This window comes from Bartonella sp. CE47NXGY (genome assembly GCF_042195415.1).
Classification (GTDB): Bacteria; Pseudomonadota; Alphaproteobacteria; order Rhizobiales; family Rhizobiaceae; genus Bartonella.
In genome coordinates, this window is sequence record NZ_JBHIOI010000005.1 from 1 (window position 1) to 57,671 (window position 57,671).

The following is a 57,671-nucleotide window of genomic DNA, read 5'->3' on the forward strand; positions in this document are numbered from 1 at the left end:
TTTATTTCCTACCTCGGTAAAAAAATACCGTGGTTATAAAATCGATCTTGTCTTTAAATCCTTTTATGCAATCTTTATAAACTAAACCTATAAGCTTATGACCGTTTCAAACGATTATTCCTTTGAAGGTTTAGCTCAAAAAAGAGCAAAACTCATACCATTTTTTAAACCTATACAATTTATGTTATCGATATTTTCAAACGACTAAATTTTTAAATAATGTGATTTGTGCTGTGATAAAAACGTACCATAAAATTTATGAACTGTTATGAATGATATCTGCTTTTCATTTCATTTGAACGTTTACATGCGTTATAATATTTGCATCATGATTTGCTTTTTACAGTCTATTCATCCATGGCAATCTTATATAAAAAATGGTCAAATGAATCACGTATAAAAGTATGGATTCTTAAGTAGATTCTTATAAAATAATTGCAAACAACATATTGACTTTATTGTGTTTTTTATATACTATACGATGTTTATGGGGTACCAGTTGTGCATACGCTTTATAGACAAGCTCTGCAATATCAAGTTGCTTCGGCTAAAGATGATTTTGTGTCTGAGAACGCAGGCCGTACATGGAGACTGAACAGCGAAGATGTACGGGCTTGCTGCGCACATCTTGTTGATGAAATGTATAAATTTTAAAATAATAAGGGTGGAGGATATGATCAAAAATGATAAGAAATACCGTTAGTTAGTCGTTGGTGGTACAGGAATATTGGCGCCCTTTTGCCGGTCATGAGGGCTGAACAACGTGATTATCGCAGCGCGTTTTCGTTCTCATCAATCCAAAATTGAGTTATTTCAGACAAGGGCTAAATGTATATTTTGGAGATTATTATAAGCCATAGGCACAATTTTTAAAAGGGGTACCACTATGGACGGGCTTGAAATATTGCATATTATGGGGGGCATTCGCCTGCACATGCATTTTCGTGTAGATTGAGATTGAGCAGTTGGCCTTCTTACCGAAGCCTCTGCGTATTGTTCATGTTTTTGGTTCTAATGCAGAGGATAAAATAATCTCTGGATGTGCGCATCATAATAAGATTGATCCCACATCTGTAAAATTAGGTCGGAAAAGGCTATCATATGGCCGGCGGTGGTCAATGAGAAAAGTGTTTATGATCATGTGATTTGTGAGAGCCGTATTGAGAAAGAGTTTGCGCAAAATCTCGATAATGACTCTGATGTAAGATTGTTTTTTAAACTGCCAAGAAGTTTTAAAATAATCATTCCCATTGGTTCTTATACGTCTGATTGGGCGGTTTTTTTAGAGAGGGATGGCGAACAAAAGCTTTATTTTGTACTGGAAACAAAAGGAACGAATAGCGATTTTGATTTGCGCCTTAAAGAAATGCTGAAGATTAAATGCGGCAAGGCGCATTTTACCGCCCTTGAGACTGGTGTGGTGTTTAACGAGGCACTGGTGATGAGTTGGCGCGATTCTAAGCGGGGGGGATGGTGGTAGAGAGAGTGGGGGCTGTGGTAGGAGTGGGCGGCACGAATGACGCTGTCTTTAGTTGTGTACCACCAAGCTAATTTTGTGCTTTGCGAAATTCGCCAAGGCTTTTGGACGTACCGCGTTTACCGCGTAATAAAATCTTATGAATATCATGCAGAAGGCGCGCGCAGAAGGGGGTGATTACGTGACTAGCTTCCCAATGCCGTAATTAAGTACAGCTACATAATGAGATAGCTCTTCAATATCATCAGTTGCACTGATACTTTTTCTTTATTTTCAAACAATAATAGGTCAGATGGTAACGATTATGTCCTTTCTATCTAAGAAAAGAGTAGCACTGCTTGCGTATATGCACGAGTAAAAGTCAATCAACATTGGTCTGAGGTAAAAACCGTCAATTATTTCTAATACACCTAAGGATTTCATAGCTTGCTCTAACGGTTTATATAAAGCCGCCCTTTTAAAAGGTGGATTGGGTGGAAAATTTATTGGGATATAGGCTTTATGAATCTCTCGAACTAAGCTTTCTACTATGCAGGTTCTAAGGCGTGATTGCATATATGGTCGCATCTGTTGCTGCATTGTGTAGGCAGAGATCCTAAATGAGGAAAGGAGGGATGCTCTTTTAATTACAAAGGAAGAATACGGCGCGTAAGTGAAGCAAAATGTATTTTGAGGAGCAGTAAAGGGGTGAGGTATTTGATTGTCCAGCGAGTGATGGATGGAGTATAAGGGGGTATTGCTAGGGCGGAGTTTTTAGTTAAGAATCGCGCTCCGTACGCTATAAGCTCTCTGCATCCTTCATATAGGCGTTGGATCATCGCCCAATGCAACGTAAAGGGGCTGTTTTGTCTTTAGCGTTTGTTTGGCTGCTTCTATAGCGCCGCTGGCTCTATCAGCCATTATGGTGATAATTTTCTCGTCCAAAGAATAGATCAATTGATTGCGTAATAGGGTATGTGTGCCTTTTTCGACCGTGTCTTTTTTTAAAAGCAGCTGTTACCTCGTGGCAGGGTTGGGGGTGTCTATATGATCAGCCTGCCAAAGAAATGGAAGCGTTATCGCGATAGCTACCAATAGTAGTCCAGCGATAAAGGTGGCAGCAAACTGCAATGATATAAAAGAACCAAGGACGCCGACCAAAAAGCTTCCGACCGGCGTTCCAGCATAGCCTATCACCCGAAAAGCAGAATTAGCTCGCCCGAGAAGTTGCTTTGGTGTGAGGCGCTGCCTGAAGGCGGTAACACCAATAAACCATAAGCTTGCTCCAACGCCAGCAATAAAGGTGACGCCCCATACGACGACAGCACTTTTTGAAAAGGCTGGAATCAGCAGCAAGACAACCGTTCCTAAACCGTCAGTGAGAACAGCTAGGCGCACCGGTGCATAGCGTATACGCGGCGCAAATAGGGCTCCTGCCATTGTTCCAAGCGCGTAGGCTGCAAACATCACGCCATATTGGCTGCTATGTAGGCCCAGATACCGACTGTCGGTAACGAAGAAGATGAATGAGGTTAGGAATGCTCCAAATACCACCGATAGAAAGAATGTGAGTAATGTAAGGGAGGTAAGATGCCGATTTGAAAAAATGAAACGAAAGCCGGCAATGATATAACGGAAAGTGATGTTTTCTTTATCAGGTGTTGGCGATGTCGGAACAGCATGGCGAGCGGTAAAAATCAATGCGATAAAAAGCACGATTAACAGGCCGAGAAATAGCAGTGTGCTATGCGCTAAAATGCTGCTTGTTATGACAGGGGCAAGAAAATAGGAGACCCCGAAATCTAAAAACAAGACAATAGAGTAGAAGGTCATCAATCGCTCTCCCTCCATGATAAGTGGTGGAATCGTCATTATATAAGCTTCGGCAGAAACGACGATGAATCCAGCAATGGTTGCATAGAAGAAAATTTGTTCGGCTGGAGCAATCTGTATCATAAGTAGTATGAACAGGACAATATGCAGTAGCATGAAGATGAGGAGAGCTGTGGTAGCAAGTTTTATTTTGTCGCAGCGATCAAGTAAAGCGCCTGCAAGGATGCCGAAAATTGGCCACGCTAATGAAAAGAGACCTTGCGCCCAACTTACTCCGACTACGCCATATCCAGATTGTCTTGCTAATAGCGGGATGGCAGTGCGCAAAGCACCGCTGAGTAAGGCGAGAAGACTAACGGTTAGGCAAAAATAGCGTATGTTCTTGTTGGAAAAAAGCGTGAACATTCTGTTCTCCTTAAGATGCCACACAGGTTTCCACTGTTCCATCAAGTACGGCGGTTGTATTCAGCATGTTTGCGACATAGCCGTCCAAGATATTCCTATCTGCCTGAGGTAGAAGAAAATACATAAGGTTGGAATACCATTGCCAACCACGCTGAGTCAGCTGGAGATCGTTATCACTTTCTGCGATGAGACCTGCACCTATGAGCTGTTGTAGGTTATTGTAAACGAAAGAGGGGAGTGCGGTCCAGTCAATTCTTTCTTTTTTGGCATAACCGTTATAAGGTAGCCTCATACACAAAGCCTTGGAGGCTTGTTGCTCTGCTGATACCCAATTGTAGTATACTTTGGATTTGCCTTTAAGTTGTATGTCGGTAATGTATCCGCTTCGACTGGGATTGGCTCGTGTGACGAGTGAGCCGAGAATCGACATTGCTGACGCCCCGAAGCCAACCACATAATCGTCATGATAACCATGCAAATATTTGTGATAGCGGAAATAATTAGCTGAACTCGTTTTAGCGAGCGTTAGAGGAGTGTTATTGGCAATTTTGATATAGGAATGCCCATTACACGGCGCATAGCCGCAGCTGCGCATAACGATGTCGCTAAATAAGCGAAGCATCTGTCGATGCTGTAGGCTGGATGGCTTTAGCCCTTTTTGTGCGTAAGACTTATGCAGTTGCGACGTGATAGCCAGATTGTTAATTGCATAGAGGTTGATGGTTTCAGGGTGAAGCTCGCTGGCTTGCTTCAAATCGTATAATAGTTCTTCGGCTTGCTGGCTGTGCATGCCATATAGTAGGTCTAAACCGACATGTCCAATTATCTCTTGTGACCAAGCTACGGTATTGTTGATTTGTTCACGTGTTGAGGTGAGGTTAAACAATGATCGGAAACGCTCAATGAAACTCTGTATACCGAAGCTGATCCGGTTAACGCCGATCTCACGGGCAGCATAAAGTTTATCACGTGTGACGCTCTTCGGTTCGCTTTCCAGTGTAAGCTCAGTTAAGGAAGAGAGCTCAAATTCGGCATGCAATACTTTTCCGATGTGGCGGATATTATCTGCAGACAAAAGCGACGGTGTGCCGCCCCCTATATAGATGCTGCGGATGGGCCCTCTAAGCGAGCGAATGAAATTTCCTTTGTTTCTGATCTCTGTGGTAAGCGCTGACATATAAGATTCGATTTGCTTAACGTGCTTGTAGGCCCCTTTCTGAAAGGGACAGAAGGAACAGATGGTTTCACAAAAGGGAATATGCAAATAAAGAGAAATAGTATGCGCTTGTGGAATCTGCTTACTGTGCGCTAGTTTATTAAAGTCTAGGTAATCGTAAAATTCATTTGAAATAGTGCGAAATAACGGATATGTGAAGTTGTAAATCAGCTTGAGTTGATCGAATTTCACAAAAGGATGATCCACGAGTTGCATAGCTTATCTCCCCCAATTTCTTAACGCGCACTATATTATTGACGGGCGACTGGTGATCCAATTATCCGAGTGTATTACCAAAGATTTTCACGGAACATAATGAATCCTCCTTTTGTAGAAGTTATATGTATTATACATATAACTCATTATATGAACAGATGAGCTTGTTTAAGAGGCAATGGAAAGATAAAAAATGTCTATTTATAAAAGAACTTTCTCTTGCAGTCTTATGGTCTGATATTGTAATTGGTACCCTGTTTTACGTGGTCGGGCTATGAATGCCTAGAGCGAGAAAAAGCAGGGTATTTTAATGGACGTGCGGGACATCATTGTTATATTGCTGGGTCTTGGAATTTGCGTCTGGTTATGAAATATCATTAGCGCAAAAGATGGTTTTAAAGGTAGAGATTTTAATATCTCTGTAAAACTTCGAGAAGAGATAGAATTATCTATTAGAAAACATATAAATGTCCAGTGTGATAATATTATCGAATGACATGGCATCATCGCTCTTGCTCGCCATTTTGACATATTACCTAAAATCTCATTGAGATTGTGTCATGTACTGGCAAACGGGGATAGATCGCGTTTTGGTATGACTGCGACGAAGTTACGTGCTGCATTGTCTTTGCTAGAATCCAATAGGATTAGGCTTAATGGGGTGCCTTTGCATGTGGGCTCTAATTTGAATTCGACTGAGTTAATAGTATCCACCTTAACTAAGGCTGGAAAGGATATTTACGCATTGAAGGATCAAAAAAGTTTTATCAGTTTAGGCGGGGATATCCGACTTCCACAGCGTTCTGCGATGCCATGACGATCAATGACGAATACCCTCGTAAAATTTATGAGGCATTATCACAATTGGGTTGTGGTTTACATAAGCTTACGGTAATTATTGAACCTAGGCGTGTTATATCTAAAGATTATGGTTATTTATTTTCAAATATTAGCTCTATAAAAGAGCAGAATGGTACGAACTTAATTACAATCTGGGCTCTGGGGATGTGTACTCAATCTGCACAGTATCACTAGGTCAGAAGTCAAAGTATGTGAAAGCAACTGATACAAAAAAAAATTTACGATGGTGGAAGATCGACGATGAAGGACTTTAGTTCAAAGGAAATTGATATTATTGTGTTCTCATATCCTGATTTTTTGGCTTTTTAGATATAAATAACACATCTCCTAGTGGGCTGGAGACTATCAGATGTTGGATCCCGCATGGCGCAATTAGCAAAAATTCCTATCTATTGGATTTGGTATGCTCTACTGGATTCTCAGCTCTAAATATTGTGTGCGAAGAGCAATGTCAAGCGGTGGAAATTGATATAAGTGCAGAGTTTGTACCATCCGCTCAGAACAAGGTTGATAGCTCTATTATGCAGGCGATGGTTAAGTTTCATATTGGAAATGCTGAGCGTATGTCTTATCCTGAAAATACATTTACGCATATTACGGCGGGGTGAGTATTTGTAAGCACAGCTGTAAAGGCTATTCACCATCCTAGGGTGTTTACTTCTACGTGGATAACAATAGAGTTACAAAACTTGCTTCATATTAAAAGAAAAGTTTCTTTTCTTTTAATTAAGCATTGCTACAACCAAAAGGAAATTAAATATCTCGCCTTTATTATTCTCGCCAATGTTTGCTTATATATGATTATTTGAATCGGAATTAGGTTACGTACAATATGGTATTTCTCGCTGTTTTATATAAGGAGAAGGTTCGCACCGATGTATCGCGTGCAATATCAATTTTTTCACTATGATGATAGGATAGCTTTTTGAGCGCAAAGTTCTTTTACCTTGATGGATCTTATAGTATTCTTCAAAAATATCAGTTGATAATTTTTTTTCGTGTCGTTTATGCATGGGCTGATACAATAAGAATAGGACTTGATTGTTTTTAAAGTTGGTATGTTATGGATGTAAAAAATGGTAAACAAACGAAAAGTAAGAATTTTAAACCTGTTTCTCGTTTTCTCAAAAGTTTACGTGGTGTGCACAATTGGGAACAAGTTTCACAATGGCTTGCTTTCCGTAAGGTAGAGGATATTGAATGTATTACGCCTGATCAAGCAGGGGTACCACGGGGCAAGATGATGCTTTCTAAAAAATTTACATCGGAAACATCATTGGCATTGCCTTCAGCAGTTTTTATGGCAACAATTTCAGGGGATTATCCGGAAGATGGTCATGGTTTTGAATATCCTAAAGCAGATGGTGATTTACGCCTTGAGCCTGATCTTTCTACGTTAAGCATTGTTCCATGGGAAGATGCTCCTACGGCACAGGTGATTTGTGATCTTGTGTATCAAAATGGTCAGGTTGTAGATTACACACCACGCAATGTTTTACGAACGGTGGTTCACTTTTACACAAAAATGGGTTTAAGCCCTGTTGTTTCACCAGAAATTGAGTTTTATTTGGTACAAAAAAATCCCGATCCTGATTATCCGTTAGTTCCACCGGTTGGTCGTTCTGGGCGTTCAATTGGTGGTGGACAGGGGTACTCCATTGCTGGTGTTAATGAATTTGATGATTTGATTGATGATATTTATCAATTTTCAGAGGCACAAGGATTGGAAATTGATACCCTCATTCATGAAGAAGGAGCAGGTCAGTTTGAAATTAATTTACGTCATGGTGATCCTATTGAGTTAGCGGATCAAGTTTTTATGTTTAAACGAACAATTCGTGAAGCAGCACTAAAACATAATATGTATGCAACTTTTATGGCAAAACCCATTCAAGGGCAGCCGGGTTCTGCTATGCATATTCACCAATCGGTTGTTGATAAGAAAACCGGTATGAATATTTTTACACAGGAAAATGGTGAAGAAAGTATCTGTTTTCGCCATTTTATTGGTGGATTGCAAAAACATATGCCAGGGGTACTTGTGATGCTTGCACCTTATGTGAATTCTTATCGACGTCTTGTCCCTGATAATTCGGCTCCTGTTAATTTGCGATGGGGATATGATAATCGTACTACAGCTTTTCGAGTTCCCCGTTCTGCTCCTCAAGCGCGACGTGTTGAGAATAGACTTCCTTCATCAGATGCGAATCCTTATTTAGCTCTTGCAGCTTCTTTAGCGTGTGGTCTTATTGGTTTGCAACAAAAAATTGAGCCGGATGAGCCAGCGACAAATAATGTAAACGCTGATAATATTGAGTTGCCGCGTGGACTCATTGAGGCAGTCAATTTGTTTGAACAAGATACAGTGATACGTGCTATTTTAGGGGATGTGTTTGTCAGTACTTATGCTGCAATCAAACGCCAAGAGTTTGAAACTTTTATGGAAGTAATCAGTCCGTGGGAGCGTGAATATCTCCTGCTGAATGTTTAAATTTTATGACGATGATTGATTATAATTCAATTTCTCCAGGAATTTCTTGGTATGAAGATGCTTTAAGAGAACGTCCATCGTATCCTTCTTTTTGTGAAAACAGACAGTGTGATGTGGTCATTATTGGAGGCGGATTTACGGGTCTTTCGGCTGCTTATCATTTAGCCAAGGCTGGAGTAGATGTTGTTTTATTTGAAGCATCACGTTTTGGTGATGGTGCTTCAGGGCGCAATGGTGGACAGCTGGGAACAGGGCAACGGCAATGGGTAGAAACATTAGAAAAAAAGTATGGTTTTGAGCGGAGTAAGGCTCTGTTTGATTTGGCAGAAGAAGCTAAAAGAGATATTTTAGCTTTATGCGCAATGCCTAATTGTCCGTGTGATTTGATAGGAGGACAGCTTTCTGTAACTCATAAAAGGCGTGAGCTTCTCTCTTATCAACGGCATATTGAGGCGATGCAGCGTTATGGCTATCACGCGCTTACTTTTATGGATAAGGCTGAAACATTTGAGCGACTTGGATCAACTTTTTATTGTGGTGGTATTTATGATGCGGATACCGGTCATATAAATCCCTTAAAATTGATTATTGGGTTGGCAAAAAGAGCACAAGATGCTGGTGCTAAGCTTTATGAGAAGTCACAAGTAACGACCATAAGGCGCAAGGGAGCACATTGGAAAGTAATAACAGAAAAAGGCAGTGTAACAGCAGAGCATGTTTTACTTGCAACAAATGGGTATAAACTTGGTCTGGAGCGTTTTATTGAGAAAAATATTGTTTCTATTCGCTCTTATATTGGAGCAACGGACCCATTACCAAAGCATAGTTCAATTCTTATAGGGGGGGAATCGGTTGATGATTCCCGTTTTATGGTTCGCTATTTTCGCAAAAGCATTGATAATCGTCTCTTATTTGGTGGTGTAGAAAGTTATGATAATAAGCATCCTCTAAATTTAGATGAACGTATAAAACGGCAAATTGTTGAAATTTATCCTCAATTACATTCTATCAATTTAAGCCATCGGTGGGGAGCAACGGTTGCCATCACAGTTGAACGCATGCCCTATGTTCGCCAACTTTTCTCAAGGATGACTTATTGTGGTGGTTATTCAGGGCATGGCGTTATGCTGGCTCCTTTCGTGGGAAAATTATACGCAGAATGGTTAACTGGAAAATATGAACGTTTTTCCTATTTCCAAGACTTAAAGATTTCATCTTTTCCGGGGGGACGCGTTTTGCGTTATCCGCTTATATTTTTAGCAATGCGTTGGTTTTCTTTATTGGATCGCCTTTAATGTAAACATTGCTTGAAATGAAGAAAATTAATGGCTTATTTAGTATCTGTCTGCTTTAATGATGAAAGCTTTTATAAGTGATATGGGATTTCATAATCGAATAGAAAAATAAACAAGTTCATGGTGCGTAAAATTATTCCAGTTTCTTCCTTTGATTGTATTGTTTTTGGTGGCAATGGTGATCTGGCGTTGCGCAAGCTTTTGCCGGCTTTATATCATTGTCAGTGTGCTGGGCAATTCAGTGAGCCAACACGTATTATTGGGGTTTCGCGCACTTCCTTAAGTTGTGAAGAATATCAAAATTTTGTTCGCATTTCTTTAGAAAAACATATCCATCCAAAAGATCTCAATTCAACAGAACTCAATCGTTTTCTTGCACGTTTAACTTACGTTTCTGTTGATGTTACCTCAAATCGAGGGTGGGAGGATTTAGCTCTCCTTCTGTCACAAGATTCAGCAGATATTCGAGCTTTTTATTTGGCTGTTGGTTCGTCACTTTTTGCTGATATTGCGATGAAGTTGGGAAAAAATAATTTGGTGACAGCACAAACACGGATTATCATTGAAAAACCAATTGGTTGCGATGTAAAAACAGCTATTTCACTTAATGATGTATTTGCAAGCGCCTTTAATGAAGAGCAGATCTTTCGCATTGATCATTATCTTGGGAAGGAAACTGTTCAAAATTTAATGGCATTGCGGTTTGTTAATACACTTTATGAACCGCTATGGAACTCCAATTATATTGATCATGTTCAAATAACCGTTGCTGAATCTTTAGGGTTAGAGGGGCGTACAGAATACTATGAAAGCACTGGTGCTCTACGCGATATGGTTCAAAACCATATGCTACAGTTACTTTGTTTGGTTGCGATGGAAATACCATTTACCAACAGTGCTAATGCTGTGCGCGATGAAAAACTTAAAGTTTTACATTCTTTAACACCGCTTGATGTCCATAATGTAGGGCAGCATACTGTACGTGGGCAGTATCTTTCTGGTCTATCAAATGGTATATCGGTAGAGTCTTATTTTGATGATCTAGGAAGAGTGAGTAAGAGTGAAACATTTGTAGCACTTAAGGTTAAGATTGATAACTGGCGTTGGGCTAATACGCCTTTTTATTTACGAACAGGTAAGCGCATGTTCACGCGAATGTCTGAAATTGTTGTGGTTTTTAAACCTATTCCTCATAATATTTTTAATGTGGATTTAGATGAAATTTTTTCTAATCGGCTTGTAATTCGTCTCCAACCTGATGAAGGTGTAAAACAATGGTTGATGATTAAGGATCCAAGTTATGGCGGTATGCGGTTTCGTCACATTCCATTAGACATGAGTTTTGCTTCCGCATTTTCTGAACGTAATCCTGATGCTTATGAACGTTTATTAATGGATGTTATTCGTGGAGATCAAACACTGTTTATGCGTCGTGATGAAGTTGAGGCTGCTTGGCGTTGGATTGATCCAATCATTGAGGGATGGGAAGCAATAAAACAGCCTGTTCACAGTTATAACGCTGGTTCGTGGGGTCCGTCTGCTTCGATGAGCCTCATGGAACGTGATGGACGTATATGGAACAATTTAGTTTAGAGCAATAAGTATGTATAGAATGAATATTGATCGTTTAGACTTTGAAACCCCTCAGACTTTAGCTTTGGCATTAGCAGATCGAGTAGCCGCAGAGCTTAGTGTATCTGTTCTTGAGCGCAAGAGAGCAGTTTTAGCGGTGTCTGGTGGTAAAACACCAGAATTGTTTTTTCATTATTTGTCAAAAGCAGATATTGATTGGCAAAAGATCATTATCACTTTGGTCGATGAACGTTTTGTCCCTACACACGATGAACGTTCAAATGAACATATGGTACGGTGTCATTTGTTACAAAATTTTGCCGAAAAAGCACGTTTTGTAGGGCTTTATCATAAAGCAATTACTGCTGAACTTGCTGCTTTTTCAGCGGCGAGTCGTGTTAATACTTTGCCTAAACCCTTTGATGTTGTTGTTTTAGGAATGGGGGAGGATGGACATACGGCTTCTTTTTTTCCTGATGCTGATCGTTTAAAGCAAGCGCTTGATTTACGAACACAAGCACTTGTTTTACCCCTTCATGCTAAGAGTGCTGTTGAGCCAAGACTCTCACTAACTTTGCCAGTTATTATGCAATCTCGTTGCATTATTCTCCATTTCGAGGGTTTTCAGAAACGCGATTGTTTTGAGGAAGCTTGTCAAGATGGGGCTGAAACAGAAATGCCTATTCGGGCAATTTTGCGTAATTCCCCTCATCTCGTTCAGGTTTATTGGTCGCCTGCAGAAAATGAAATAAGTGAATCAAAATATGCGACACAAGGTGAATAAAACGTAATCTCTCTCAATGAATGAGGGGAAGAAACAATGAAAGGGGGAGAGAAATATGGCACTTTCCAAGACAATTGCTACAGTTACACGAAGGATTTATGAACGTTCTCGATCAACACGAGAAATTTACTTAGATCGTATTGCGAAAGCACAAGTTCATCGCCCCAAACGGAGTTTTTTAGGATGCGCCAATCAGGCTCATGGCTTTGCTGCTTGTGGTGCAATAGATAAAGAGCGTTTGAAGGGAAATATCGTTGGGAATATTGGCATTATCACGGCATATAATGATATACTTTCAGCACATCAACCTTTTGAAAAATTTCCTCACTTAATTAAAGAGTCGGCCCGTATGGTTGGTGGTGTTGCACAGGTTGCAGGTGGTGTTCCCGCGATGTGCGATGGTGTTACGCAGGGAAATGCGGGGATGGAGCTTTCCCTTTTTTCGCGTGAAGTAATTGCAATGGCAACAGCTATAAGCTTATCACACGATGTCTTTGATGCAGCATTGTATCTTGGGGTGTGTGATAAAATTGTGCCAGGTTTATTGATTGGTGCCCTAACATTTGGTCATTTACCAGGAATTTTTATAGCTGCTGGTCCTATGACAAGTGGTCAAGGTAATGATGAAAAAGCAAAGATACGTCAACTTTACGCGGAAAATAAAATAGATCGCCAAACACTTCTAGCATCGGAAGCACGTTCTTATCATGGGCCAGGAACATGTACATTTTATGGAACAGCTAACTCTAATCAGGTGATACTGGAGATGATGGGGCTTCATATGCCGGGAGCTTCTTTTATTAATGCGAATACACCGTTGCGTGATGCTTTAACAAAAGAAGCCACGAAACGTGTACTTGAAATGACAGATCTTGGTGATCATTATAGTCCACTTGGAATGATCATTGATGAGCGTTCTTTTGTGAATGCTATTGTAGGATTAAATGCAACAGGAGGTTCTACCAATCATACGATTCATTTGATTGCTATAGCTGCTGTTTGCGGTATTAAATTGACATGGCATGATATTGCAGAAATTTCATCCGTTGTGCCTCTTTTAGCGCGCATTTATCCTAACGGTTTAGCAGATATTAATCATTTTTATGCAGCAGGGGGGATAGGATTTATTATCCGCGAGCTTATTGAGGCAGGTTTGGTACATGAAGATGTTTCTACGGTTTTTGGTAAAGATCTCAATGCTTATGCAATTGAAGCAAAGCTTTCTGCTGATGGTCATGTGGTGCGTGAAGCGGCTCTTAAGGAAAGTGGTGATCATAAGGTGTTAGCGGGGTGGAGAAAGCCATTTCAGCTTGATGGTGGTCTTCGTGTTTTATCAGGAGATTTGGGAACAGCTATTATAAAAGTTTCCTCTGTTAAACCAGAGTATTGGCAGATTAAAGCACCAGTCTTTGTTTTTAATGATCAAGAGGAACTACAAAAATCTTTTAAATCTGGAGTGTTGCATAATAAAGACTTTATCGCTGTCATTCGCTATCAAGGACCAAAAGCCAATGGTATGCCAGAGCTTCATAAATTAACAACCATTTTAGGCGTTTTACAAGATCGCGGTCAAAAGGTAGCATTGATAACCGATGGGCGTATGTCAGGAGCGTCAGGAAAAATTCCTGCTGCTCTCCATGTGACACCAGAAGCAGTGGATAATGGCCCCATTGCACGTTTGCAGGATGGTGATATTGTTTTTCTTGATGCTCATGAGGGTAAATTAACTCTTTTGGAGGATTTAGCAAAATTTAACGCGCGAAAAATCATACCTCCGGATCTTTCAAAAAACGAACATGGTGTTGGACGCGAACTTTTTCATGTTTTTCGTCAATCCGTTAATCGTGCAGATCAAGGGGCATCTGTTTTTATGACATGAAAAATGCAAAAATAAATAAGCTGAATCATATACAATGAAACCATATACAAGGAATTGTTACAATTTTTAGAATTTTGGTATCGGCAGATTGTGTGATCGCGCGGCGGCTTTGAGTGTATTAACCATAAGCATGGCAATTGTCATTGGTCCAACGCCTCCTGGAACAGGGGTGATCGCAGCAGCTTTTTCTTTTACGTTTTCAAAATCGACATCACCAACAAGACGTGTTTTCCCTATACCTTTTTCTGGTGCAGCAACGCGGTTAATACCGACATCAATAACAATTGCACCATCTTTTATCCAGTCTTTTTTAATCATTTGTGGGCGGCCTACAGCTGCTACTAGAATATCAGCGCTTCGACACACATCATCAAGGTCACGGGTACGACTATGGGCAATTGTCACAGTGGCATTGGCTGCTGTTAAAAGGGCAGCCATAGGTTTTCCAACAATATTAGAGCGTCCAACAACGACAGCATCAAGTCCAGATAAATCTCGTCCACAGTGTTGTTCAATCATCATCATGGCACCAGCTGGAGTGCAGGGAATAATTGCATCTTCAAGTGCATTTGCCGCGAGTTTTCCTACATTAATATAATGAAAACCATCAACATCTTTTTGGAAAGCAACGGCTTGTGTTATGCGATTTGTATTCATATGAGCAGGGAGAGGCAGCTGTACCAAAATACCATGAATTTTGGGATCAGAATTTAATGTTGCAATAAGTTGAAGGAGTTCTTTTTCTTGCGTTTCTTTGGAAACGACATGTTTGATTGAAAGAAACCCACATTCTTCGGCTTTTTTATTTTTTGAGGTGACATATACTTGACTTGCAGGATCATCTCCAACGATAATAACAGCGATACTAGGTTGTATATTATAGTGATGGCGGAGCTTTGCTGTTTCGGCCTTAACTTTCACAATAATCTCTTCAGCAAGTTTTTTTCCGTCGATAATATTATTCATTCAGAGATCCTTTCGGTAAGGCTGTTTGTTTTTTTTTGTAAAGCATTTTCTAATAATACGATAGAGTTTTATAGCAATATTCATATGAGAACAGTAAGAATGGTTTTATAATGTTGTGGATTTATAGTTTTGAAGACTTTTAAATAATTGCTTTATAAAGAAGCAGCAACATTGCTGTTTGAATAAATTTTGGATAAAGAACAAAAATAATGAAGATACAAAGTGGATATAGTGAATTATAGGATTATAAAAACTTTTTATGATCATTTAAGTTTGTTTTTAATCTGTTATAGGGGGATAAGTATAGAGGGATAATGTGCGCATCAGAATAATAAAATTTTTGAGCGGAGTTTTTATTACAATTATCTTTTTATTTGGAGTGGGGATTCTCGTTTTACCTTATCTTATTTCTACAGATGCGATTCGTATTCGTTTAGCGCAGGATTTAAGTGCATGGACGGGTTACAATGTGCAATTGCGTGATCCACCGCGGTTACATCTTTTTCCTTATCCTAAAGCATTTCTTTCTGGCGTTACTTTAACATCAAAAATGGATGATGTTGCGCCATTAATGGAAGCTGAATCAATAGAAGTTGATCTTTCTGTCGTCGATCTTCTTTGGGGACATATTTCTTTTTCAGAGACGCGGATTATGCGTCCTCAATTTGTTATGGAAAAGCCTGTTAAAACAATAGCAGATTTTTTTGATCGGTTTTCTCGCTCACAAGGTGCATTAGGGGTGGCAATACGTAATACGCGTGAAATATTAAAACATAATCCTGAGCATCCAGAGATAGAGCACCTTTTAAAACAACCTTTTGGACGGATTGTCATTAAAAATGGTGTTCTTGTGTATCACGATAGTTTTTCAGGAGTAGCAGAAAAAATAACAGGATTAAATGCAACTTTAGATTGGCCGGAATCAACTCAGGAAGTACGGTTACGTGCAGATGCGCGTTGGCGCGGAGAGTTTACAAAATTATCACTTGATGCTTCTCAAGCATTACTGCTTCTTGCTGGAGGCAAAAGTCATATTAGGGCAAGTCTCAATTCTGTACGTGGGGGAATAACTTTTACAGGAAAGGCTCGATTATCTGAATATTATATTTTTGACGGAAAAGTGTCAATGCGTTCTCCTGGATGGAATCAGACATTGTCTTGGGTTGGTGGAAATCAGTTTTGGGGACATAAATTAAAAATACCCATTGTATGGGAATCTCATTTTTTAGCGCAGCCAATGCATATCCAAATGAACAATGTTACATTTACGATGGGGAAAGCCAATGCGCGAGGAGCTTTAAAACTCGATTTTCAAGATTATGTACCAAATGTCATGGGCTCTTTAGCCTTTGATAATCTAGACCTTAGCCTCTTGGGTTCAATGTTTTTTTCAGGTAAAAAGAAAAATGCCTGCTTTGACATGAGAACTTTTGATTGTATTGGCGTGGATATACGACTTTCTGCGCCACAAGCTAAAATAGGAAATATTTCACTCACAAATTTAGCTGCTGCAATACAAATAAGAGATGGTCATGGTATTTTTGATCTTGGACATGCGAATATTTTTGGTGGATCTGTGCAAAGTAATATTGAAGTTACTTCAGCTGGACAGAAAGTGCGTATTGGAGGAAATATTTCAGGTGCTTCTATTGATATGCAGGAGACTTTAGAAATCTTGGGATTTATTCCATTTATACAAAGCAAAACGAATTTTACTGCAACGGTACGAACACTTGCTGATTCTTGGCCAGAAATTTTTACGAAAATGCAGGGTGAGTTAACACTGAAGATGTCTTCTGGTCGGCTATTAGGGTATGATCTGAATGAATTACAAACAAGACTTTCAAATAAACAACAATTTCTTTTAATGAATAATGATACTTTTTCAACAACATTTGATCACTGGGATATTCAGACAAGCTTTTCAGAAGGTATGATGAAGGTAACAGAGTCATTAATGCGTACAGCAGACTTGAGCTTATCCATTCAAGGAATCATTGCAACTGCTATTGCGCAAGGGAAGGAAAATGAACTGATATTACAGGCACAACTACGCAAAAACTATAGATCAGAAACTTTATGTAAAGATGTCCAATGTCTTGCTAATAGCCTTGCATGGCCTTTTACATTTTCTCTAAGCTCTAAAGGACAAAATCATGGCGATTTTTGGGTTACAAAAGATATTAACGCAGATTGAGTATCGTTTTTCATCTGTATAATATTCTATCCTATAATGGTAATTCGTCTTTTTGCAACTTAAAATTGTCTTTTAAATTTAAATCAGAGCTCCCATTATCGGAAGATTCTCTCATTTTAAATCCGTTCGTCGTGAAGCAGTAAAAACCATCCTCACCGTCATAATAAGTGAGGTTGGTATAGATAAATGACTGAAGAGAGGAATAAAAAACCTTCTTATGGAATCTTTCAAATACAAGAGATTCATAATATCGGTGCTAATCTTATAAAAATTGCTAAAAAACATTAAAATTTTAAGGAGGATGTTGGCCAGTGCTTATTGAATCGCAGAAGAAATACCATAGCCATCTTTGGTAATTGTATGCTTCCCGTCGGCTCCAACAGAACCAATTCCCACTGTAATCAAAATAAAGGCTAAGAGGGTTGTAATCGTAATAATTGTAGCTTTTTTAGCAGACATATTTTTCCTCCACGGATGCATCAATGACTGAATGCAAAGATGAATGGTGCATTATTTAAACTTTTATGAAAGCAGAATCACTTAAGGATCTATAAGTTCCTATTATTATCTCATAAAGCTAAAAAAACTCTATAATTCTTTAATATATTATAGTTCTATAGATATAATTTTTTCTTTTTGCTATATATTTTTCTTCATTTTCTCGATGACGATAGTGAGCATTGGCAAAATTTTTATGCGCATAAATTATAAACTTAAAAGATTATTTATCCGGCAGACATTGGCTTTGAATGAAGAAATAAAGATAGAGGGGGCACAAGCTTCTTATCTTATGCATGTTTTGCGTATGAAAGAAGGAGCAGAAATTTTACTTTTTAATGGACAGGATGGTGAGTGGCTTGCTAAACTTATCACTGTTAAGAAAAAATTTGTTGTGGTTCAGCTTATCCATCAAGAAAGATTACAAACGACGCATTCCAATCTTATTTATTGCTTTGCTCCACTCAAAAATGCGCGGTTGGATTATATGGTGCAGAAAGCTGTTGAAATGGGGGTATCGATTTTGCAGCCTGTTATAACGCATCATACGCAGGCTACGCGTATCAATATGGCGCGTATGGAAGCCAATGTTATTGAAGCTTCTGAACAGTGTGGAATTTTATCTCTTCCTAAATGCGTATCGGCTCTATCATTAGCAGAACTTTTAGCACAGTGGGATGAGACACAGCCTTTATTCTTTTGTGATGAAGAGCATAAATTGCATAATCCATTACCTTCTTTTAAAAAGCGTGACGTTACAACACCTGGTATTCTTATTGGACCGGAAGGTGGCTTTAGTGAAGAAGAGCGGAGCTTTTTAAAAAAACATCCTTTTGTGTTTCCAATATCACTAGGTCCGCGTATTTTACGCGCTGATACTGCCGCTGTTGCTGCTTTGGCTCTTCTTAATGCTACCGTGGGGGATTGGGCAATGGATTGAGAAATCTGTAAAATCATTCTAAACAATTTATTTAAGATGATGATACCAATTATAGGATACGGTAAGTTATGGCGCTTGATATAACTGATGAAAGTGAAATTTATAACTTAGATTCTTTGGTTAGCTATTTCCAAGGGGGGTATAAAGCAGAAGATGATTGGCGCATTGGTACAGAACATGAAAAATTTCCGTTTTATAGAGATGGTTTTCACCCTGTTCCTTATGAAGGAGAGAGGGGAATCCGAGCGCTTTTAGAGAGGATGCAAAGCGCCTTAGGATGGAAACCTATTTTAGATGAAGAGAATATTATTGGGCTCGTAGGATCAGTTGATCAGGGAGCCATTTCTTTGGAACCTGGGGGACAATTTGAATTATCTGGTGCACCATTAAAATCAGTAAGCCATACATATTACGAGTTGATGGAGCATTTAACTCTTCTCAAAAAAATTGCAGAACCATTAGGTATAGGTTTTTTAGGTCTTGGAGCTAGTCCAAAGTGGACTTTAGCTGAAACGCCGCGAATGCCTAAATCACGTTATCAGATTATGACTGATTATATGCCTAAAGTGGGGTATAATGGTCTTAATATGATGTATCGCACATCAACAGTTCAGGTTAATCTTGATTTTTCATCTGAAAGTGATATGCGGCGAAAAATGCAAGTATCCATGAAGTTACAGTCCATTGCAACGGCATTATTTGCAAGTTCGCCCTTTACAGAAGGGCGCCCAAATGGCTTTTTATCGTGGCGTTCTGAAATTTGGCGTAATACGGATAATCAGAGGACAGGCGTTCTGCCCTTTGTATTTTCTGAGCGTTTTGGTTTTGCTGATTATGTTGAATGGGCCCTTGATGTTCCAATGTATTTTGTTGTGCGGGATGGTCGTTATTATGATTGTACACACATAACGTTTCGTCAGTTTATGAATGGAGCATTAAAAGGACAAGTTGCAAATTCAATTCCAAACATGGGAGATTGGATTAATCACTTATCAACGTTATTTCCTGAAGTCCGCTTAAAAAGATTTTTAGAAATGAGGGGAGCTGATTGTGGTTCTTGGAAGCGCATTTGTGCGTTGTCGGCTTTTTGGGTTGGGCTTCTTTATGATAGGGAAGCACTTAATGAGGCAGAGGCTTTGACAAAAGATTGGTGTTTTGAAGAAGTTTTAGAGTTGCGCCAACGCGTTCCTAAAGAAGGGTTAAGAACTCCTTTTCGTCAAACTATTCTTTTAGAGTTAGCACGTCAAGCTCTCGCTATTGCTCGCAAAGGCTTAAAAAATCGCAAACAGTATGATACGAATGGTTTTGATGAAACAAATTTTCTTAATCCTCTAGAAGAGGTTGTTGCAATGGGACAAACAGATGCTGAAAAATTTTTGTCCCATTACTATTCTATTTGGAATGAGTCGGTAGAACCTTTATTTTTAGAATGTGCCTATTAAATTTGAAGCAAAGATACTTCCTACTTTTTTAAAAATGCATATCACCGTGGTGGTTCATTCACTCATTTGCTCTAGAGAGCATATCCTATCTTTCTTTTAACATTTCTCATAACGGAAAGGATACAATACAAAAATTTCTTGGGGAGTGTGATTTTTATACCCAATAATATCACGATATTTCCGTAATCATAATGTTGTCCCTTTGTACAAAAGATAGTTCATAAGAGATAAAGCTTATTATCAAACATTTTTTATTCACTTGGCTAAGCCTACTTATGAATAGGTCTGAAAATTATATTTTTTACTTTTAAAAGGGATAAAAAATATAATTTGCGGTTAATAGTCAATTATTATAATTCAATATACGATGCTTATATGAAAGAGTATTTTATTATACAAAAATTACGATATCAATCTTTCAGTGCGCTAAAAAGACAGTAGAAAAAATACCGATAGATCTATGTATGTATAACTCAATTTTATTTTTATAAAAAAAATAAATATATTATGTAAATAGATAGAAATAAAGATTATTATATATAATGAATGTGTTAATTACATCATTAAATATTGATAAATAAAAAATATTATCTTCATAGAGTTATATGAAATTATAAGCTATTCATAGATAAGAAATAACTATTTGTATGCAAAGGGGTATTATATTAAAATACTATTATTCTTGATAAAGAGGCACGAGATAAAGAGATTGAGCTTGTAACGAATGAGTGTTTGAATACGCACAAAAATTCAAAAAAGCACAACATTTCTATAGCAGAATAATCTTTATCAGTATGAGCGCAACTTATTATAGGCAATTAATCATCCCCATACATTGTAAATCTACTGTAAGACTGCTTTTAATGCTTTAAACTGTACTATTCATAAAATTTATAATATTTGTAGACTTAAAGCCTCTCATTTTAATCATATATCCTCAGTCTTTTCCATTGTTTTCATTATCTAGAAATTTGTAATCGTCTTTGTTATGCTCTCACTAGGATAAGCAGCTTTAAAATGTGCTCGTCCTTCATCCGTAATGGTATCACGCCTCTGTAAACCAGATGTTTTTCTTTCCTTTATTGAATTTGCAAACAAATGGGATTGTTTTTCATCATGAACAGTTACAGAGATTCAACGTTTTTATAAAGATACCGTGGAAAGCATTGACCTGTATCTATTGCATCTAGATTAGGCAAATTCTTAGCTATCAATACAGAAAAAACGCTTCGTGCTCCTATGCCTGTAATTTGTATCATCCTATTTTCAACTTTTTGTCCTATCAGGACTATACGAGGCATTTGGTAAATTCCATCGTTGAGATTCCGATTATAATAAAACCACTGTTGCGTAAAAGGATGATATGAACTCTGAGTGAGGCATGCCTCTTCAAATTCAAAAACCTTTCCTCTTATTAGTTCTTGCGTAACATTATAACTCCAACTTATCTTTTTTATATCTAAAGTGACAAAATTATCTATAGCACATGCACGTGTTGTTCGATCAGCATATGAATAGGTATCGTTAAAACGTTTTACTGCGCTATTATAAAAAGCAATCATATTATTTATATTTTCTGCTCAAGCTCCGCCCTCCAATGTTACGGCAACTCTTGCATTAAGATGTTTCATAAGAGGTCTTTCTACTCCTTTCTTATACATTTTTACTCATACGCCAGCCCTGCTTGTGACGTGCAAGCAAATGATTTTGATTGATTCAAGATAAACAGGTTTGAAATGAGAGAATCTTACGTTATTCGGGACTCTCATTTAATATGCAAAACAGTAAATTATGATTATAAATCAACATGTTGTATTTCAAAGCCTTTTTATGACTATAAAAAGAGTTTTGAAAAATAAAAAAGCTTTCATTGAGAGCAAAGAAAGAATGTATAAAAAGTATTTTCAATAAAATAATTATATTTGAAGTGCTGATCAAAGCTATTGAGAGTGCAGTCCATAAAATGAGCAGAAGTAGCTTGTTGGTGTATTTTCTAGAAAAATCATGAATGTTCGATTGTTAATTCATCCTTGCTTGGAAAGCTCGCTTCAGTTCAAATAGAAAAAGAGAGAGGTAAAGAGATTTATAGGATAAGATATGCTGGAATTATTCAGTATTAAGATGCAATGAATGCTGCTTATATTTCTCTTTTTTAACTATTTTATGAGAGTGAAAATTTAAATAATAAGAAAATAATTTTATTTATTTTCTTTAAACAGTTATTAGTAGATAAAAAATTCTCTTTTAATCTATAAATTAAAAAAATAATGATTTTGTAAAAGCCTTGTAAGCTTTATAGGTTAATTTTAAATATCATGCATTGATTTTGAATTATGCAGATTATTTATGTCAACCATAATAATAGTGAGCATAGACAATGACATTTAATTTTTTCGTCAATTTATTTCTATTTGTTATTTTTTTATTGTTGGTTTCTCAAAGTAAGAAAATGCAATGGAGTCTTTCACTACGTGTTATGCTATGGCTTATCCTTGGCTTGATTTTTGGAAGTGTTTTGCAGTTTATTTATGGAGAGGGTGAAAGCACTTTATTGAAATCCGTTGAATGGTTTAACATTGTCGGTGAGGGCTATATTTTATTGTTGCAAATGATTGTTATGCCATTGGTTTTTATCTCTATCGTTTCAGCAGTTGCTCATTTACATTCTGTTTATGCTGTTGGAAAGATGAGTATAATAACAATTTCAATATTGCTTTTTACAACGGCTCTTTCAGCATTGGTTGGTGTGCTTGTGGTTAATTTTTTTGGATTAACAACCGATGGTTTGGTGCATGAAGGGCAAAATGTTTCTGCTCTTCTTGAAGGTCATATTTCTAAACTTGGAGATATGAATATACCAAAGATGATTTTGTCTATGATTCCTAAAAATCCATTTGCTGAGTTGAGTGGAGCTAAACGTACGTCAATTATTAGTGTTGTGATTTTTGCGTCATTTTTAGGTGCATCGGTTCTTCTTTTAAAGAAAGATGAGCCAGAAAAAGGAGAAAAAGCGCTTTTATTTATTCAAGTGGCACAAGCTTGGATTATGCGGTTAGTCCGTATTGTGATTGCTTTGACGCCTTATGGTATTTTTGCACTTATGACGAAAGTAGGAGCAATATCGCGTATTACAGATATTTTAAATTTACTGGTTTTTATCATTGCCTCTTATGTCGGTATTATTTTAATTTTTGGAATTCATGGTGTATTGCTTGGTATTTCTGGGATTAATCCCTTTCGTTTTTTCAAAAAGGTTTTACCAGTTTTAACATTTGCTTTTAGCAGTCGTTCAAGTGCTGCAAGTATTCCTTTGAATATTGAAGCGCAAACACAGTGGATAGGTGTACCACAATCCATTGCGAGTTTTGCAGCTTCTTTTGGGGCAACAATTGGACAAAATGGTTGTGCTGGTCTTTATCCAGCGATGCTTGCGACCATGATTGCACCCTCTATGGGTATTAATCCTCTTGATCCTACTTGGATTGCTACGCTTATTGGTGTTGTAACGTTGAGTTCTATTGGTGTTGCTGGTGTGGGGGGAGGTGCTATTTTCGCTGCATTGATTGTGTTACCAATTATGGGGCTTCCTGTTACTTTGGTTGCTGTACTTATCTCTATTGAACCGCTAATTGATATGGGACGGACTGCTCTAAACGTGAGCGATTCAATGATAGCTGGAACGGTCACCAGTCAAATATTACGGACAACAGATAAAAGTATTTTTAAAAAATAATTTTAGATTATATTTTTTGGGGCTGTAAAACATCTGTAAGAGATATTTGCGCTGAACCAGGTTGTAGCGGTTTTTGTTGATTGGGATGAGGAGCCCAACCAGAGAGCCAGATGAAAGAAAAATGTGCACGAATACGTCCATCAGGATCACTAAATCGTTGTGCATAGATTTCAGCTGCGCGGAGAAAAAAACGTTTGGATACAGGGCGTCGTGAACGATTGATGAGTGCATTTTGCATTCCCATAGCTTTAAGATCGTGCATAAGGTCAAACATTGTATTATAACGTATTGTGATATCTTCAACGTCTGCTACAGGCAGGGCAAAGCCAATACGCTGTAAAAGAGCGCCTGCATCACGAATGTCGGCAAAAGGGTAGATTCTAGGGCTTGCTCCATCATAAATTTCACTTTCAGCTTGCAGCAGGCTTTCGCGCAATTCTCTTAATGTACCAGCTCCTGCCATAACAGCAAGAAATAAGCCATCTGGTTTAAGGGTATTTTTTATCTGGCTTAGAACACCAGGGGTATCATTGGTCAATTGTAATGAAAGAAGTGAAACAATAAGGTCACAGTAACTTTGAGGTAAATCAAGAAATTCTCGATGACGTAAATGAAATTTTTTATCATGGCTTTGATAAAGCGGATCGGTCTCAATGCGTTCTATGGAACAAACTTTTCCAGATTTCATTAAAGCTTGCGCAGCAAGGTCTGTATGGCTGTGTAAATCGAGAGCTAATGTAAAGAGGCGATCAACAGTGCTAAGGCGTTTATAGAGATCTTCTGCCATGTGAGAGAGTAAAAAGTCACATCCTTTTTTTGCTTTTTGAAAGGCACGTTTTCGGAATTGTTCAATGCGGTTATGATCAAAAATTAAAGGATGCGACATATTGTAGAACACTTTCGATCTATGAAAGAATATATTTTGAAAAGGTTCATTATTTGTGCAAGCTCTGTCAAGTTTATAATATGAAAGAAATAAATTTATAGAAGGTAAGAGTTTTTAAAGGAATTAAAATTATAAGTTTAGGAAATACAAAGGAACTTTTGTTCTGAGGGAAACTTGTAAAAGCCTAAATTTATAATGTTGTATTTTCGAGAAGCGGCGTTAAATAGCGGAGATATACTAAGTAAGTTCGTTGAACGCTTGAAAACGATACTTTATCCACCAATTTGTCCTGGATGTAAGCAAAATGTTTTTACTTATGGTACGATTTGCTCCGAATGTTGGAAAGATCTTCAATTTATCACAAAACCTTATTGTCCTGTTATGGGGACTCCTTTTGTTTGTGATATGGGGGATGGTTTTCTTAGTGGTGAAGCACTCCGTAATTCCCATCCTTTTTCACGTGTTCGCTCAGTCATTGTTCATAAAGGGCTTGCACGAACTTTAGTAACGCGCTTAAAATATGGTGATCATATAGAATTGGCATCATTTATGGCCAATTGGATGATGTTTGCTGGACGCGAGGTTATTGATGATTGTGATGTTATTATTCCCATTCCATTGCATTTTCGTCGTTTTTGGGAGAGGCGTTATAATCAATCTGCTGAGCTTGCACGTTACATTGCAGCATCACAAAAAAAGCTTTTAAAACCGAGTTGGCTTGTTCGTTGTCGGCATACCCGTCCGCAGGTTAGTCTTTCTTCGAGAGAGAGAAAACTTAACGTAAAAAATGCTTTTAAGGTTTCGCATAAAGTTAAAAAATATCTCAAAGGATGTTCTGTTTTGCTGATTGATGATGTATTTACAACGGGTGCAACAGTTACAGCAGCAGCTGCTGCATTAAAAGATGCAGGTGCACGACAGGTTGATGTGCTAACATTTTCGCGTGTTCTCAAAGAAGATTCTATTTTTCCCTCTTCTTAAGAGGAATTTAAAATGAATATTATTAAAAAATATTGGAGGATAATACTATGAAAGAGGTAATAATTTATACACGCCCTAACTGTCCTTATTGTACAAAAGCACGTGATTTGCTTAATAAAAAAGGCGTAAAGTATACAGATATTGATGCTTCCACATCCCTTCGCCAAGAAATGGTACAGCGTGCAAATGGACGTAATACATTTCCACAAATTTTCATAGGTGATTATCACGTTGGCGGTTGTGATGATCTTTATGCTTTAGAGGCTGAGGGAAAGCTCAATTCTTTATTACAAGGCATATGATATTTGTAAATTACATATTCTTAAGACCGTTTTGCAAGAAGGAGATAGTTAACGCCCATGTCTTTTGAGCGATTCCAGCTGTCGTTTAATGGGTTATAAGTAATACCTATCTCATCAATGACAGTCAGAGCGTTTTTTGATAAGAAATTTTTAAGTTCTAGAGGTTTTAGGAATTTTTTATAATCATGGGTTCCTTTAGGAAGCCAACGTAGAATATATTCAGCGCCTACAATAGCAAGCCCCCATGCTTTCCATGTGCGGTTGAGTGTTGAGACAAACATCACCCCTTGTGGTTTCAGCATTTTTGCTGTAGCTTCTATGAAGAGATTAACGTCAGCGACATGTTCAACAACTTCCATATTAAGGATGATATCAAATTTTTCTCCTTCATTGGCAAGTACTTCTGCTGTCGTCGTGCGGTAATCAATGGAAAGATCATTTTGAGCTGCATGGGTTTTTGCGACTTCAATATTTGTTTGTGCAGCATCAACGCCTACAACTATAGCACCAAGACGTGCCATTGGTTCAGATAACAAGCCTCCTCCACAGCCAATATCAAGAATTTTCAAATTGTGAAAGGGCGTAAGTGAAGAAGGGTCACGATTAAACTCTAAACAGATTTTTTCTCTGATGTAAGCAAGGCGTGTTGGGTTAAATTGGTGAAGAGGTCGAAATTTTCCTTGTGGATTCCACCATTCTGTAGCAATACGTGAAAAATGATCAATTTCACTTTGATCAATAGTTGTTTGTGTTTCATCGATCATGTTGCCTTCCTTTATTTTTAATGATCAGGTCAAGTAGATTTTATACAAAGTCAAGAGAAATTAATATAATCATAATGAAACTTGCACAAATGATAGATATTCGCTATGTCGAGAAAATGGTTAGTTGATACAGCATCTAATTCTCATTACTGTTTGAGATAAGAGATGTAAAGGTAAGAGTGTTATTAATGGCGCGCATTGTCATGAAATTTGGTGGAACGTCTGTAGCAAACATTGAATGTATTCATAATGTTGCAAGGCATGTCAAAAGAGAGGTTGATGCAGGCAATGAGGTTGCCGTTGTCGTATCTGCGATGGCTGGTAAAACGAATGAACTTGTTCAGTGGACAAGTGATGCTTCCTCTATGCATAGAGATGCTCGTGAATATGATGTTGTGGTTGCTTCTGGTGAACAGGTTACGTCAGGTTTGTTGGCTTTGACACTTCAAGAAATGGGGGTGAATGCACGTTCATGGCTTGGTTGGCAAATTCCTATTCATACAGACAATGCGCATGGCCGTGCACGTATTACTAATATTGATGGATCTTTTTTAATCGAGTGTTTTCAGGAAGGTCAGGTTGCCGTTATTGCTGGTTTTCAGGGGTTATCTCCGGATAACCGGATTTCTACCTTAGGGCGTGGGGGATCAGATACAAGTGCTGTTGCTATAGCCGCTGCTGTACAAGCTGATCGCTGTGATATTTATACGGATGTGGATGGTGTTTATACAACGGATCCACGTATAGAGCCGAAAGCGCGTCGTTTACCAAAAGTAGCTTTTGAAGAAATGCTAGAAATGGCTTCTCTTGGTGCAAAGGTTTTACAGGTTCGTTCTGTTGAATTGGCAATGGTTCATAAGGTTCGTACCTTTGTGCGTTCAAGTTTTGAGGATCCTGATGCGTTAGGCATGGAGGATCCAATGAGTTCTTCTGGAACACTTATTTGCGATGAGGATGAAATTGTGGAACAACAAAATGTTACTGGTATTGCTTTTGCTAAGGATGAAGCACAAATTTCCCTTCGTCGGCTTGCCGATCGTCCAGGGATTTCGGCAGCAATTTTTGGTCCCTTGGCTGAAGAAAGCATTAATGTTGATATGATTGTGCAAAATATTTCTGAAGATGGCTCAAAAACTGATATGACTTTTACTGTACCATCATCAGATGTAGAAAAAGCCGTTACACTTCTTGAAAAGAATCGCAAAGAAATTGGATTTGATGTTCTCCAGTTTGAAAGCGATCTCGCCAAGGTATCTGTGATTGGTATTGGAATGCGTAGCCATGCAGGTGTTGCCGCTACAGCATTTAAGGCTTTGGCTGAAAAGGGTATTAACATTCAAGCAATTACGACCTCAGAAATTAAAATTTCTATTTTGATTGATAGTGCTTACACTGAACTTGCGGTTAGAACATTACATGCTGTTTATGCACTTGATAAGGGATAAGTATTTTTTAGGTTCAACAGAGTTTCAATAACGTAAAGCTTTAATATATATTAATAATTTTTGTTAAGGATATTTATATTTTAACTTAAATGGAATATTTAATACAGCAGGACTCTCTCATTTTAAACTTGTTCATGATGAATTTAAAATGGTCACTTATACATTACAAGAGAAAGATGTTTGGGTAAAAAACTGTTTAAGAAGGGATATAAAATATGCCGTCTATAAACGTTTTAGAGCCTATAGAGTGAGATGGAGAAGACTTTACGATAAGCCTTAATAGAACTAAGGAACAATGCACTGCGTTTATTCAAAGAATGCATGTTACATGAGGGACAGCCTCGTGAATACAGATTTAATATTATAAATCTTAGAGAAATGGGAGCTCATTGGATTAGTGACGGAATTACCAAAATAGAATTGATGATGTATTTTCTAGAGATGTTTAGTTTGTCATCAAATGATTGTTTATGACTTTATGTATATCTTGAAAATTTAATTTTTTCCGTATTACGAGGCAATAAAAAATATATCTCTATAGATAATATTTATGTTGCACTATAAGTTATAAAATTACCATGTCTTATGCGTTTATAGCTTCTTCAGAAGTACTTTTCATAAAATAATGATAATGTTACAGTGTGTTTCTTTTATGATTTTATTACTTAAATTTTTTTCATGTCTATTTCTCTTTTTTGAATTATGATTAAGATTTTCAAAGTTTTTGATACCTCCATATGTTCTTTAGGTTAACTTTCTTCCCTTAACTACTCTATTATAAGTATTTTCTGTGTCATACTGCCAATCACACATGAAATACATTCTTTCGTTTTTGCAGTATATTGTGCTAGTTTCTTATCATGTTTACATATTTTGCAAATGGTGGTCTTTGTAAGCAAAACTCTTCTTGTGAGAAATATAGCCATATTATTTTACCCTTCTTGTATTTTATGTGGCGTTGTACAATTTGAAAGTTTCGGAAATATTGCTTTTTAAATTATCTATGAAGAGTATTTTATGATATCAAGAAATATAGAGCGTGCTCTTTAAACAAAAAGAAAATAAATATCAAATAAGAGCGGAAAAAGGGGAGAACAACGATATATATGCTCTATTTTTCCACCAATCATATGTTTTAGAATAGTCTAAATGACTAGGATTTTCTTTTTTCCCGCGAGTTAATTACGTAAACTAGAGTGCTCCCTGTGGAAGCATGCTTCAAGTTTAATTCTTTCATGGAGTGAGACAAGCGATGTGTCGATGATAAAAAACGGGAATATTTTTCCACTCCATTGTCAATCTAGTAGTGATGTTATGACGTTGTTATTCCAAATAAATCTTTTGTTTTTTGTTACCTGTATCAATATCTAATGTCAGTGCAGATGCATATTTGATGGTATATTGAGACGGATAAGGGGCCTACGAGCAACTCCTGTTTTTGTATGCCAGATAGGAATAAGGATGTTGCGTATACCTGGTGGGGTAATTTCTGAAATGGAGATAAAACCTAATTGGGTGAGATGAAGCCATAAAAGTGAAAACCAACTTCCATTTTACAACTTCCTTTTAATTCTGCTTTACAATTTTCAAAGGTATTGACAGCAATATCTTTTAAATAATGGATATTACACATTGGTTCACGTTTTTGTTTATTTGCGTTATTTAAATCTATATGCCTTTCACGTAAAACAAAACGCTATTATAGTGCCAATTTACGCGCTTGTTTTGAAAAAATATCTCTCAAGTCCATTTCACGGCACCGACCATGAATGGTATAACGGTAAAGCCATTGTGCGCCCCATCTCCTTCTTAGATCAAAGGTGTCAGTTGGCCGTCATCATTTAATTTTTAGTTTTTGTGTTGAACAACTCTTGTATGGATATGGTGAAGCAGTCTTCTTTCTTCAAATAATCCATATTTCTCATCGGCTTGTGACGTGTAAGAGAATAGTCTTGATTGATTTATCATGTACAGATTTGAAATGAAGAAATCATACGATATTTGAACTCCATTCAAGATTTATAATGATAAATTAAATATTTTTTATCCAAAAATAATGTGCTTTTAAGCAGATAAAAATTAAAGTTATTTAGAATACCGCAATAAAATCAGTAACGAGGAGGGTGGTTTATTGAAAAAAAATAAACCATGGAATTACTTAACTGATTATTGAATTTTGCTTATTCTTATCTGTTTCGTATGATTAAACATAAGATATTGATTTATAATAATTAATTTTTTCTTTATAGTGAATAATAGTCCTGACGAAAGGCAGCTTTTCTGAAACCACGAAGCCTTTCATATTGAAACAATTAAAATCATTTTTGTGCACACCATGAGTGGAGCCGGTGCATGAGTAAAAGAATATTGAAGAAAGGAATAAAAATATCTCTTATAAGTCTTCTTAAGAGTCAAAGGTGTTGTAACATTAGAGGCTCGTAAATAGTATGATGATGTTAGTTTTCTCCTTCATAAGTGTAAAGATGAGGCGAGACAACAGCTTTTACATTAAATATCGTCCGAACCCAACAAATGAGCGAAATCGCTTTTTAAAAGTTCTGCATAAAAATGTATTTTTAGTTAGTTTGTTAGGAACTATGAGAAATTCCTTTATTGCGCTTAATATAAATAAATCCATATCCCAGACCGATAAGGGCAGATAAACCTGAGCCACAAAGGACCCCAATTTTTGCCGCATCAAGCAGAATAATATCTTTAAAAGCGAGCATTGAAACAAAAATAGACATTGTAAAGCCAATTCCTGCTAAAAAACCAATGAGTAAAACGCCTGTCCAGGTCATATGAGGGGGGAGGCGGCATAGCCCTGATTTTACAGCTATATAACTGGCAGTGATAATACCAAGAGGCTTACCGATGAAAAGACCAATGACAACACCCAAAACAATCAAGAATGATTTGTCAGAAGAAAGATCAAAGTTTGCAAAACTTACTCCTGCATTTGCGAAGGCAAAAACTGGCATGATACCGTATGCAACCCATGGATGCAATGCTTTTTGAACACGTGTTACTGGGGCGATCATGGCCCGTTGTCCTTTGCGCATCTTTTTCAATGCTGTTGAAATATGATGCAGATCTGTTTTTGTATTTTTTTCTTGAAGAATTTGCATAGCGTTACTGAGCATGGTGAGTGGCGCTACAAGAGTACGGGTAGGAAGAACGGGAGTCATCATCCCTAAGATTACGCCAGCAAGCGATGGGTGAACGCCTGTTACCATTAAACCCCACCAAATGATTGCACCAGGTAAAATGTAAAGCCATGCTGATGCAAGCCCGATCCACTGAAAAAATAGTACCAAAGCAATACCCGCTCCTGCAATCATTAAACCGCTAGGATCAATGTTTGTTGAGTAGAAAAAAGCAATAATAAGAACAGCGATAATATCGTCAATAATTGCTAATGATAGAAGAATAATATGAAGATTAGAGGGAATTTTTTTCCCTAGAAGAGCAAGAATACCTAGAGCAAAGGCAATATCTGTTGCTGTTGGCACAGCCCAACCGCGGATATGTCCCTCGTTAAAATTGAAGATAAAGTAAATAATTGCAGGAACACAAACGCCCCCTATTGCAGCAACAATTGGTAAGATTGCTTGTTTAAAATCGGCAAGAGCCCCTTCATGAATTTCGCGTCGAATTTCCATTCCTGCGACGAGAAAGAAAATAGTCATAAGGGCATCATTAACCCAGAAATGTAAATCCCATGAAAGAGTGAAATGACCCAAATTAAAGCCAAGAGGTGTATGCCAAAAAGATTCATAGAAAGCAGCATATTTAGAATTGGCAAAAATAAGTGCAGAAGCAGCAGCTAATAAAAGAACAACACCACTAAGAGCTTCAATATGGAGAAAACGCTCGATAGCAGAAAGCGCTTGATTAGTGACACGAGAAGCGCGATTAGGCAGGCGATTTGAAGATAAATCAGACATGAACAACTCCAAGCATCGTCAATTTTAGATTCTATACTCTCTGTATAAATGACTTTGTATGATACCTTCTGTATCATACAAAAGAAAAAAGAGGAATAAAGTTCTTAATTTATAGACAAGATCATCATGTTTAAAGCACAAAATGTTTAACGCGACGCTTCATTTTTAATAGTGAGATGTACTTTGCTTAAAGCCTTAGATAGATCATTTTGTAGAGCAGATTCGAGATCAACTATTGCGAGACCTTTATTATCTTTTGCTTTAATTTTAACGATCAATGTTTGTGGATTTTTAGCAAATTCTCCTAAGGATTTTGAAATTTTTTCTGCTTCGTCATGATTTTTTAGCAGAATTTTTGGGGTCTGCGTCATCATTAGATAGAAATCGTCATAAAGTTCCTTTTTTAGATCATGTTGGCTGTCATTAAGATTTTGCGCAAGATAAGAAAAAAGCTTATCAATGAAACCTGCATCCGTATATTGTATATCAATTTCATTGATGCCAAGGTCTTGAGACGCAGCAATCATTATATTTTTCTGACCAGAAAAAAGCTTTTCATCAACATCAATAACCTTAGCCGAGATGTTCCCAGATCCAACGTTTTTCATATTGAAAGACATTGTATCAAGAAAGAGCATACGTTTTTTTTCATCGTAAGAAATATCAATTTTTCCTGAAACATTAAAGCGCTCAAAGTTCAGATTTTTGAAGAACTCTAAGTCTTTTTCATTCATTTTTTTAGGTAAAACGGAAAGGTTATTGAGAGAAAGAAAAAGCTTTTTAGGGATAGGTTGTTTCCACAAACTTGGTTTGAATTGGAATGATTCGAGCGTTGCTTTCAACTGCGGTATATCAACGGTGATATTATCAACTTTGGCATCCGCTGAGGTAATGGCGAGCAGTATGTTTAGAAGAAGACCATTTTGTGCTACTTTTTCAGCGATTTTATTATTCTCTTTTCTTGCATTAAGATAAGCTTTGATTAATTTTTCAGGAGTTTGCTCAAGCGGTTTCATCTTTAAACCAGATGTTTTAAACTGCCCAAGGAAGAAAGAGCTGTTTTTTTCTGCTTCTTCAAAAATATCGACACTTATATTATTCAAAGAAATGGGGCCAGTAACGGTTTTACCTTGATTGAGAGCATTGTTTTTTCCAAAAATGATAGAGTAGGCATAGTTGATGTCGATATCATGGGCTTTTATTGTATTACTTTTAGCCATAAGTTGCATCTGTTTGGCACCATTTGCTACGATCGTTTTAAGATCCATATTTTTGATACTAACTGAATGGATATGGTTATTTCTAAAATCAGAAAGCTGGAAATTCTTGATTTCAACCGTTTCTGTTCGGTTATTTTTATTTTCTATAGAAAGTTGTATATTGGGAGCAATAATTGAGGAAAGCTCAATACGCATCATTGATTGTAAAAGACGTGATGTTATCGTTCTATCTTTTTCTTTTAAGGATACATTCCGAAGGGAAATTTGGGGAATTTGCACATGAATATTATTATACTTTAAATCAACATTATAAAATGTAAAAGTTCCGGGAATAAAGGAAAGAGGAGGACGGGCAGAAATGGCGCCAATTTTAAGTGATGTACCAGCTGGAACAGGTATTGTCACATTCTTCAAATTGATTTTACCTAGAATGCTTACTTCAGATGTTTCGGCTTTTATGGAATGACGGGCTATTTCTTTTCTTACAAAACCGTCAAGATAGGGTTTTGCAATATAAAATCCACCAACAATTATAATTGCCAAGATAGCAACAAATCCAATAATGCAAGTGAGCCAATATCTGAGGTTACTTTGATACCCACTATTAAGATTGACCATTCTTTCTTCTTTCATTTTTATCACTCTTTGAATTGAGAGTGAAGATAAATTCTTTTAAGCAACGACAAAGGTTTAAATATAGCGTGTACCAGTTTCAACAATTATCTACTCTCTATATTAGAGTTATTCTCATCTTTTTTGCAATATAGCTTTATCAACTTTTATCAATTTTCTTTGGGTTCAGCACTTTATAGAAAAGCACGCATAATAAGGAGAGGCAAGTTTATGCGCATCATAATTTTTTATCACTTTAAAATTATCCTAAAATATTTCGATGTCTGCTTTTATCTTGCTGCTGTTTATAGGAATATTTAAAACATAAAAAATATGTTCTTGTTCATTATAATTTAATGGGGAGAGGTAAGTGTTATGACAGAAAATCAAATAATGGCTTTTTCGATCATTGGTCTCATGATGGTTGTTTTTATTTGGGATCGATTTCGTTATGATCTTGTTGCTATTTGTACTTTATTAATAGCTTGTGCCCTTGGTCTTGTCAGTCCGAAGGAAGCTTTTAGCGGTTTTAGTAATGATATCGTTATTATCGTGGGGAGTGTGTTTGTTGTCAGTACGGCTGTATCTCGCTCTGGTATAATGGAATTTATTATTCAACGGATATGGCCAGACGTGAAATCGGTGCGTCTTCAATTAGCGTTTTTGGTTCTTTCTGTTGTCGTATTATCAATGTTTGTTAAAAACATTGGTGCTTTGGCGATTATGCTTCCGATAGCTTTTCAGTTTGCACGTCGTTCTCAGGTTTCTCCTTCTGTCTTTTTGATGCCCATGGCCTTTGGTTCTTTGTTGGGGGGGCTTATGACACAGATAGGAACATCTCCCAATGTTGTTATTTCAGCGATGCAAGAACGTTTAGCAGGAACACCTTTTACTATGTTTGATTTTACACCAGTTGGTGCGGTTGTTGCGACGGCTGGTGTTGTATATTTGGTTCTTTTTTATTGGCTTTTGCCTGTGCGTGTGCGTTCAGGTGTATCATTTGATGATGCCATTGATATTCGTAATTATGTTGCAGAAGTACATATTCCAATAAATTCACCGATTGTGGGAAAAAATATTGTTGATTTGGTTAAGCCATCAAGTGGTGATGTTATGGTGATTCAAATCATCAGAAACAAAGTATCTATTTCACCATTACCAGATTTTGTTTTGTCTGAAAATGATATTATTTTGCTGGAAGGATCACATACAGGGTTAGATAGCGTGATGAATTCTGCTCGTTTAGAGTTTTCTAAGGGGCGAACTATTGTTGCAGGTGATAAGGACAGTAATATTGATATTATTGAAGCAGTCATTACCCATAATTCACCTCTTATCGGTATTAGTGCGAAAGAGTTTTCCTTATTTGATCGCTATAATGTAAATTTGCTTGCGTTAAGTCGTCAACATGAAAGGGTGCGGGGAAGACTTGATGATATTATTTTCCATCTTGGAGATGTGATTGTTTTGCAAGGACAGGATGCAGTTATTCCAAATTTATTAAGAGAATTGAAATGCTTGCCCCTAGCAAAACGAAATATTGTGTTTGGAAATTTACGACATGGTTTCATCTCTTTAGCTGTTTTATTTATAGCAATTATTTTTACAGCTTTTCATATTGTTCCAGTTGCTTTTTCTTTCTTTTCTGCTGCTGCTGCAATGGTGATCTTTCGTGTTTTGCCCGCGCGTGATCTGTATCAGGCATTAGATGGCTCAATATTAGTGCTATTAGCGGCTCTTATTCCAGTGAGTGAAGCGTTAGAGAAAACAGGATGTACGGATCTCATTGGTCAATGGCTGAGCCAATTGGCAATATTTTTCCCGCCATCCGGTGCTTTAGCGCTTATGTTGGTGACAGCTATGTTGGTTACGCCATTTTTGAATAATGCAGCAACAGTGATGATGGTAGCACCAATTGCGTCAAGTTTTGCTCATTCCCTTCATTATAAGCCTGAAGCTTTTTTGATGGCTGTTGCAATTGGTGCGGGCTGTGAGTTTCTTACACCTATTGGACATCAAAGTAATATGCTCGTGATGGCGCCAGGAGGATATCGTTTTAGTGATTATCCACGTTTAGGTGCTCCATTGGCGGTGTTGATCGTTATTATTGCTGTTCCAATGCTTATGTGGGTTTGGCCTTTACAATAGGATATTTTTAGAAACTTTAAGAATCAATTATAAAAGGTTGTTAATCGTATGAAGATAAGTTGAAGGGATATACTTTATATAAAGAGCTTTAACTGAAGATTTGGAATTATACCACACTGTAATCATGGCGCTTCGGTATTTTTGATACAGATAAAAATTTATCTATTTGGTTTTAGTAGATATTCATGGAAATTTACTGTTTATTCAAGTTTTTTCAAGAATTGGTTTTTCTATTATAATTGTATAATCCAATACAACCAACGATTGCGGTTGAAGACTTTAAAAGATTATTCCTCTATATAATGGAGAGAAAGTTCGCTTGAGATGATAGGCAATCATGATAAATATTAAGGCAGTGAATTTTTCATAATATGTAAAAGCTGTAATGTGAACAAACAGGGTGCTTACATCATTTTCGATTAAGACTGTTGCAAAAATCTGATTGAATTGGCTACATGTTGATTTAAAATAAATAAACGAGCAATTTAAAGATTTTTAGTTAATTAGGGCTACCATCTTTATCCATTTATGCGTAAAAGCACAGGTGAAGTAACTTTTTTCAAGGTATGATATATGTCGTATGATAGTTTTATTGCTGAAGTGAATGCAGAATTTCGTCAGGAAAAGGCGCTTGCTTTTTGGAGACGGTATGGTTTTTCAATTATTGGAGCGGCTGTTCTTTTTATATTCATGATAGTTGCTTATCAAGTTTACCATCATACACAAATAAAGAAAGCTGGTTATATTGGTGATGCATTTGTAAAGAGTCTTGATCTTGCGGATACACGTGATTTTGATAAAGCGATAAAGCAATTAGAAACTGTTAAAACCTCTCATTTTGGGGGGTATCCTTTTCTTGCTCGTTTACGTGAGGCTTCTTTACTCATGGAGAAAGGTGATATTATTAAGTCAGTGGAGATCTTTGATTCTGTTGCAGCGGATGAGAAAGCACCGCAGATTTTGCAGAAAGTTGCAAAAATTCGGGCGGCTTATATTCTGGTTGATACAGGGACATTAGCTGATGTTGAAAAGCGCATCAAAGATATGGCAAGTGATACCGATCCTATGCGTATGTCTGCAAGAGAAGCTTTAGGCTTAGCTGCTTATAAGGCGGATAAAATGGATGAGGCGGTTTATTATTTTAAGAAAATTTCTGAAGAAGGTTCTTTGGGTTTAAAAATAACAGATCGGGCTCGAATGATGCTTGAGCTTATACAAGCTGAGGGCAAGGCAAATAAGGAATAAATCGATGAGCCTTACCATTGCTATCGTTGGTCGTCCCAATGTTGGGAAGTCAACACTATTTAATCGTTTGGTTGGGCAAAAATTGGCTTTGGTTGATGATAAGCCTGGTGTAACACGTGATCGGCGTATTCATGCGGCAAAACTTCAAGATCTACGTTTTGATGTGATTGATACGGCTGGGCTGGAAGAAGCAGGTGATCATACACTTGAGGGGCGTATGCGTTCTCATACAAAAGTTGCAATTGATGAAGCGGATCTTATTTTATTTGTATTTGATGCAAAGAGCGGAATAACACCAAGTGATTTAAATTTTTCTTCATTGGTTCGCAAATCAGGAAAGCCAATTGTGCTTGTTGCCAATAAGTCTGAGTCAAGAGCGGCAACAGGAGGAGAGTATGAGGCGTGGTCATTAGGTTTGGGAGAGCCATGCCCAATATCGGCTGAACATGGTTTGGGACTTAGTAATCTGCGTGATGCAATTATAGATGCTGTTGGGTCAGAGCATGTTTTTGGCAACAACAAAGAAGAAGATAGAATGATACAACCTGCATCTGTTGGTGATGATGTAAAGGATTTGGAAGAAGAAGAGCTTATTTACGATGAAAGTAAGCCCATTAGGATTGCAATTGCGGGGCGTCCCAATACAGGAAAATCCACTCTTATCAATAGTATGTTGAAACAAGAGCGATTGTTAACAGGACCAGAAGCAGGACTCACGCGTGATTCTATTTCTGTAGATTGGGAATGGCGTGGTCGTCATATTAAACTTTTTGATACTGCAGGTTTACGTCGAAAGTCGAGAATTCAAGAAAAATTAGAAAAACTATCTGTTGCAGATACTTTGCGTGCTATTCGTTTTGCAGAAGTGGTGGTCATTGTTTTTGATGCAACGATACCTTTTGAAAAGCAGGATTTACAAATTGCTGATCTTGTGATTCGTGAAGGGCGTGTTCCAGTTATTGCTTTCAATAAGTGGGACCTTATTGAAAACAGTCAGACCACATTGATTGATTTGCATGAAAAATGTGCGCGATTTCTTCCTCAAGTTCGTGGTTTGAGAGCTGTTCCTTTATCAGGACAATATGGTCAAGGGATTGATAAACTGATGGAAAATGTCATGATGATGCACCGTGTATGGAATCGTCGCATTTCGACGGCTAAATTGAACCAATGGCTTGGAACTGTTGTGGCACATCATCCACCTCCTGCGGTTTCTGGACGTCGACTTAAGGTTAAATACATCACACAGGTTAAGACACGTCCTCCTGGATTTATGATTTCCTGCTCGCGCCCCAAAAGTATGCCTCAGTCGTATTTGCGTTATCTTGTCAATGGGTTACGTGAAACATTTGATATGTCTGGTATACCCATTCGCATATCATTACGAGCCTCTGATAATCCTTTTGCGACACGTTCCAAGAAGAAATGATAACTCTTTAATTTTTTAAGTGAATGAAATCTATACTTAAGAATCTTAAAAATAAGTTTTTTAAATGATCGTGCTTTTCATAAAAGAAAAAGTTTTATTTGCTAAAGTTTTAATTTTATTGATAATCATTTATCATGAGCGCTATTGAATAGAGTTCTCTCATCTTGATAAAGATCATTTATTTGCATGTCATGAGAAGAGTTTAATAGGGAGTATTTAAGAAAGAGTACATAATCCTCTTAATGGGTTATTAAAGTGCAAGAATAGATGCAATATGAGGGTAGGGGAATGTAATTATGATGCTTGTTTGAAAAGCAGCATTAGATTATCGTTTCATAAAAATAAAGCTTATGAATAAGCGCTTTTGCTTACGATAGTTTGTCTGAATAAAAAGCAAAAATATTTGCTGAATCTACGGATATTCAATTGTAAAGAGCGAAATTCATAAAAGTGGATTAAAATTGTATAAAGTAGTATGGTAATCGTATTTAAATTTTATTGTGTTCTATTGGCTTAATCTATTTGAAATTTTGGATTTATTAATATCTTGTATTTAAAGGACCTTCTCTTAATACCCTCAAGCTCATTTCGTGATGAGGCCTGTAATGGCGTATATAAAATACTTTACGAATAGGATCATATAGAAACCATTGATTATTTCATTTTCATAAAATAAAAAGTGCAAGTTTATTCGAATAAAAGGAGAAAACCAACGCTCTCATACTGTTTTTAGCTTTCTATGTTCTCTTTCAAAACTAGGACTGATATAACATTGGGAGTCGGAAAATAAGATGGTATTGGTTTACACCTTTTGTTAAGTGTAAAAATGGTTGTTCTATGAGTTTTATATTATTCACGTGAACTTTTCGTTATACATTCACGGGTGCTGTCGTGAAATCGGTTTAGGTGCTTGGAATATCTTTTTAAGAAAGCGTGTAAATTGAAAAATACGTTATTTCTGCAATAAAATTTATACGATAACTTGTGATAGATTTCTTTTAGTATCTTGACGAATAAATTCGGGAACAATATGATGCACACGGTTTTATGAAATGTATTCTTGCGTTGCTTTTTAATTAAGGAGCCAATGATGGCGATGGGCGAGAAACCCGTTATGAGCCGTAAGGAGGCTGAAGAGGAAAAGCAAGGAGAGTGTCTTCATTCAGAGGATTTGGAATGTCGTAGTAGGAACTTAAGCGTAGCTTTAGTGCGCAAGCAAGCATTAAAGAAGCGGGAGCATAGGAATAAGCGGGAAAAATCACAAGGAAGGATGGCAGGTGCAATTAAGCTTTCCAGTGAGTTTCTGGCAAGTATTATAGTTGGTATTGTTTTGGGGTTGGGGTTTGATAAGTTAGCAGGTTCATGGCCTTGGGGATTGGTATTTTTTCTCTTCTTTGGATTTGCTGCTGGTGTATTGAGTATTCTTCGGTCTGTGGGGTATGTTTCCTCCAGTCAATTAGGAAAAAAAGGCGTATTGCGCCAAGATAAACAAAATAAAGGGGCCAATGAGAGGTCCGATAAATGAGGTTGAAGTGACAGCGCACGCTCCAGATCCTATTCATCAGTTTGAGGTTTTAAGGCTGATTAAGATTTCCATAGGAAATATGGATTTATCGTTTACAAATGTATCATTGTTTACAGTTCTCACGGTTGTTGTAACTTCTATTTTTCTCTTTATTTCATCATCGAGTCGTGGATTGGTTCCAACGCGGATGCAGTCTCTTTCGGAAATGGCATATGAATTTGTAGCATCGACTCTGCGGGAATCATCTGGTGTGCAGGGAATGCAGTTTTTTCCTTTAGTTTTTTCTCTGTTTACTTTTATTTTGGTTGCTAACTTTATTGGTCTCTTTCCTTATTTTTATACGGTTACGTCTCAAATCATGATCACGTTTTCGTTAGCAATGGTGGTAATTTTGACGGTGATTGGTTATGGCTTTTATAAGAATGGGGTCAGTTTTTTGAAACTGTTCGTTCCCAGTGGAGTTCCTGTTGTGGTTTTACCTCTGGTGACAATGATTGAGGTTATTTCTTTTCTCTCCCGTCCAATTAGTCTTTCTCTTCGTCTTTTTGCGAATATGCTTGCTGGTCATATTACGCTTAAAGTGTTTTCTGGGTTTGTTGTTTCAATGATTGGGGTAGGAATCGTAGGTGTTGGTGGTTCGATTTTACCGCTTATTATGACTGTAGCAATTACTGCTCTTGAGTTTTTGGTCGCATTTCTTCAGGCTTACGTCTTTACGGTTTTAACTTGTATGTATCTTAATGATGCAATTCATCCAGGACATTAATAGAACTGGCGGTTTTCCGTCGAATAATGCAATTTCGCTTTAAAGGAGAATAACATGGAAATGGTGCTTGCAGCAAAATATATTGGCGCTGGTCTTGCTTGCTTTGGTATGGCTGGAACAGCTTTAGGACTTGGTAATATTTTTGGTAGCTATCTTTCTGGTGCATTACGAAATCCATCAGCAGCAGATAGTCAGTTTGGACGTCTCGTCTTTGGTTTTGCTGTAACAGAAGCTTTGGGAATTTTTTCATTGCTCATTGCTTTATTACTTCTTTTTGGGGTTTAATCATTATCAAAAGGGTATATCTGTTCTTGCATGAGGAAAGATTTACCCTTTTAGGCTCTTAACTAGAGAGATGCCAGAGAGATGTTTGTCAGTTATCATCGGTTATAGAGGGCTTTAATAAGCTATTTAAAGGATGAAAGAAGATGTTTGTTTCAAGCGCTTATGCACAGAACACTGAAACGTCGATAGAACATATTAAAAAGGTAGCAGAGCATGCAAATCGTGTGTTTCCGCCTTTTGATTTTGTGCATTTTGGTTCGCATTTTTTCTGGTTGGCAATTTCTTTCGGACTGTTTTATCTTTTTATCTCCCGTGTAATTGTACCACGTATTGGCGGTGTTATTGAAACACGGCGAGATCGAATCGCATCTGATTTAGATCAGGCAATGCGCATGAAGCAAGAAGCAGACATTGTTGTTGAAACTTATGAGCGGAAATTAGCAGAAGCGCGTTTGAACGCGCAGGCTATAGCGCAGGTAGCTAGTGAAGAATTAAAAGAAAAGGCAGAGCTTGAACGGAAAGAAATTGAAGAGAGTCTAGAGAAAAAACTCGCAGATGCTGAAAAACAGATAGCAAAAATTCGGGATAAAGCGATGCAAAATGTTGGTTCTATCGCTGAAGAAGTAGCTCTTGAAATTGTGAAAAAATTGATTGACGTTGATATCAGCAAAGAGGCTGTTCGTTCAGTTGTTAAAACTGCGGATTATTGAGGAAGACAAAGATGACTGATACTTTTTGGGCATTTGTTGGGTTGGTTCTTTTTTTGGCTCTTTTAGTCTATTTCCAAATTCCACAGAGGGTTATACACCATCTTGATGCGCGCGCGAAACGTATCAAAGATGAACTGGATGAGGCTCTGCGTCTTCGTGAAGAGGCACAGGAAATATTGGCTGAATATCAACGCAAACATGCAGAAGCAGAAAAAGATGCGCAAGAAATTATTGCAGCAGCAAAGCATGAAGTTGAATCTGTTATTGCTGAGGCCCGTGCAAAGGCAGAAGAATATGTAAAAAACCGCAATAAATTGGCAGAACAAAAAATTGCCCAAGCAGAAGCGGATGCAATACGCATGGTTTCTTCATCAGCGATTGATTTGGCAATTTCTACAGCACGTACCCTTATTGCAAGGGAAATAGATTCTAACAAGGCAGATGAACTTATCAAAGAGTCTCTTGAGAAAGAATCATTTATCAAAATGAAAACATATCTTAATTAATGATATTTGAGAGATAAAGAACAGTCTCTTTGGTTGCATAATTTTCTCAATATTAATTAATAAAAGTCATAAAAAAGAAAAAATTATCTTCATTGTTTTTATCAGTTAATAGGGTATTTTGATTTTAAATGACAAGTTTTGAGAAGTCTGCAACCGATTGTGTAACAATGTGAGTATGTTTGAGAAGAGCAAGACGGTTAGCACGAACATCAGGTTTTTTATCATTCACCAATACTTTTTCAAAAAATATATCAATCAATTTTCCAAGTGGCGCTAGCACACTGAGTGCAAATGATAAATTTGTTGCATTGATGGGAGAAAGAACCTTTCTTTCTACTTCACAGATTGCATGATAGAGCTGCTTTTCTTCTTTCTCGATAAAGAGCTCAGGATTAATTTCATTCGCTATTGTTGTGCTTTTTTGAAATTCATTTTCAAGAATATTGGCAGTACGTTTTACAGAGGCTACAAAGTTCATTCCATCATGGGTATTGATAAAAGCGATAAGCGATTCGACACGACGTGCAACCAATAAAAAATCATCAGAATCTTTATTTAAAACGGCTTCAAGGGCATCGTAACGAGCGCCTTCCTCTTTTAGATGGATTTTCAGACGGTCATGAAAAAAGAATAACAGATCTGATAAAATATATTCTGTTTTTTCTGGAAGCAGATTCTGCAATTGTGAATTTTCTCTTTGAGAGATTTCATATTTATTTTTTTGTTGTAAGAAAAGATTCGTTGCTAACTGGAACAGCGGCATAAGATTGATTTTCCAATCTCGCGAAAGTACAAGCCTAATAATTCCCAATGCTGCTCGTCTTAACGCATAGGGATCTTTTGAGCCCGTTGGTTTTTCATTAATGAGCCAAAAGCCAACGAGCATGTCAATTTTGTCGGAGAGCATAACGGTTATAGCAAGTGGTTCTTGTGGAAGACGATCTGTTGGTCCTTGAGGTCTATAATGGTCTTCGATTGCTACAGCTACGCGAGGATCTTCCCCTTGAAGAAGGGCGTATTTTTGCCCCATAACACCTTGTAGTTCAGGAAATTCTCCGACAATTTCTGTTTGCAAATCAGCTTTTGCAAGGATGGCTGCACGTTTTGCTAAAAGAGGATCTGTTTGTATCAAAGGAGCAATTTCTTGTGCGAGTGCAGCAATGCGTTCTACCCTTGCTCCTTGTGTACCTAATTTAGCATGAAAAGTTACATTCAAATGATCAAGTCGCGCCATTCTTTGATCGAGAGGTTTTTTTATATCAAGCTCAAATTTTTTTATAGAAGATTCCAATTGTTGAAGATCAGGCAAATCATGCTGATCGGTTTGCCAAAAATGAAGTGCATCAGAAAGACGGGCACGGACAACCTTACTATTTCCTTTCGAAATTTCTTTGCCTTCATCATTTGCAAGAATATTAGAAACGAGAATAAAATGATGAGAAAGTTTTACTTTTTCTCCTTGTTTGCGGGTGACAAAACATTTTTGATTGGCTCGAATGGTCAAGCGAATAATTTCTGGAGGAATATCAAGGAATGATTTGTCAAAATCACCCATCAGGATAACAGGCCATTCAACAAGACCAGCAACTTCTTCTAGGAGGGGATTATCTTGAACCAGTTCTAAACCGTTTGCAAAGCAGAGATTTTGGGCATCAGCTAAAATAATATTCTTTCGTCTTTCGGCATCCAGAATGACTTTATGGGTTTCAAGTTGAGTAACATAGTCATCAAAGCGGCGCACTTGAAATGGCTCTCCATCACTTAAGAAACGATGACCATAAGTTAAATTATTGCTTTTAAGAGAACCAATTGTAAACGGAATAACATGTGTTTCACCAATTTCTGGTCCGAAGATGCAAAGAATGTTTTGTAAAGGTCTAATCCACTTCAAAGTACCACTTTGTGCTGAATCTTTTCCCCAACGCATAGATTTCGGCCACGGAAAGTTGCGGATAATATCCGGTAAAATATCGGCAATAATTTCTTCTGCAGCTCGACCTTTTTTAACAATTTTAGCAATATAAAAATGACCTTTTTTATCATCATGTCCAATATGCGCTTCAGAAACATCATTTAATCCTGTTGCACGTAGAAAACCATCAATTACATGCTGTGGTGATTTTATACTGGGACCTTTGCGTTCTTCATGGACATCTTTGGAGCGTGTGGAAAGTCCGCGTATGTCCAATGTTAGCCGACGAGGTGTCCAATATTCACGAGCAGCTTCATAGATCAATCCAGCATTCACAAGTTGATCTGTAACAGATTTCTTAAGATCAGCAGCAGCTTTTCGTTGCATACGTGCGGGGATTTCTTCACTGAAAAGTTCAAGAAGAAGATCAGACATTAGGCTTCTCCAGTATATATTTGTCCAGCTTCTGTGAGTAAAAAGGCTTCCCCACAACGGCGCGCGAGATTACGAACGCGAAGAATGTAATTTTGTCGTTCGGTTACAGAAATAACGCCACGTGCTTGCAAAAGATTAAAGATATGGCTCGCTTTAATACATTGATCATAGGCAGGAAAAACACAGCGATGGAATACATTTTCTTTATTTGGTTTTCCAGCATCAAGAAGTGCGCTGCATTCGCGTTCTGCATCGATAAAGTGCTGATGGAGCAGTTTTGTATCAGCAAATTCGAAATTATAATATGAGTATTCCTGTTCTGCCTGTAAAAAAATATCTCTATAACTTATTTTGTTTTCTCCCTCCAAACCATTAAAGTTAAGGTCATAGACGTTATCAACCCCTTGGATATACATCGCTAGACGCTCAAGACCGTATGTGAGTTCCCCTGAAACTGGAGCGCATTCAATGCCGCACACTTGTTGAAAATAAGTAAATTGAGAGACTTCCATTCCATCGCACCAACATTCCCATCCAAGCCCCCAAGCACCAAGAGTGGGACTTTCCCAATCATCTTCAACAAAGCGAATATCATGCAGTTTTGTATCAAGCCCGATAGCTTGTAGCGACTTTATATAAAGTTCTTGTAGATTGAGCGGAGAGGGTTTGAGAAGCACTTGGAATTGATAATAGTGTTGTAAACGATTTGGATTCTTACCATATCGGCCATCTGTTGGACGTCGAGAGGGTTGGACATAAGCAACTTTCCAAGGGCGTGGCCCTAGAGAGCGTAATGTTGTTGCTGGATGAAAAGTCCCAGCTCCGACTTCCATATCGTAAGGTTGCAAAATTGCACACCCATAGTGTGCCCAATAATTTTGCAAAGTTAAGATTAGTCCCTGAAAAGAACGTTTGGGGTTAAGATGTTCAGGCAGTTTCACGCTTTATACTCTTTATATTGAACTAAACAAAAAACAAAGTAATTTTAGTTTCTCTATTTATTATTTCATGTGGTTTATGGTTAAGCATCGTTTATTGCAAACCAAATTTCAACTTTTCTTGAATTTGTTCAGAATTTTCTGGTTTTCCGTCAATTGCGTGGTTCCATTGAAAGATTGCTTCACGTTTACGTCCAACTTTCCAATAGGCATCCCCTAAATGATCATTCAGTGTTGGGTCTTCAGGTTGTAATCTGACAGCATTTTCTAATATTTGCACTGCTTTATTATATTCTTTTAGTTTATAATAAGCCCACCCTAAAGAATCGAGAATATGACTGTTGTGAGCTTGCAAAGCAGAGGCTTTTTGTAGCATACGGAGCGATTCTTCAAGCTTCTCACCACGTTCCACAAGGGAATAGGCTAAATAATTAAGAACCTGCGGTTGATTTGGGAAAAATTCAAGTGATTTTCGCAAGTCAAGTTCTGCTTTTGGCCATTGCTTTAAACGTTCAAAAGCAATACCACGCTGATAAAAGAGTTTCCAATCGTCCTGCTGAAAGTTTTTTATCTTTGTAATAGCGTAGTCTAGAGTTTTAATAGCCTCAAGAAATTTATTGTCCTGCATATAAAAAGCAACGAGCGTTATCAAAATATTACGATCATTGGGAAATTTTTTATTTAACAATGTGAGTAATTTTATTGCTTCTTTGTAATTGTTGTTATTGGCAAGAAGGAATGCAAGATGAAGTTGTCCATCTTTATAATAAGGAGATTTAGGGGATAAAGCGCGATAAAGTTTAATTGCTTGATGTGGATCGTTCAATTTAGCAGAAATGTGTGCGAGCTGAAACAGTGTTGCGTCATTTTGAGGGTATAAGGCGAAAGATAATTGCTTAAAAATACGTGCAATTCGCCCTGAGTTTTTGTAGTTGAGGGCTGTTCCAAAATTATATAATACCTCGGCTGCTCCTTGTTGAGGTGTTTTAATAACTCTCTCTAAGAAAGAATTTTTTTCAATTTTTTCTTGAAAGTTTTTAAGGACTTCTCGACCTGACAACATTTGTTCGCCATGCTGGATTGTTTGAAGAGCTTGGTTGCGCATATTATGGCGCAATTGGAATGAGGCATAGGCTATGATAATACGCTCATAAGTATTAGGAGCGATAAGAGTTCCCTGTTTGTTACTCAGTGCTTTAATGAAATATTTTTTTGCATCCTTTGGCCGTTCTGCAAGGTCGCTCATAAGTGCTAGATGATAAGATATAAAAAGATCATACCAGACAGGACCTTTGAGTTTCTTAAGATCATCGATTGCCTGAGATTTTTGTCCAGATCCAAATGTAATCCAAGCGCCGATGAGTTCAGGTATTGGATTATTGGACGTAGGCAGTTCCTTTAATTTCAGAAGAGCCTTGGCATTCTTATAATCTTTTTTGATGAGACTTTCTACTGACAAAGTTAAGGAAACAAAGGGAGTTATAACATCGTTCTCTTTGAGTTTTTGGGCTTGTTGGACAGCTTCTTTAAAGTTTCCGACCGAGAGCATAGCTTCAAGGAGCTCTTTTTGTGTTTCAATGTTATCAGGTTGATAAACCAGTGCTTGTTTAAAATAATTGATAGCAAGTTCTGTTTTATTTTCATGATTTGCAACCCGTCCAGCTAAATAAGCACCTGTAAATGAGCTTGTATGAGTTGCTGCACTTATTTTACTGTAGGTGAGGGATGGCATCAGCATGATACCCACGATAAAGAGGGCAAAAAGTCGAGATACCGTTGCAGAGCACATGGAGCTAATCCTTTTCAAGATAATCAATTGATGGTGTTGTTTATAGATCATATCTCATTACTTTGTTGAGAAATACTGCGATTCTTGCAAAGAATTCAGTTTACGCGCGCAATACAAAATTCAACAGTCTCAACGAGAGCATTATAAGCAAGATTTTCATTCATGGGAACAAGAGCATCAATTGCATATTTTCCATAGATGCGTGCTTGTTCTATTGTATCTGTGATACTATCATACTTTTCCATTAAGTGTTGCGCGTGTGCGAAGGATTCATCATTATTATTGCCATCTTCAAGCGCTTTTTTCCAGAAATCTTTTTCTACCATATTCCCACGCTCATATGCGAGAATAACAGGCATTGTGATTTTTCCTTCTCTAAAATCATCCCCTATATTTTTTCCTAAGTTTTGAGCACTACCGCTATAGTCAAGTGCATCATCAATTAATTGGAAAGCTAAACCTAAGGATGTTCCATATTCACGTAATGAAGAACGCTCTTTATTTCCATAGCCAGCAATAATGGGTCCTACTTCAGCGGCTGCTGAAAAAAGTGCTGCTGTTTTTGCATCGATGATTTTGAGATATTCTGAAGGGCTGGTTTTTATATTTTTTGCGGCAGAAAGTTGCATAACTTCTCCTTCAGCAATAATTGCAGCAGCGTTGGCTAGGACAGAGAGCGCTTCTATGGAACCGACATCGACCATCATTTTAAAGGCCTGGCCCAATAGGAAATCACCAACAAGTACACTTGCTTGATTCCCCCAAATCATCCGTGCTGTAGATTTTCCACGTCGTAAATTACTTTCGTCAATCACATCATCGTGTAGCAATGTTGCTGTATGCATAAATTCAACAGCTGTTGCGAGTTTTATATGCCCGTCACTTTGATAACCGAACATATGAGCAGAAGCGAGCGTAATCATTGGGCGTAATCGCTTTCCACCTGATGAAATAAGATGGTTAGAAATTTCAGGGATCATCTCAACCTCTGATTTTGCCATAGAGAGAATAAATTGATTTACGCAATCCATATCTTTTTGAGTAAGATTGACAAGAGGTTGAAGAGAAATTTGATTATTTCTTATTTGTTTTGGTTTGATAGCTGCACTCAATGTGTTTACTCCTAGAGTATTGCAATGGACATATATAAAATTTACTTTATTCATTAGCATAAAGGGGGTTTGGTTTTGACTCAAGCTTTTGATGTCGTTTAAAAGTGTTAGCTTGGAATGTTATTGGCAAGAAATGTTCTTTAGCGAGTGTAATCTTATTGTTATAAAATAATAAAAAATTTAAAATAGCAGCTGAATGGCAAAAATGCAGTTTATAAAGGTGAGCATTAGGCTTTTAAATGGATAAAGCAGCGAATCAGAGTGGTGAAACAATTGACAGTTTTCACCGCGGGAAATTTTATTTGGTTCAACCCCATAAATATGGTCATCGTTCTGGAATGGATGCGATGTTATTAGCTAGTTTGGTTCCAAGTGATTTAAAGGGCAAGGTTGTTGATTTAGGTGCTGGTGCTGGAGCTGCAGGGTTAGCTGTTGCTTCGCGTTGTCTGAAAGTTCATGTTACCTTAGTTGAACGTTCGGCTTTTATGATATCTTATGCTCAAAAAACGCTTATGCTAAAACAAAATAAACAATTTGCTAGCCGAATTTGTTTGCTAGAAGCAGATGTTACCTTCAAAGGGAATGCCCGTATAAAAGCAGGTTTGATAGATAATAGCTTTGATTTTGCGATTATGAATCCACCTTTTAATAATCCCACTGATCGCAAGACACCTGATCAACAAAAATCTGAAGCACATGTTATGCCTGAAGCGATGTTTGATAATTGGTTGCGGAGTGCAGCAGCGATTGTCAAGCCAGGTGGATACTTAGGGCTCATTGCACGACCACAATCACTAGTAGATATTTTGCGTGCTTTAGAAGGGCGCTTTGGTGGTATTTGTATCGTTCCTGTGCATGCACGTGCAAAGACAGCAGCAATTCGTCTTTTATTTTACGCAAAACGAGGAAGCAGAGCAGCTTTATCTATTTTACCGGCATTGGTTATACATGAAGGTAATGACCATACTTTTTCACCCCGAGTTGATGCAATTAATAATGGATATATAAGCTTGTGGGAACTTTTCTAATAGTATCTTGTGTTTTTTAGTTTATTATTTAAAGTCTACACTTTGTTGTTAGGGAGGTTTGACTTTGGATGAAATTATATTTCTGGTTGTAATGTGGGGATTGATTGGCGTTTTTGGATGGTATCGCGTTCTTCCTTTTTGTTGTCCTTGCCTATTTAATTGTTCTTAATTTATAAGGAGATTTTGTTTTGATGGATTTTATTAAAAGTTTTATTCCACGCCGTTTTTCTTCCGATAAACTTGAAATTCCTGTGGTGCGCCTTCAAGGAGCAATTATGGATTCATCAGCATCTATATCTCGTACCCTTTCCCTCAGTAGGTGTGCAAATCTTTTAGAGAAGGCTTTCGCACACAAAAAGTCACCGGTTGTTGCACTTATTATTAATTCTCCTGGTGGTTCACCTGTACAATCGCGTTTTATCTTCAAGCGCATTCGTGACTTGGCAGAAGAAAAAAATAAAAAGGTTCTTGTGTTTATTGAAGATATTGCAGCATCTGGTGGTTATATGATTGCTTGTGCAGGGGATGAAATTTTTGCAGATCCTTCTTCAATTGTTGGTTCCATTGGAGTGGTTTCAGCTTCCTTTGGTTTTCCGGAACTTTTGAAGAAAATTGGTATCGAACGGCGTGTATACACAGCAGGAAAGAACAAAGTTACATTAGATCCATTTCAGCCAGAAAAAAAGGCGGATATTGAGCATTTGAAATCTCTCCAACTTGAAGTGCATCAAACTTTTATCGATTTGGTTAAAGAACGGCGTGCTGAAAAATTATCAGATGATTCGAATCTCTTTACAGGAATGTTTTGGAGTGGAAAACAAAGCGTTGGGCTTGGTCTGGTTGATGGATTGAATGATGTACGTTCTGTTATTAAGGAGCGCTTTGGTAATGATGCAAAACTTCGACTTATTATGCCTCCAAAAAGTTTTTTAGGACCTAAAACGCCTTCAGGAGTGACGGCACATACGGTCTATACAGTCGTTGATAGTGCATTGATGGCAGCAGAAGAGCGAGCTCTTTGGCAGCGTTATGGTTTGTGATGGAAAGGATCATTCAAGCCAGAGAGATTTTTATCTAAAAACAGATACTAGAAGAAAAAAGGCTTGAAATGATACGAATGAGAACATGTCGTTTATTTTGTATGAGAACTCTTTATATTTATTGTTTTTTAGAAAACGATTAAGAATATTCCAAGCTGTTTATAGGGCTCGTGCTAAAAGTATGGGTAAAAGGGGGAAATTTTTAAAAGAACCCTATGTAAGTGAATATTACGTCATATGATATCAAATGTACAAACTTCGTTCCAAAGACATTCCTATTTATTTACACCTATTAAATTGAATTTAGCTCTACATGTTGTAGGGCAACGTGCTGACGGGTATCATTTAATAGAGAGTTTGGTTTATTTTAGTCTTAGCGGTGATTGTCTACACTATGCACCTTGTGAAAATAATCAGTTTGTTTTGACGGGGTCGTTTGCAAAAGGGCTTGTTTCTCATTTAGACAATTTGGTTATTCGCGCAAGGGACTTTATGCATAAGACTTTTCCGGAATGTGCTCAACCTGCTTTTTTTCGGCTTGTAAAAACATTACCTGTTGCTTCAGGCATTGGTGGTGGCTCAGGTGATGCAGCTGGGGTTATCAGCATGTTGCGTCGGCAGTGGAATCTTGATTGCTCTTACGAAGAATTAGCAAAAATGAGCTTAGTTCTTGGTGCTGATGTTCCCATGTGCCTTTGTGCATTAGAGTATCAGCAGCCGCTTTTGGTTAAAGGAATTGGTCAAGAGATGATACGACTAAAAGAAGCTTGTTCATTAGCAATGGTATTGGTTAATCATGGACAAGAGATTTCAACACAAGCTGTTTTTAAAGCGTTAGAGAAGCGTCATAATCCTTCTTTAAAAATTAATACAGACGCTTTAAAGAGTGTTGATTCATTAGTTGAAGTTTTACAAGAAACGCGTAATGATCTTTTTTCTCCTGCATTAAAAATAGCACCTCAGTTAGCTGAAGTGTTATCTATATTAGATGAATGTGGGGCTCTTTTTTCCCGTATGTCTGGAACGGGAGCAACTTGCTTTGGCATTTTTAAAAATAAACAAACGGCGCAACAAGCAGCTCTTTTTATCAAATCAATGTACCCAAATTGGTTTGTAAAACCTATCATGACTTTAGGAAATATTTGATAAATAAATATAAAAGCTTTTATTTTATCATGATTTTATTATACATAATAAAAGAGGGTAACCAAAGAAATGTGTTTTTTTATTTTTTGTGCAAGAATTCGTGGAATGTTTGAAGAGCCATTTAAAACTGTAATGCTTGCAAAAAATGATCAGGCTACAGAAATAGATGTATGTTTGTTGTATTTGTGATGTATCAAAGATGTTTAATTTGCCGCTTCAACCAAATTTTTCGTGCGAATTGGATTTGCAAAAACAGGGTTTTTTTCATATAGCAGGTGTTGATGAAGTAGGACGGGGGCCTCTCGCTGGACCTGTGGTAACAGCAGCCGTTATCTTGGATAGAGATCGTATTCCTAATGGGTTAAATGATTCAAAAAAACTTTCTTTTTTCCAACGAAATAGACTTTATCATGAAATTTTGCAAAGTGCATTAGCGGTTTCAGTCGCCAGTCTTTGTGCTCGTACAATTGATCAATCTAATATTAGAAAAGCAACGTTAGAAGCAATGCGTCGCTGTATTATAGGATTAGCCATTCCAGCCCACTATGTCCTTGTTGATGGGCGTGATATTCCTTCTGAGTTGTCCTGTCCTGCAATGGCATTGATTAAGGGCGATCAGCGTTCAGTTTCAATTGCAGCCGCATCTATTATTGCGAAAGTAACGCGTGATCGGATGATGGAATGTACAGGACAAGTTTATAAAGGGTATGGTTTAGAGAAGCATGTAGGTTATGCAACGCTAGCGCATCGTACAGCTCTTGATAAATATGGACCAGTTATAGGATTACATCGTTATAGTTTTGCACCACTAAAAGAGTGTAAAAAAGGTAATTAAAATCAGTGATTTACTACAAGAGTAAAGGGTTTTATAATTCATTGATTCTATTATGTTTTTTGAGTGTCTATCCCTAACCTTTTTGAAGCTTTTTATCACTTATTCCTATCTATTTTTCCAGATATAGAATCAGATATTTCTAACATGGGCTTAACTCTTATTTGTTATTAACCGTATAGCAATGATATACGACAAGGGGCGGTAATGGCAATTGTGAGTTTTAAATATAAGGGCTTAAAATTATTTTATACAACAGGTTCCACAAAAGCTATTTGACCAGATCACTTAAAAAATTATGCGTTATCTTAACGGCTTTAACAAGTGCTACTACGCCTGAAATGTTGAGAGCGCCTGCCTTTAAAATACACCCTCTTAAAGGTGAACTTACAGGGTACTATTCTATATGGATGAATGGAAATTGGCGTGTTACTTTTCGCTTTATAGGAACAGATGTGGAGCTTGTTGATTATCAAGATTACCATTGATGAGAGGAATGAAAAAAATGTCGCATAACCCCGCACATCCGAGTGAAGTTCTGAAAGTAGCTTTCTTAGACGAAATGGGGATAACAATACAAAAATTAGCTGATCATCTCCATATGACAAGAGCTTCTTTATCAAGAGTGATTAACGGACATGCTTCTATAAGTACCGAGCTTGCTATTAAATTAGAATTAGCTGGTTTTAGTAAAGCAAAATTTTGGTTGGATATGCAAACAAACTATAATTTATGGCAAACAAAGCAACAGGCACAACCACCTATTTCTCTTCTTGTTTTTGATACACCTCAAACGCCGCTTTGATTTCGTTAATAATTTTGATGGTGCTTTGGTTTGTTTTTTTAGCTGCCGCCCATTGCTCTAACTTTTTTGTAGCTTTTTGATTGCTTCTGTTGCAAGTCGTTTTCTATCGGCTGTTTTGGTACAAAGGGATGCCATTTTATCTTCGCTCCAGCCAAAAAGCGCTTTCATTTGTGAAACCGTAGCACCAGCATTGGCAGCACGTTTTGCTGCTAATTTTCGCAATCGGTGCGCTGATTTTTTAATACCCGCCGCATTACATGCTTCACGAAAGAGGTTGCCAAAACTTTCTTTGACAAGCTTATTTCCACCTTTACCACAAATAAATGTTTCATTACCTATGGGACCAATTTTAAGGGTTTCCTCTAGTTCTGGTAAAATAGGAAGAAAAACATCTGTTTTAAATTGGCTCTTTTCTGTTTTGAGATAAATGATATTATCTTTGACGTCTTTCCAGCCGATACGAACGGCATCACCACGACGCAAGCCTGTATAAAGAAGAACATCAATCCAGACGCGTTCATGTGTACCATGTGACCAACGGTGATAATATTTGTCTATGTCCTCTTCTAGCCATGGCAGCAATCCCTCACTGTTTAAAGATTTTGGTGCTTTTATATTAAAGGCAGGATTTCTATTTAAAAGGGCATTATCAACCGCCCAATTAAAGAGATCGTTTAAAGAGGTCAAAAAATATTTTGCCGCTGCGAGAGTAGCTCGCCTTCTGTCTACGGCGTCAAGGATGTGGTGTTTTTCTATGCTTTTATGTGCACGATCAGCAATATTTTTAGAAACATTGTTCAGAATTCGATATTTAACTTTTTAGTAGATTCTAATTGATTATGCCATTGCATGCTTTGTAAATACTGATGCAATAACCAATCGAAAGAGCCTTTTGTAAGTCTGTTTATTTTCTTGGAGATGCCATTTTGCGCTTGTTTAATAGCCAGCGTATATTTGCTCTGATGGAAATCAATGGACTGTCATAAATTTTAGCTTTTCCACTAATAAATGTACCACCGAAAACTTGTGCATCCCCAAAAACTTTGGCATAACCATAGACTTTTGCATCATCACTTATTCAGCAATTGCCATCATGACTTAGATTGTCTTTTTTTTGTATAAAAGCGCCAAGATCACCTGCCTTTACATCTCCAAAGTCTCTCAAATCACGGATGCAGTAAAGTGTAATGTATCCACCAACCTCAATTGTTTCATTAGTCAGTTCATATTTCTTTTCCTTGATTTGCGCAGAATTCACCCGTAGCGTGAATCATGCATCACTTAAAAGTTATTAGGAATGGGTAGGGCGCTGGGAGGCATATGGGCACTCCCATTTTTTAAAAATATGCAAATTTATTTTTTTAGATGTGCTTAATTTCATATTTCCAATCAGGCAACGGAATGAGAGCTAATGCGAGTTGTCCTCTATGACACATGCATACATTAGCTTCAAAACAGGTGATTGCAACGCGCTTTTTGTTTAAAAAAATTTGATATAATTTGTTTATTGCACAAGAATTATCCTTGAGAGTTGTATTTTGATAATCTTCAAAAAGGCGATCATAATCTTTTGTGTTTTCAAATTTCTTCGTTTTTCAGAGGCAATTCCAAGTTCAGGCATATGCCATATATTCAATATCAATGTTGTTTACAACTTTCTCTAATTGTCTTTTTGAAAATCCGTATTTTCTGCTTATTGGATTTTTACGAATATCATACAAAAGTTTAATATTATTTTTGATAAGTTGATTGAAATAGTCCTCAAAGGATTTTCTTTCATAGCCAATGGTAAAAAACAAAAGCTCTCATCTTTAGCAGGCTGTATGATAATATGTTTGATGTTACACACGTTTATTTCCTTAGTAAATAGGTGGGGGCTCTATGAGCGCCTCTTTCCAAAAGGATAAATCCTCCAGTGATTATCACAGCGTTGTGGAGCAAACAGGGGTTAAAGCTGGTGATGGCGGTTTTGATATCACTGTTAAAGATAAAACAACTTTGACCGGAGGTATTATTGAAAGCACAGCCTCGGCAGAAAAAACAGCCTGACCACAGGAAGTATCAGTACCAGTGATATCACCAACAGTGCGCATGCTCAAGCCAGCAGCCAAGGGTTTAGTCTTTCTGGGAATGACACGATAAAGAACATTGCCAAAAATGTTTTAAATCACGGCAAAGCCAAGGATGGAGCAGAAGGGGAAACCAAATCTGCTATCAGTGATGGGAGTATCATCCTTACTGATATAACTGGACAGACGGCGATGGGGCAAGATGCTGGACAAATCATTGGCTCTCTCAACCGTAACACCGCAGCAGCCCACCAAGCAGTAGGACAGCTAGATGTCGCACCGCTTGAGGGGGTAGTGCATAATCGCGTAGATATGATCAATGATTTATCGGATGAAGGATTGGGATACTTTGATAAAATTTATAAAATCGCCTATGTCAAAAAATATCCTGAGGGTGAGGTTGAGCATGATGAAAATGGCAATGTCCTCTATGCAACAGATAAAAATGGAAACTATATAAAAGACAGCTATGGAAGAAAAATACCTCTGTATCACTATTTAACACCAGAAGAAGAAAAACATTTACAAAAAGGTTCTGATGGCAAGGTTCATATGTTTTACAATGGTATTTTACCTCACCAGATGATGCTGCGCGTTATACTGTCCAGTTTGCTGACAATGATCATGGTCCCCTTTATTTTACATACTTCCCAGAAGCTGAAGACTGGGAAGTGGAAGTAGGGATAGCGATTTTTCAGAAGTTTCTGGAAGGTAGATTTTTTTTTTTGGATTGACCAATTCAACCAAGAAATTCCAGGATATAATGTATCTTTATGGCAATACAGGATTGCATGATGATGCCCATAGTCGTGGTACCATAACAGCAGGAAATGGATCATATAATTTAGTAAAGCATGGTGTTCTCGGTATAGCAAAGGAAACAATGGTTAATTTCTTTGGTCCAGCTTATAATACTCAAGACATGGCAGATACGTTATATATCTTAAAGGATGGCAAGCAAACCACTGTCGGCTTGGAAAACCATACAGATGATTTTGTTGGTGTAGTATTTGGTGGAAATCCCGCTACTTTTTACCAGAGACCCTTTGGTAGTAACGCAGTTAAAGAGGCAAAGAAAGTACTATTTAGTTATCCCAGCCCTCATGTTTGTTATGCAAATGCGGATCGAGCATGTAGACATGATTATGGTTCATCTCACCGTATACAAATTGATTCAATTAATTCATGGAGCAAAAAATGAAACAAACCTTAAAATTATTAAGTGCGATAACTCTATTGAGTATAGCTGGGTGCCAGTTTACTAAAACTCCCTCATCTTCTATAGGGGCATGGGAGAAGCCAGGAGCAGATTTTACAGAGGTAGCAAAAGCATTATTAGAATGTGGTATGCCAACTCCTTATGATAAGGATCCAGAAAGCAGAAAGCTCAGCTACAATGCAAATGCAACCATTGATGCTTGCATGCTTCAAGCAGGATTTCGCTATAAATATGATGTGGGGGGAGGCTGGTGTGGAAATCATAAAGCCGAAAACTTGCCCATTTGTCGTCCAGGTGCTATCATATCACAGCGCAGTGTCAAGAAGCGCTTAAACAGCCCTTATTGTAAAAAATATAAAAATGCACCTGAATGCAAACCTTAAGTCTTTCTTGTGATGATCAACAATCCGCCATCCTTGCCTTCGCTTGGAATGGCGGGATTATTTCCTCAACCAATCATCTCAATATTGTTCACCTTTGTTTTAATGAAGCGATGACAGAAAATATCAACAGGCTTATGAGCTTTTTATCGTAAATAAATCCATTAAAAGAGGGGAATAATGAAGAAAATCTTAAAACTGTTGAGTTGTATAGCTCTGTTAAGTATCACTGGATGTGTTAACTCAATTCCCTCACTTTCTCCAGCATTATGGAGAAATAAAATACTTTTAGAATGTGGAGTACCGGACCTTAATAAGGTTGTGGCGCTAGATTTGAATCAATTTGCCAGTATTGAAATGTGTATGGCGCAATCAGGTTTTCGCCCTAGCTTTACAATACAAGATTGGTGT

Annotated in this window: 49 protein-coding genes and 3 pseudogenes (1 of these 52 running past the window's edge); 36 read left to right on the top strand and 16 right to left on the bottom strand. The window is 37.4% G+C overall.

Annotated features, from left to right (window positions below):
• The first annotated feature begins 501 nt into the window (after nt 1-501).
• Nucleotides 502-654 (top strand): hypothetical protein, encoded by a 153-nt coding sequence (locus tag ACFIL3_RS03070; protein WP_375613550.1) that lies wholly within the window; start codon nt 502-504, stop codon nt 652-654.
• Between the two features lie 457 nt (nt 655-1,111).
• Nucleotides 1,112-1,480, top strand: coding sequence for a hypothetical protein (locus ACFIL3_RS03075; RefSeq protein ID WP_375681828.1), 369 nt, complete (start codon nt 1,112-1,114; stop codon nt 1,478-1,480).
• Nucleotides 1,481-2,473: 993 nt separating this feature from the next.
• Here ACFIL3_RS03075 and ACFIL3_RS03080 read toward each other — a convergent pair.
• Both ACFIL3_RS03080 and ACFIL3_RS03085 read right to left on the bottom strand, forming a co-directional pair.
• Nucleotides 2,474-3,694, bottom strand: coding sequence for an MFS transporter (locus tag ACFIL3_RS03080; protein ID WP_375681829.1), 1,221 nt, complete (start codon nt 3,692-3,694; stop codon nt 2,474-2,476).
• A 10-nt stretch (nt 3,695-3,704) separates the two neighbouring features.
• Nucleotides 3,705-5,126 (bottom strand): coproporphyrinogen-III oxidase family protein, encoded by a 1,422-nt coding sequence (locus tag ACFIL3_RS03085; RefSeq protein ID WP_375681830.1) that lies wholly within the window; start codon nt 5,124-5,126, stop codon nt 3,705-3,707.
• Between the two features lie 547 nt (nt 5,127-5,673).
• On the opposite strand from ACFIL3_RS03085, the gene ACFIL3_RS03090 reads away from it, so the two are divergent.
• The 7 genes from ACFIL3_RS03090 to edd all read left to right on the top strand — a co-directional run bounded on the left by ACFIL3_RS03090 (nt 5,674) and on the right by edd (nt 14,008).
• Entirely contained in the window at nt 5,674-5,943 is a 270-nt protein-coding gene (locus ACFIL3_RS03090; RefSeq protein WP_375613546.1) for a hypothetical protein, read from the top strand.
• 415 nt (nt 5,944-6,358) lie between these two features.
• On the top strand, nt 6,359-6,595 hold the full coding sequence (locus tag ACFIL3_RS03095; RefSeq protein WP_375668516.1) for a class I SAM-dependent methyltransferase: 237 nt from the start codon (nt 6,359-6,361) through the stop codon (nt 6,593-6,595).
• A 455-nt stretch (nt 6,596-7,050) separates the two neighbouring features.
• On the top strand, nt 7,051-8,478 hold the full coding sequence (locus ACFIL3_RS03100; protein ID WP_273790377.1) for a glutamine synthetase family protein: 1,428 nt from the start codon (nt 7,051-7,053) through the stop codon (nt 8,476-8,478).
• Between the two features lie 11 nt (nt 8,479-8,489).
• Nucleotides 8,490-9,773, top strand: a complete 1,284-nt coding sequence (locus tag ACFIL3_RS03105) for an NAD(P)/FAD-dependent oxidoreductase (protein ID WP_375668517.1) — start codon at nt 8,490-8,492, stop codon at nt 9,771-9,773.
• 120 nt (nt 9,774-9,893) lie between these two features.
• On the top strand, nt 9,894-11,366 hold the full coding sequence (zwf, locus tag ACFIL3_RS03110) for a glucose-6-phosphate dehydrogenase (protein WP_375668499.1): 1,473 nt from the start codon (nt 9,894-9,896) through the stop codon (nt 11,364-11,366).
• A gap of 10 nt (nt 11,367-11,376) precedes the next feature.
• A complete protein-coding gene (gene pgl, locus ACFIL3_RS03115; protein ID WP_375668500.1) occupies nt 11,377-12,129 on the top strand; it encodes a 6-phosphogluconolactonase in 753 nt (250 codons plus the stop codon).
• A 55-nt stretch (nt 12,130-12,184) separates the two neighbouring features.
• Nucleotides 12,185-14,008: a phosphogluconate dehydratase gene (gene edd / locus ACFIL3_RS03120; RefSeq protein WP_375668501.1), complete on the top strand. Its 1,824-nt coding sequence runs from the start codon at nt 12,185-12,187 to the stop codon at nt 14,006-14,008.
• A gap of 66 nt (nt 14,009-14,074) precedes the next feature.
• On the opposite strand, the gene folD is transcribed toward edd, so the two are convergent.
• On the bottom strand, nt 14,075-14,974 hold the full coding sequence (gene folD / locus ACFIL3_RS03125; protein ID WP_375629801.1) for a bifunctional methylenetetrahydrofolate dehydrogenase/methenyltetrahydrofolate cyclohydrolase FolD: 900 nt from the start codon (nt 14,972-14,974) through the stop codon (nt 14,075-14,077).
• 316 nt (nt 14,975-15,290) lie between these two features.
• Here folD and ACFIL3_RS03130 point away from each other — a divergent pair, with 316 nt between their 5' ends.
• Nucleotides 15,291-17,171: an AsmA family protein gene (locus ACFIL3_RS03130; protein ID WP_375638023.1), complete on the top strand. Its 1,881-nt coding sequence runs from the start codon at nt 15,291-15,293 to the stop codon at nt 17,169-17,171.
• Between the two features lie 315 nt (nt 17,172-17,486).
• On the opposite strand, the gene ACFIL3_RS03135 is transcribed toward ACFIL3_RS03130, so the two are convergent.
• On the bottom strand, nt 17,487-17,630 hold the full coding sequence (locus tag ACFIL3_RS03135) for a hypothetical protein (RefSeq protein ID WP_273790383.1): 144 nt from the start codon (nt 17,628-17,630) through the stop codon (nt 17,487-17,489).
• A gap of 235 nt (nt 17,631-17,865) precedes the next feature.
• Between ACFIL3_RS03135 and ACFIL3_RS03140 the strand changes: the two genes are divergently transcribed.
• On the top strand, nt 17,866-18,609 hold the full coding sequence (locus ACFIL3_RS03140) for a 16S rRNA (uracil(1498)-N(3))-methyltransferase (protein WP_375612075.1): 744 nt from the start codon (nt 17,866-17,868) through the stop codon (nt 18,607-18,609).
• Between the two features lie 68 nt (nt 18,610-18,677).
• Entirely contained in the window at nt 18,678-20,051 is a 1,374-nt protein-coding gene (locus ACFIL3_RS03145; protein ID WP_375612076.1) for a glutamate--cysteine ligase, read from the top strand.
• Nucleotides 20,052-21,175: 1,124 nt separating this feature from the next.
• Here the strand turns inward: ACFIL3_RS03145 and ACFIL3_RS03150 are convergent.
• Nucleotides 21,176-21,613 (bottom strand): type ISP restriction/modification enzyme, encoded by a 438-nt coding sequence (locus ACFIL3_RS03150; protein ID WP_375612077.1) that lies wholly within the window; start codon nt 21,611-21,613, stop codon nt 21,176-21,178.
• An 815-nt stretch (nt 21,614-22,428) separates the two neighbouring features.
• Here ACFIL3_RS03150 and ACFIL3_RS03155 point away from each other — a divergent pair.
• On the top strand, nt 22,429-23,784 hold the full coding sequence (locus tag ACFIL3_RS03155; RefSeq protein WP_375612078.1) for an L-cystine transporter: 1,356 nt from the start codon (nt 22,429-22,431) through the stop codon (nt 23,782-23,784).
• A 7-nt stretch (nt 23,785-23,791) separates the two neighbouring features.
• Here ACFIL3_RS03155 and ACFIL3_RS03160 read toward each other — a convergent pair whose 3' ends face one another.
• A complete protein-coding gene (locus ACFIL3_RS03160; RefSeq protein WP_375613540.1) occupies nt 23,792-24,670 on the bottom strand; it encodes a methyltransferase in 879 nt (292 codons plus the stop codon).
• Nucleotides 24,671-24,865: 195 nt separating this feature from the next.
• Between ACFIL3_RS03160 and ACFIL3_RS03165 the strand changes: the two genes are divergently transcribed.
• Together ACFIL3_RS03165 and grxC are read left to right on the top strand one after the other, a co-directional pair.
• Nucleotides 24,866-25,651: a ComF family protein gene (locus ACFIL3_RS03165; protein ID WP_375668503.1), complete on the top strand. Its 786-nt coding sequence runs from the start codon at nt 24,866-24,868 to the stop codon at nt 25,649-25,651.
• A gap of 47 nt (nt 25,652-25,698) precedes the next feature.
• The gene (grxC, locus tag ACFIL3_RS03170; RefSeq protein ID WP_375612081.1) at nt 25,699-25,953 is read left to right on the top strand and encodes a glutaredoxin 3; all 255 of its coding nucleotides are present in this window, start codon (nt 25,699-25,701) and stop codon (nt 25,951-25,953) included.
• Nucleotides 25,954-25,973: 20 nt separating this feature from the next.
• On the opposite strand, the gene ubiG is transcribed toward grxC, so the two are convergent.
• Nucleotides 25,974-26,717: a bifunctional 2-polyprenyl-6-hydroxyphenol methylase/3-demethylubiquinol 3-O-methyltransferase UbiG gene (gene ubiG / locus ACFIL3_RS03175; protein ID WP_375638029.1), complete on the bottom strand. Its 744-nt coding sequence runs from the start codon at nt 26,715-26,717 to the stop codon at nt 25,974-25,976.
• 188 nt (nt 26,718-26,905) lie between these two features.
• Here ubiG and ACFIL3_RS03180 point away from each other — a divergent pair, with 188 nt between their 5' ends.
• The gene (locus ACFIL3_RS03180; protein WP_375612083.1) at nt 26,906-28,162 is read left to right on the top strand and encodes an aspartate kinase; all 1,257 of its coding nucleotides are present in this window, start codon (nt 26,906-26,908) and stop codon (nt 28,160-28,162) included.
• A 2,588-nt stretch (nt 28,163-30,750) separates the two neighbouring features.
• On the opposite strand, the gene nhaA is transcribed toward ACFIL3_RS03180, so the two are convergent.
• The gene (gene nhaA, locus ACFIL3_RS03185; RefSeq protein ID WP_375618444.1) at nt 30,751-32,109 is read right to left on the bottom strand and encodes a Na+/H+ antiporter NhaA; all 1,359 of its coding nucleotides are present in this window, start codon (nt 32,107-32,109) and stop codon (nt 30,751-30,753) included.
• A gap of 146 nt (nt 32,110-32,255) precedes the next feature.
• Nucleotides 32,256-33,962, bottom strand: a complete 1,707-nt coding sequence (locus tag ACFIL3_RS03190; RefSeq protein ID WP_375638035.1) for a hypothetical protein — start codon at nt 33,960-33,962, stop codon at nt 32,256-32,258.
• A gap of 354 nt (nt 33,963-34,316) precedes the next feature.
• Here ACFIL3_RS03190 and ACFIL3_RS03195 point away from each other — a divergent pair, with 354 nt between their 5' ends.
• The 8 genes from ACFIL3_RS03195 (at nt 34,317) to ACFIL3_RS03230 (ending at nt 42,555) form a co-directional block, all read left to right on the top strand.
• Complete coding sequence (locus ACFIL3_RS03195) at nt 34,317-36,089, top strand: SLC13 family permease (RefSeq protein WP_375681831.1); 1,773 nt, start codon at nt 34,317-34,319, stop codon at nt 36,087-36,089.
• Nucleotides 36,090-36,662: 573 nt separating this feature from the next.
• Nucleotides 36,663-37,334 carry a tetratricopeptide repeat protein gene (locus tag ACFIL3_RS03200; protein WP_375612087.1) on the top strand — a complete coding sequence of 224 codons (672 nt, stop codon included), beginning with the start codon at nt 36,663-36,665 and terminating at the stop codon, nt 37,332-37,334.
• A 4-nt stretch (nt 37,335-37,338) separates the two neighbouring features.
• Nucleotides 37,339-38,763, top strand: coding sequence for a ribosome biogenesis GTPase Der (der, locus tag ACFIL3_RS03205; RefSeq protein WP_375681832.1), 1,425 nt, complete (start codon nt 37,339-37,341; stop codon nt 38,761-38,763).
• A gap of 1,090 nt (nt 38,764-39,853) precedes the next feature.
• Nucleotides 39,854-40,288 carry an AtpZ/AtpI family protein gene (locus tag ACFIL3_RS03210; protein WP_375612110.1) on the top strand — a complete coding sequence of 145 codons (435 nt, stop codon included), beginning with the start codon at nt 39,854-39,856 and terminating at the stop codon, nt 40,286-40,288.
• A gap of 7 nt (nt 40,289-40,295) precedes the next feature.
• Nucleotides 40,296-41,054, top strand: coding sequence for a F0F1 ATP synthase subunit A (locus ACFIL3_RS03215; protein ID WP_375681195.1), 759 nt, complete (start codon nt 40,296-40,298; stop codon nt 41,052-41,054).
• 54 nt (nt 41,055-41,108) lie between these two features.
• A complete protein-coding gene (locus ACFIL3_RS03220) occupies nt 41,109-41,339 on the top strand; it encodes a F0F1 ATP synthase subunit C (protein ID WP_005773968.1) in 231 nt (76 codons plus the stop codon).
• A 143-nt stretch (nt 41,340-41,482) separates the two neighbouring features.
• Nucleotides 41,483-42,049 (top strand): F0F1 ATP synthase subunit B, encoded by a 567-nt coding sequence (locus ACFIL3_RS03225; protein WP_273790398.1) that lies wholly within the window; start codon nt 41,483-41,485, stop codon nt 42,047-42,049.
• Nucleotides 42,050-42,060: 11 nt separating this feature from the next.
• Nucleotides 42,061-42,555, top strand: coding sequence for a F0F1 ATP synthase subunit B (locus ACFIL3_RS03230; RefSeq protein ID WP_375612090.1), 495 nt, complete (start codon nt 42,061-42,063; stop codon nt 42,553-42,555).
• Between the two features lie 124 nt (nt 42,556-42,679).
• Here ACFIL3_RS03230 and glyS read toward each other — a convergent pair whose 3' ends face one another.
• The 4 genes from glyS to ACFIL3_RS03250 all read right to left on the bottom strand — a co-directional run bounded on the left by glyS (nt 42,680) and on the right by ACFIL3_RS03250 (nt 48,801).
• Nucleotides 42,680-44,902 carry a glycine--tRNA ligase subunit beta gene (gene glyS / locus ACFIL3_RS03235; RefSeq protein ID WP_375681833.1) on the bottom strand — a complete coding sequence of 741 codons (2,223 nt, stop codon included), beginning with the start codon at nt 44,900-44,902 and terminating at the stop codon, nt 42,680-42,682.
• Complete coding sequence (locus ACFIL3_RS03240) at nt 44,902-45,843, bottom strand: glycine--tRNA ligase subunit alpha (protein WP_375606430.1); 942 nt, start codon at nt 45,841-45,843, stop codon at nt 44,902-44,904. The genes glyS and ACFIL3_RS03240 overlap by 1 nt, the downstream gene beginning before the upstream one ends.
• Nucleotides 45,844-45,934: 91 nt before the next feature.
• On the bottom strand, nt 45,935-47,629 hold the full coding sequence (locus ACFIL3_RS03245; RefSeq protein WP_375612092.1) for a tetratricopeptide repeat protein: 1,695 nt from the start codon (nt 47,627-47,629) through the stop codon (nt 45,935-45,937).
• Between the two features lie 95 nt (nt 47,630-47,724).
• Nucleotides 47,725-48,801: a polyprenyl synthetase family protein gene (locus tag ACFIL3_RS03250; RefSeq protein ID WP_375629760.1), complete on the bottom strand. Its 1,077-nt coding sequence runs from the start codon at nt 48,799-48,801 to the stop codon at nt 47,725-47,727.
• Nucleotides 48,802-48,980: 179 nt separating this feature from the next.
• Between ACFIL3_RS03250 and ACFIL3_RS03255 the strand changes: the two genes are divergently transcribed.
• The 6 genes and pseudogenes from ACFIL3_RS03255 to ACFIL3_RS03280 all read left to right on the top strand — a co-directional run bounded on the left by ACFIL3_RS03255 (nt 48,981) and on the right by ACFIL3_RS03280 (nt 53,592).
• Nucleotides 48,981-49,769, top strand: a complete 789-nt coding sequence (locus ACFIL3_RS03255) for a tRNA1(Val) (adenine(37)-N6)-methyltransferase (RefSeq protein WP_375629758.1) — start codon at nt 48,981-48,983, stop codon at nt 49,767-49,769.
• Between the two features lie 191 nt (nt 49,770-49,960).
• Nucleotides 49,961-50,809: a S49 family peptidase gene (locus ACFIL3_RS03260; protein ID WP_375612095.1), complete on the top strand. Its 849-nt coding sequence runs from the start codon at nt 49,961-49,963 to the stop codon at nt 50,807-50,809.
• Nucleotides 50,810-51,046: 237 nt separating this feature from the next.
• A complete protein-coding gene (locus ACFIL3_RS03265; protein WP_375629755.1) occupies nt 51,047-51,955 on the top strand; it encodes a 4-(cytidine 5'-diphospho)-2-C-methyl-D-erythritol kinase in 909 nt (302 codons plus the stop codon).
• A 199-nt stretch (nt 51,956-52,154) separates the two neighbouring features.
• Nucleotides 52,155-52,790, top strand: a complete 636-nt coding sequence (locus ACFIL3_RS03270; RefSeq protein WP_375629754.1) for a ribonuclease HII — start codon at nt 52,155-52,157, stop codon at nt 52,788-52,790.
• A gap of 204 nt (nt 52,791-52,994) precedes the next feature.
• A pseudogene (locus tag ACFIL3_RS03275) lies at nt 52,995-53,275 on the top strand (type II toxin-antitoxin system RelE/ParE family toxin).
• A gap of 17 nt (nt 53,276-53,292) precedes the next feature.
• Nucleotides 53,293-53,592 carry a HigA family addiction module antitoxin gene (locus ACFIL3_RS03280; protein WP_375668509.1) on the top strand — a complete coding sequence of 100 codons (300 nt, stop codon included), beginning with the start codon at nt 53,293-53,295 and terminating at the stop codon, nt 53,590-53,592.
• Nucleotides 53,593-53,649: 57 nt separating this feature from the next.
• Here ACFIL3_RS03280 and ACFIL3_RS03285 read toward each other — a convergent pair.
• From ACFIL3_RS03285 to ACFIL3_RS03295, 3 genes and pseudogenes are all read right to left on the bottom strand, one after another.
• Nucleotides 53,650-54,545 (bottom strand): annotated as a pseudogene (locus ACFIL3_RS03285) (tyrosine-type recombinase/integrase); the annotation flags it as partial.
• Between the two features lie 125 nt (nt 54,546-54,670).
• A complete protein-coding gene (locus ACFIL3_RS03290) occupies nt 54,671-54,850 on the bottom strand; it encodes a hypothetical protein (RefSeq protein WP_375674922.1) in 180 nt (59 codons plus the stop codon).
• A 103-nt stretch (nt 54,851-54,953) separates the two neighbouring features.
• Nucleotides 54,954-55,391 (bottom strand): annotated as a pseudogene (locus ACFIL3_RS03295) (DUF488 family protein).
• Between the two features lie 82 nt (nt 55,392-55,473).
• Between ACFIL3_RS03295 and ACFIL3_RS03300 the strand changes: the two are divergent.
• The 6 genes from ACFIL3_RS03300 to ACFIL3_RS03325 all read left to right on the top strand — a co-directional run.
• Nucleotides 55,474-55,641 carry a hypothetical protein gene (locus ACFIL3_RS03300; protein WP_375629751.1) on the top strand — a complete coding sequence of 56 codons (168 nt, stop codon included), beginning with the start codon at nt 55,474-55,476 and terminating at the stop codon, nt 55,639-55,641.
• A gap of 212 nt (nt 55,642-55,853) precedes the next feature.
• The gene (locus ACFIL3_RS03305) at nt 55,854-56,342 is read left to right on the top strand and encodes a hypothetical protein (RefSeq protein WP_375629748.1); all 489 of its coding nucleotides are present in this window, start codon (nt 55,854-55,856) and stop codon (nt 56,340-56,342) included.
• Nucleotides 56,343-56,424: 82 nt separating this feature from the next.
• Complete coding sequence (locus ACFIL3_RS03310; RefSeq protein WP_375629745.1) at nt 56,425-56,862, top strand: hypothetical protein; 438 nt, start codon at nt 56,425-56,427, stop codon at nt 56,860-56,862.
• Nucleotides 56,859-57,263, top strand: coding sequence for a hypothetical protein (locus ACFIL3_RS03315; protein ID WP_375613523.1), 405 nt, complete (start codon nt 56,859-56,861; stop codon nt 57,261-57,263). Before ACFIL3_RS03310 ends, ACFIL3_RS03315 begins: the two co-directional genes overlap by 4 nt.
• Nucleotides 57,251-57,415, top strand: coding sequence for a hypothetical protein (locus tag ACFIL3_RS03320; RefSeq protein ID WP_375681834.1), 165 nt, complete (start codon nt 57,251-57,253; stop codon nt 57,413-57,415). The genes ACFIL3_RS03315 and ACFIL3_RS03320 overlap by 13 nt, the downstream gene beginning before the upstream one ends.
• Before the next feature lie 25 nt (nt 57,416-57,440).
• Nucleotides 57,441-57,671, top strand: the 5' portion of a protein-coding gene (locus ACFIL3_RS03325) for a hypothetical protein (protein ID WP_375681835.1). 129 nt of this gene lie beyond the right edge of the window; only the first 231 of its 360 coding nucleotides appear in the window; it begins with the start codon at nt 57,441-57,443; its stop codon lies beyond the right edge, outside the window.

Coding starts and splice junctions, on each gene's coding strand:
- ACFIL3_RS03080 (WP_375681829.1), bottom strand. CDS start 3,694: ATGTTCACGCTTTTTTCCAACAAGAACATACGCTATTTTTGCCTAACC.
- ACFIL3_RS03085 (WP_375681830.1), bottom strand. CDS start 5,126: ATGCAACTCGTGGATCATCCTTTTGTGAAATTCGATCAACTCAAGCTG.
- ACFIL3_RS03100 (WP_273790377.1), top strand. CDS start 7,051: ATGGATGTAAAAAATGGTAAACAAACGAAAAGTAAGAATTTTAAACCT.
- ACFIL3_RS03105 (WP_375668517.1), top strand. CDS start 8,490: ATGATTGATTATAATTCAATTTCTCCAGGAATTTCTTGGTATGAAGAT.
- zwf (WP_375668499.1), top strand. CDS start 9,894: ATGGTGCGTAAAATTATTCCAGTTTCTTCCTTTGATTGTATTGTTTTT.
- pgl (WP_375668500.1), top strand. CDS start 11,377: ATGTATAGAATGAATATTGATCGTTTAGACTTTGAAACCCCTCAGACT.
- edd (WP_375668501.1), top strand. CDS start 12,185: ATGGCACTTTCCAAGACAATTGCTACAGTTACACGAAGGATTTATGAA.
- folD (WP_375629801.1), bottom strand. CDS start 14,974: ATGAATAATATTATCGACGGAAAAAAACTTGCTGAAGAGATTATTGTG.
- ACFIL3_RS03135 (WP_273790383.1), bottom strand. CDS start 17,630: ATGTCTGCTAAAAAAGCTACAATTATTACGATTACAACCCTCTTAGCC.
- ACFIL3_RS03140 (WP_375612075.1), top strand. CDS start 17,866: ATGCGCATAAATTATAAACTTAAAAGATTATTTATCCGGCAGACATTG.
- ACFIL3_RS03145 (WP_375612076.1), top strand. CDS start 18,678: ATGGCGCTTGATATAACTGATGAAAGTGAAATTTATAACTTAGATTCT.
- ACFIL3_RS03150 (WP_375612077.1), bottom strand. CDS start 21,613: ATGATTGCTTTTTATAATAGCGCAGTAAAACGTTTTAACGATACCTAT.
- ACFIL3_RS03155 (WP_375612078.1), top strand. CDS start 22,429: ATGACATTTAATTTTTTCGTCAATTTATTTCTATTTGTTATTTTTTTA.
- ACFIL3_RS03160 (WP_375613540.1), bottom strand. CDS start 24,670: ATGTCGCATCCTTTAATTTTTGATCATAACCGCATTGAACAATTCCGA.
- ACFIL3_RS03165 (WP_375668503.1), top strand. CDS start 24,866: ATGTTGTATTTTCGAGAAGCGGCGTTAAATAGCGGAGATATACTAAGT.
- grxC (WP_375612081.1), top strand. CDS start 25,699: ATGAAAGAGGTAATAATTTATACACGCCCTAACTGTCCTTATTGTACA.
- ubiG (WP_375638029.1), bottom strand. CDS start 26,717: ATGATCGATGAAACACAAACAACTATTGATCAAAGTGAAATTGATCAT.
- ACFIL3_RS03180 (WP_375612083.1), top strand. CDS start 26,906: ATGGCGCGCATTGTCATGAAATTTGGTGGAACGTCTGTAGCAAACATT.
- nhaA (WP_375618444.1), bottom strand. CDS start 32,109: ATGTCTGATTTATCTTCAAATCGCCTGCCTAATCGCGCTTCTCGTGTC.
- ACFIL3_RS03190 (WP_375638035.1), bottom strand. CDS start 33,962: ATGAAAGAAGAAAGAATGGTCAATCTTAATAGTGGGTATCAAAGTAAC.
- ACFIL3_RS03195 (WP_375681831.1), top strand. CDS start 34,317: ATGACAGAAAATCAAATAATGGCTTTTTCGATCATTGGTCTCATGATG.
- ACFIL3_RS03200 (WP_375612087.1), top strand. CDS start 36,663: ATGTCGTATGATAGTTTTATTGCTGAAGTGAATGCAGAATTTCGTCAG.
- der (WP_375681832.1), top strand. CDS start 37,339: ATGAGCCTTACCATTGCTATCGTTGGTCGTCCCAATGTTGGGAAGTCA.
- ACFIL3_RS03210 (WP_375612110.1), top strand. CDS start 39,854: ATGGCGATGGGCGAGAAACCCGTTATGAGCCGTAAGGAGGCTGAAGAG.
- ACFIL3_RS03220 (WP_005773968.1), top strand. CDS start 41,109: ATGGAAATGGTGCTTGCAGCAAAATATATTGGCGCTGGTCTTGCTTGC.
- ACFIL3_RS03225 (WP_273790398.1), top strand. CDS start 41,483: ATGTTTGTTTCAAGCGCTTATGCACAGAACACTGAAACGTCGATAGAA.
- ACFIL3_RS03230 (WP_375612090.1), top strand. CDS start 42,061: ATGACTGATACTTTTTGGGCATTTGTTGGGTTGGTTCTTTTTTTGGCT.
- glyS (WP_375681833.1), bottom strand. CDS start 44,902: ATGTCTGATCTTCTTCTTGAACTTTTCAGTGAAGAAATCCCCGCACGT.
- ACFIL3_RS03245 (WP_375612092.1), bottom strand. CDS start 47,629: ATGTGCTCTGCAACGGTATCTCGACTTTTTGCCCTCTTTATCGTGGGT.
- ACFIL3_RS03250 (WP_375629760.1), bottom strand. CDS start 48,801: ATGCTAATGAATAAAGTAAATTTTATATATGTCCATTGCAATACTCTA.
- ACFIL3_RS03255 (WP_375629758.1), top strand. CDS start 48,981: ATGGATAAAGCAGCGAATCAGAGTGGTGAAACAATTGACAGTTTTCAC.
- ACFIL3_RS03260 (WP_375612095.1), top strand. CDS start 49,961: ATGGATTTTATTAAAAGTTTTATTCCACGCCGTTTTTCTTCCGATAAA.
- ACFIL3_RS03265 (WP_375629755.1), top strand. CDS start 51,047: ATGATATCAAATGTACAAACTTCGTTCCAAAGACATTCCTATTTATTT.
- ACFIL3_RS03270 (WP_375629754.1), top strand. CDS start 52,155: ATGTTTAATTTGCCGCTTCAACCAAATTTTTCGTGCGAATTGGATTTG.
- ACFIL3_RS03280 (WP_375668509.1), top strand. CDS start 53,293: ATGTCGCATAACCCCGCACATCCGAGTGAAGTTCTGAAAGTAGCTTTC.
- ACFIL3_RS03300 (WP_375629751.1), top strand. CDS start 55,474: ATGAGCGCCTCTTTCCAAAAGGATAAATCCTCCAGTGATTATCACAGC.
- ACFIL3_RS03305 (WP_375629748.1), top strand. CDS start 55,854: ATGGGGCAAGATGCTGGACAAATCATTGGCTCTCTCAACCGTAACACC.
- ACFIL3_RS03310 (WP_375629745.1), top strand. CDS start 56,425: ATGTATCTTTATGGCAATACAGGATTGCATGATGATGCCCATAGTCGT.
- ACFIL3_RS03315 (WP_375613523.1), top strand. CDS start 56,859: ATGAAACAAACCTTAAAATTATTAAGTGCGATAACTCTATTGAGTATA.
- ACFIL3_RS03320 (WP_375681834.1), top strand. CDS start 57,251: ATGCAAACCTTAAGTCTTTCTTGTGATGATCAACAATCCGCCATCCTT.